At 72.6% G+C, this 56,719-nt stretch carries 50 protein-coding genes and 3 tRNA genes (1 of these 53 cut by a window edge); 29 read left to right on the top strand and 24 right to left on the bottom strand.

The window, feature by feature from the left end; translation table 11 throughout:
- From ACWCRA_RS31260 to ACWCRA_RS31245, 4 genes are all read right to left on the bottom strand, one after another.
- On the bottom strand, positions 1-157 hold the start of the coding sequence (locus ACWCRA_RS31260) for a TerD family protein (RefSeq protein ID WP_451069164.1). The gene continues 419 nt to the left of window position 1, outside the view; the window shows 157 of its 576 coding nt (coding positions 1-157); it begins with the start codon at positions 155-157; its stop codon lies off the left edge, out of view.
- 95 nt (positions 158-252) lie between these two features.
- Positions 253-828, bottom strand: coding sequence for a TerD family protein (locus ACWCRA_RS31255; protein WP_351548621.1), 576 nt, complete (start codon positions 826-828; stop codon positions 253-255).
- Positions 829-1,034: 206 nt separating this feature from the next.
- Positions 1,035-1,493: a peroxiredoxin gene (locus ACWCRA_RS31250; protein WP_351548619.1), complete on the bottom strand. Its 459-nt coding sequence runs from the start codon at positions 1,491-1,493 to the stop codon at positions 1,035-1,037.
- A gap of 323 nt (positions 1,494-1,816) precedes the next feature.
- A complete protein-coding gene (locus ACWCRA_RS31245) occupies positions 1,817-2,239 on the bottom strand; it encodes a DUF3052 domain-containing protein (RefSeq protein ID WP_351548616.1) in 423 nt (140 codons plus the stop codon).
- Between the two features lie 472 nt (positions 2,240-2,711).
- Here ACWCRA_RS31245 and aceE point away from each other — a divergent pair, with 472 nt between their 5' ends.
- Positions 2,712-5,444, top strand: coding sequence for a pyruvate dehydrogenase (acetyl-transferring), homodimeric type (gene aceE, locus ACWCRA_RS31240; protein ID WP_451069163.1), 2,733 nt, complete (start codon positions 2,712-2,714; stop codon positions 5,442-5,444).
- A 64-nt stretch (positions 5,445-5,508) separates the two neighbouring features.
- Here the strand turns inward: aceE and ACWCRA_RS31235 are convergent, their stop codons facing one another.
- Both ACWCRA_RS31235 and ACWCRA_RS31230 read right to left on the bottom strand, forming a co-directional pair.
- Complete coding sequence (locus ACWCRA_RS31235; RefSeq protein WP_451069162.1) at positions 5,509-5,874, bottom strand: peptidase inhibitor family I36 protein; 366 nt, start codon at positions 5,872-5,874, stop codon at positions 5,509-5,511.
- Between the two features lie 235 nt (positions 5,875-6,109).
- A complete protein-coding gene (locus ACWCRA_RS31230; protein WP_351548607.1) occupies positions 6,110-7,726 on the bottom strand; it encodes an MFS transporter in 1,617 nt (538 codons plus the stop codon).
- 123 nt (positions 7,727-7,849) lie between these two features.
- On the opposite strand from ACWCRA_RS31230, the gene ACWCRA_RS31225 reads away from it, so the two are divergent.
- The 5 genes from ACWCRA_RS31225 (at position 7,850) to ACWCRA_RS31205 (ending at position 12,984) form a co-directional block, all read left to right on the top strand.
- Positions 7,850-8,530 carry a TetR family transcriptional regulator gene (locus ACWCRA_RS31225; protein WP_351548604.1) on the top strand — a complete coding sequence of 227 codons (681 nt, stop codon included), beginning with the start codon at positions 7,850-7,852 and terminating at the stop codon, positions 8,528-8,530.
- Between the two features lie 121 nt (positions 8,531-8,651).
- Positions 8,652-9,863, top strand: a complete 1,212-nt coding sequence (locus ACWCRA_RS31220) for an alpha/beta hydrolase (protein ID WP_351548601.1) — start codon at positions 8,652-8,654, stop codon at positions 9,861-9,863.
- Between the two features lie 75 nt (positions 9,864-9,938).
- Entirely contained in the window at positions 9,939-10,793 is an 855-nt protein-coding gene (locus ACWCRA_RS31215; RefSeq protein WP_351548598.1) for a DUF4429 domain-containing protein, read from the top strand.
- Positions 10,794-10,972: 179 nt separating this feature from the next.
- The gene (locus ACWCRA_RS31210; RefSeq protein WP_351548595.1) at positions 10,973-12,301 is read left to right on the top strand and encodes a sensor histidine kinase; all 1,329 of its coding nucleotides are present in this window, start codon (positions 10,973-10,975) and stop codon (positions 12,299-12,301) included.
- Positions 12,298-12,984, top strand: coding sequence for a response regulator transcription factor (locus ACWCRA_RS31205; protein WP_351548592.1), 687 nt, complete (start codon positions 12,298-12,300; stop codon positions 12,982-12,984). The genes ACWCRA_RS31210 and ACWCRA_RS31205 overlap by 4 nt, the downstream gene beginning before the upstream one ends.
- Before the next feature lie 122 nt (positions 12,985-13,106).
- Here the strand turns inward: ACWCRA_RS31205 and ACWCRA_RS31200 are convergent, their stop codons facing one another.
- A complete protein-coding gene (locus ACWCRA_RS31200; RefSeq protein ID WP_451069161.1) occupies positions 13,107-14,126 on the bottom strand; it encodes an aldo/keto reductase in 1,020 nt (339 codons plus the stop codon).
- Positions 14,114-14,557 carry a MerR family transcriptional regulator gene (locus tag ACWCRA_RS31195; protein ID WP_351548586.1) on the bottom strand — a complete coding sequence of 148 codons (444 nt, stop codon included), beginning with the start codon at positions 14,555-14,557 and terminating at the stop codon, positions 14,114-14,116. Before ACWCRA_RS31195 ends, ACWCRA_RS31200 begins: the two co-directional genes overlap by 13 nt.
- 104 nt (positions 14,558-14,661) lie before the next feature.
- Here ACWCRA_RS31195 and ACWCRA_RS31190 point away from each other — a divergent pair, with 104 nt between their 5' ends.
- Both ACWCRA_RS31190 and ACWCRA_RS31185 read left to right on the top strand, forming a co-directional pair.
- Positions 14,662-15,177, top strand: coding sequence for a GNAT family N-acetyltransferase (locus ACWCRA_RS31190; RefSeq protein WP_451069160.1), 516 nt, complete (start codon positions 14,662-14,664; stop codon positions 15,175-15,177).
- A 10-nt stretch (positions 15,178-15,187) separates the two neighbouring features.
- The gene (locus ACWCRA_RS31185) at positions 15,188-16,000 is read left to right on the top strand and encodes a serine hydrolase domain-containing protein (protein WP_351548580.1); all 813 of its coding nucleotides are present in this window, start codon (positions 15,188-15,190) and stop codon (positions 15,998-16,000) included.
- 10 nt (positions 16,001-16,010) lie between these two features.
- Here ACWCRA_RS31185 and ACWCRA_RS31180 read toward each other — a convergent pair whose 3' ends face one another.
- Positions 16,011-16,676: a pirin family protein gene (locus tag ACWCRA_RS31180; protein WP_351548577.1), complete on the bottom strand. Its 666-nt coding sequence runs from the start codon at positions 16,674-16,676 to the stop codon at positions 16,011-16,013.
- Between the two features lie 142 nt (positions 16,677-16,818).
- Here ACWCRA_RS31180 and ACWCRA_RS31175 point away from each other — a divergent pair, with 142 nt between their 5' ends.
- The 5 genes from ACWCRA_RS31175 (at position 16,819) to fabF (ending at position 21,769) form a co-directional block, all read left to right on the top strand.
- Positions 16,819-18,003 carry a PucR family transcriptional regulator gene (locus ACWCRA_RS31175; RefSeq protein WP_351548574.1) on the top strand — a complete coding sequence of 395 codons (1,185 nt, stop codon included), beginning with the start codon at positions 16,819-16,821 and terminating at the stop codon, positions 18,001-18,003.
- Positions 18,004-18,086: 83 nt separating this feature from the next.
- Entirely contained in the window at positions 18,087-19,016 is a 930-nt protein-coding gene (locus ACWCRA_RS31170; protein WP_351548571.1) for an ACP S-malonyltransferase, read from the top strand.
- 15 nt (positions 19,017-19,031) lie between these two features.
- A complete protein-coding gene (locus ACWCRA_RS31165; RefSeq protein ID WP_351548568.1) occupies positions 19,032-20,033 on the top strand; it encodes a ketoacyl-ACP synthase III in 1,002 nt (333 codons plus the stop codon).
- Between the two features lie 116 nt (positions 20,034-20,149).
- Positions 20,150-20,404 carry an acyl carrier protein gene (locus tag ACWCRA_RS31160; RefSeq protein WP_351548566.1) on the top strand — a complete coding sequence of 85 codons (255 nt, stop codon included), beginning with the start codon at positions 20,150-20,152 and terminating at the stop codon, positions 20,402-20,404.
- A gap of 102 nt (positions 20,405-20,506) precedes the next feature.
- Positions 20,507-21,769, top strand: coding sequence for a beta-ketoacyl-ACP synthase II (gene fabF / locus ACWCRA_RS31155; protein WP_351548565.1), 1,263 nt, complete (start codon positions 20,507-20,509; stop codon positions 21,767-21,769).
- Positions 21,770-21,970: 201 nt separating this feature from the next.
- Here the strand turns inward: fabF and ACWCRA_RS31150 are convergent, their stop codons facing one another.
- On the bottom strand, positions 21,971-22,465 hold the full coding sequence (locus ACWCRA_RS31150) for a DUF3145 domain-containing protein (RefSeq protein WP_351548562.1): 495 nt from the start codon (positions 22,463-22,465) through the stop codon (positions 21,971-21,973).
- 268 nt (positions 22,466-22,733) lie between these two features.
- Here ACWCRA_RS31150 and ACWCRA_RS31145 point away from each other — a divergent pair, with 268 nt between their 5' ends.
- From ACWCRA_RS31145 to ACWCRA_RS31130, 4 genes are all read left to right on the top strand, one after another.
- Positions 22,734-23,660, top strand: coding sequence for an SGNH/GDSL hydrolase family protein (locus ACWCRA_RS31145; RefSeq protein WP_351548559.1), 927 nt, complete (start codon positions 22,734-22,736; stop codon positions 23,658-23,660).
- 70 nt (positions 23,661-23,730) lie between these two features.
- The gene (locus tag ACWCRA_RS31140; protein ID WP_451069159.1) at positions 23,731-25,011 is read left to right on the top strand and encodes a pyroglutamyl peptidase; all 1,281 of its coding nucleotides are present in this window, start codon (positions 23,731-23,733) and stop codon (positions 25,009-25,011) included.
- Positions 25,012-25,202: 191 nt separating this feature from the next.
- A complete protein-coding gene (locus tag ACWCRA_RS31135) occupies positions 25,203-25,556 on the top strand; it encodes a hypothetical protein (protein WP_451069178.1) in 354 nt (117 codons plus the stop codon).
- On the top strand, positions 25,553-26,275 hold the full coding sequence (locus tag ACWCRA_RS31130; RefSeq protein ID WP_451069158.1) for a carbon-nitrogen hydrolase family protein: 723 nt from the start codon (positions 25,553-25,555) through the stop codon (positions 26,273-26,275). Before ACWCRA_RS31135 ends, ACWCRA_RS31130 begins: the two co-directional genes overlap by 4 nt.
- A 45-nt stretch (positions 26,276-26,320) precedes the next feature.
- On the opposite strand, the gene ACWCRA_RS31125 is transcribed toward ACWCRA_RS31130, so the two are convergent.
- Positions 26,321-27,205, bottom strand: a complete 885-nt coding sequence (locus tag ACWCRA_RS31125) for an EI24 domain-containing protein (protein WP_451069157.1) — start codon at positions 27,203-27,205, stop codon at positions 26,321-26,323.
- A gap of 158 nt (positions 27,206-27,363) precedes the next feature.
- Between ACWCRA_RS31125 and ACWCRA_RS31120 the strand changes: the two genes are divergently transcribed.
- Complete coding sequence (locus tag ACWCRA_RS31120; RefSeq protein WP_451069156.1) at positions 27,364-29,940, top strand: M14 family zinc carboxypeptidase; 2,577 nt, start codon at positions 27,364-27,366, stop codon at positions 29,938-29,940.
- A gap of 138 nt (positions 29,941-30,078) precedes the next feature.
- Here the strand turns inward: ACWCRA_RS31120 and ACWCRA_RS31115 are convergent, their stop codons facing one another.
- Positions 30,079-31,098 (bottom strand): NADP-dependent oxidoreductase, encoded by a 1,020-nt coding sequence (locus ACWCRA_RS31115; protein WP_351548546.1) that lies wholly within the window; start codon positions 31,096-31,098, stop codon positions 30,079-30,081.
- Positions 31,099-31,187: 89 nt separating this feature from the next.
- Here ACWCRA_RS31115 and ACWCRA_RS31110 point away from each other — a divergent pair, with 89 nt between their 5' ends.
- The 7 genes from ACWCRA_RS31110 (at position 31,188) to ACWCRA_RS31080 (ending at position 38,358) form a co-directional block, all read left to right on the top strand.
- On the top strand, positions 31,188-31,622 hold the full coding sequence (locus ACWCRA_RS31110; RefSeq protein WP_351548543.1) for a MarR family winged helix-turn-helix transcriptional regulator: 435 nt from the start codon (positions 31,188-31,190) through the stop codon (positions 31,620-31,622).
- Between the two features lie 54 nt (positions 31,623-31,676).
- Positions 31,677-32,276 (top strand): hypothetical protein, encoded by a 600-nt coding sequence (locus ACWCRA_RS31105; protein ID WP_451069155.1) that lies wholly within the window; start codon positions 31,677-31,679, stop codon positions 32,274-32,276.
- Between the two features lie 607 nt (positions 32,277-32,883).
- The gene (locus ACWCRA_RS31100; protein WP_351548537.1) at positions 32,884-33,927 is read left to right on the top strand and encodes a rod shape-determining protein; all 1,044 of its coding nucleotides are present in this window, start codon (positions 32,884-32,886) and stop codon (positions 33,925-33,927) included.
- A gap of 20 nt (positions 33,928-33,947) precedes the next feature.
- Positions 33,948-35,663 carry a GAF domain-containing protein gene (locus tag ACWCRA_RS31095; protein WP_451069154.1) on the top strand — a complete coding sequence of 572 codons (1,716 nt, stop codon included), beginning with the start codon at positions 33,948-33,950 and terminating at the stop codon, positions 35,661-35,663.
- Positions 35,664-35,788: 125 nt separating this feature from the next.
- The gene (locus tag ACWCRA_RS31090) at positions 35,789-35,932 is read left to right on the top strand and encodes a hypothetical protein (RefSeq protein WP_351548532.1); all 144 of its coding nucleotides are present in this window, start codon (positions 35,789-35,791) and stop codon (positions 35,930-35,932) included.
- Between the two features lie 73 nt (positions 35,933-36,005).
- The gene (locus tag ACWCRA_RS31085) at positions 36,006-37,445 is read left to right on the top strand and encodes an acyl-CoA synthetase (protein ID WP_351548529.1); all 1,440 of its coding nucleotides are present in this window, start codon (positions 36,006-36,008) and stop codon (positions 37,443-37,445) included.
- Positions 37,446-37,569: 124 nt separating this feature from the next.
- The gene (locus tag ACWCRA_RS31080; protein ID WP_451069153.1) at positions 37,570-38,358 is read left to right on the top strand and encodes a VOC family protein; all 789 of its coding nucleotides are present in this window, start codon (positions 37,570-37,572) and stop codon (positions 38,356-38,358) included.
- 81 nt (positions 38,359-38,439) lie between these two features.
- Here ACWCRA_RS31080 and ACWCRA_RS31075 read toward each other — a convergent pair whose 3' ends face one another.
- The 11 genes from ACWCRA_RS31075 to ACWCRA_RS31025 form a co-directional block, all read right to left on the bottom strand.
- A complete protein-coding gene (locus ACWCRA_RS31075; RefSeq protein WP_451069152.1) occupies positions 38,440-40,371 on the bottom strand; it encodes a ricin-type beta-trefoil lectin domain protein in 1,932 nt (643 codons plus the stop codon).
- Positions 40,372-40,751: 380 nt separating this feature from the next.
- Positions 40,752-42,785 carry an ABC transporter permease gene (locus tag ACWCRA_RS31070; RefSeq protein ID WP_451069151.1) on the bottom strand — a complete coding sequence of 678 codons (2,034 nt, stop codon included), beginning with the start codon at positions 42,783-42,785 and terminating at the stop codon, positions 40,752-40,754.
- Between the two features lie 180 nt (positions 42,786-42,965).
- The gene (modA, locus tag ACWCRA_RS31065; protein WP_451069150.1) at positions 42,966-43,760 is read right to left on the bottom strand and encodes a molybdate ABC transporter substrate-binding protein; all 795 of its coding nucleotides are present in this window, start codon (positions 43,758-43,760) and stop codon (positions 42,966-42,968) included.
- 67 nt (positions 43,761-43,827) lie between these two features.
- Complete coding sequence (locus ACWCRA_RS31060) at positions 43,828-44,220, bottom strand: TOBE domain-containing protein (protein WP_351548516.1); 393 nt, start codon at positions 44,218-44,220, stop codon at positions 43,828-43,830.
- 303 nt (positions 44,221-44,523) lie between these two features.
- Positions 44,524-45,177, bottom strand: coding sequence for a response regulator transcription factor (locus tag ACWCRA_RS31055; protein ID WP_351548513.1), 654 nt, complete (start codon positions 45,175-45,177; stop codon positions 44,524-44,526).
- Positions 45,167-46,498, bottom strand: a complete 1,332-nt coding sequence (locus tag ACWCRA_RS31050; RefSeq protein WP_451069149.1) for a sensor histidine kinase — start codon at positions 46,496-46,498, stop codon at positions 45,167-45,169. Before ACWCRA_RS31050 ends, ACWCRA_RS31055 begins: the two co-directional genes overlap by 11 nt.
- A 177-nt stretch (positions 46,499-46,675) precedes the next feature.
- Complete coding sequence (locus tag ACWCRA_RS31045) at positions 46,676-47,476, bottom strand: ABC transporter permease (protein ID WP_451069148.1); 801 nt, start codon at positions 47,474-47,476, stop codon at positions 46,676-46,678.
- Positions 47,473-48,390, bottom strand: a complete 918-nt coding sequence (locus ACWCRA_RS31040) for an ABC transporter ATP-binding protein (RefSeq protein ID WP_451069147.1) — start codon at positions 48,388-48,390, stop codon at positions 47,473-47,475. Before ACWCRA_RS31040 ends, ACWCRA_RS31045 begins: the two co-directional genes overlap by 4 nt.
- Positions 48,391-48,593: 203 nt before the next feature.
- Positions 48,594-48,667, bottom strand: a tRNA-Ile gene (locus ACWCRA_RS31035).
- A 208-nt stretch (positions 48,668-48,875) separates the two neighbouring features.
- A tRNA-Asn gene (locus ACWCRA_RS31030) sits at positions 48,876-48,951 on the bottom strand.
- A 5-nt stretch (positions 48,952-48,956) separates the two neighbouring features.
- Positions 48,957-49,029 (bottom strand) — tRNA-Asn (locus tag ACWCRA_RS31025).
- 176 nt (positions 49,030-49,205) lie between these two features.
- Between ACWCRA_RS31025 and ACWCRA_RS31020 the strand changes: the two genes are divergently transcribed.
- The 4 genes from ACWCRA_RS31020 to ACWCRA_RS31005 all read left to right on the top strand — a co-directional run bounded on the left by ACWCRA_RS31020 (position 49,206) and on the right by ACWCRA_RS31005 (position 54,958).
- Positions 49,206-49,505 (top strand): YtxH domain-containing protein, encoded by a 300-nt coding sequence (locus tag ACWCRA_RS31020; RefSeq protein WP_351548504.1) that lies wholly within the window; start codon positions 49,206-49,208, stop codon positions 49,503-49,505.
- Between the two features lie 36 nt (positions 49,506-49,541).
- A complete protein-coding gene (locus tag ACWCRA_RS31015) occupies positions 49,542-50,987 on the top strand; it encodes an FGGY family carbohydrate kinase (protein WP_451069146.1) in 1,446 nt (481 codons plus the stop codon).
- A gap of 321 nt (positions 50,988-51,308) precedes the next feature.
- Positions 51,309-53,042, top strand: coding sequence for an ABC transporter ATP-binding protein (locus tag ACWCRA_RS31010; protein ID WP_351548498.1), 1,734 nt, complete (start codon positions 51,309-51,311; stop codon positions 53,040-53,042).
- Positions 53,039-54,958 carry an ABC transporter ATP-binding protein gene (locus ACWCRA_RS31005; protein ID WP_351548495.1) on the top strand — a complete coding sequence of 640 codons (1,920 nt, stop codon included), beginning with the start codon at positions 53,039-53,041 and terminating at the stop codon, positions 54,956-54,958. The genes ACWCRA_RS31010 and ACWCRA_RS31005 overlap by 4 nt, the downstream gene beginning before the upstream one ends.
- Before the next feature lie 179 nt (positions 54,959-55,137).
- On the opposite strand, the gene ACWCRA_RS31000 is transcribed toward ACWCRA_RS31005, so the two are convergent.
- Entirely contained in the window at positions 55,138-56,235 is a 1,098-nt protein-coding gene (locus tag ACWCRA_RS31000) for an RNA polymerase sigma factor (RefSeq protein WP_451069177.1), read from the bottom strand.
- Positions 56,236-56,719 lie beyond the last annotated feature (484 nt).

Genomic DNA, 56,719 nt, shown 5'->3' with positions numbered 1-56,719 from the left:
CCCGGCCGCCGCCGCAGAGCAGCGCGCTCGCGTCGAGGTCGAAATCGGCTCCGGTGGTGGTGCGGACATCCCAGCCGAGCCCGATCAGCACCTGAGTGAGGTTCGGTGCGGCCTTGGAGAGGGAGACATTGCCTCCCTTGGCGAGCGTGACGCCCATGATCTGGTCCTCCCCAGCGACAGAGGTGGTGCGGGTGTGCCCCGGCGCCGCGTTCGATGCGAAGGCGGCGCCGGGGGTGGTGCGGTCGGCAGGGCTCAGACGTTGACGCCGAAGTCCTGGGCGATGCCGCGCAGGCCCGAGGCGTACCCCTGGCCGATGGCGCGGAACTTCCACTCCGCGCCGTTGCGGTACAGCTCGCCGAAGACCATGGCGGTCTCGGTCGAGGCGTCCTCGCTCAGGTCGTAGCGGGCGAGTTCGTTGTTGTCGGCCTGGTTGACCACGCGGATGAACGCGTTGCGGACCTGGCCGAAGGACTGCTGACGGGCCTCGGCCTCATAGATCGAGACCGGGAAGACGATCTTGTCGACATCGGCGGGCACACCCGCGAGGTTGACCTTGATCTGCTCGTCGTCGCCCTCGCCCTCACCGGTGAGGTTGTCACCGGTGTGCTCGACGGAGCCGTCGGCGCTCGTGAGGTTGTTGAAGAAGACGAAGTTGCCGTCGTTGGTGACCTTGCCCTCGCCGTTGGTCAGCAGAGCGCTGGCGTCCAGGTCGAAGTCCGTACCGGTGGTGGTGCGGACATCCCAGCCCAGACCCACGACAACAGCGGTCAAACCGGGCGCGGCCTTGGACAGCGAGACATTGCCGCCCTTGCTGAGGCTGACTCCCACGGGTCCCTCCAGTGGTGTACGGGGGCAGCGCCCCCGTCGTGCGTTCGTGTTCGGATCAACGAATGGATCGGACCGATCCTAGTGACCGGTTCCCGCGCGAAACAGGCTTTCGCGCGAGTGGCCTCCCGGTGCCGCCGGCCGCCGGGAACCCGGCCCCGGGACCGCCCGGGGTCGGGACCCGCCCGGGGTCGGCCCCGGGCGCGGGCTCAGAGGGTTTCCAGCGCCTTGACGTACTCGTTCAGGTCGCGGGCGTCGGGGAGCGCGTTGACGACGCTCCAGCGGACCACGCCCTCCTTGTCGATGACGAAGGTGCCGCGGACCGCGCACCCCTTCTCCTCGTCGAAAACGCCGTACGCCCGCGAGGTCTCGCCGTGCGGCCAGAAATCCGAGAGCAGCGGGTACTCCAGCCCCTCCTGCTCGGCGAAGACGCGCAGGGTGTGGATGGAGTCGTTGGAGACGGCGAGGAGCTGGGTGTCGTCGTTGACGAACTTCGGCAGCTCGTCGCGGAGAGCGCACAGCTCGCCGGTGCACACGCCGGTGAAGGCGAAGGGGTAGAAGAGGAGAACCACGTTCTTCTCGCCGCGGAACCCGGAGAGGCTCACCGTGCGCCCGTGGTTGTCCTTCAGTTCGAACGCGGGGGCCTTGGTGCCGACCTCGATCGCCATGACGTGTGAATCCCTTCGCTGAGACACTGAGACCGTTCGGGTGAGGGTGTCCACCCTAGGGTCCCCTCCCGTCCCGCGCGGGACGGGGGCGGGGCGGGCGGACCCGGGGGCGGGCCGGACCGGGGGCGGGGCGGGCTCCCGGGCACGGGCCGGACCGGGTACCGGGAGGGCCGGGCGCCCGGCGGACCGGGCACGGGCTCCCGGGCGGGAGGGGGAAGCGCGGGCCGGCGGCGGGGAATGCCGAGGCCCCCTCCGGCAGCGACCGGAAGGGGCGTCGAACTCATGTCCGGACTCAGGGCCCAGGACTCACTCTCTGTGACTGCTCAGCGCTTGGGGGCCACCAGCCTGCTGCCGGCCCAGTCCTTGGCCACGCTGATGCTCTTCGTCTGAGAGAGTCCGGCCGTCTGGGCGGCCTCGCTGATGTCGCTGGGCTCGACGTAGCCGTCCCGGCCGGTCTTCGGAGTCAGCAGCCAGACCACGCCGCCGTCCTCAAGGAGACCGATGGCGTCCACCAGTGCGTCTGTCAGATCCCCGTCCTCGTCGCGGAACCAGACGACAACGGCGTCGGCGACGTCGTCATAGTCCTCGTCCACGAGGTCCTGGCCGGTCACGGACTCGATGCCTTCGCGGAGATCCTGGTCGGCGTCGTCGTCGTAGCCGATCTCCTGGACCACCTGTCCGGGCTCGAACCCCAGCCTCGCTGCTGGGTTGGTCCGCTCCTCCGCGTGGTCCGCGGTCGCGCTCACGGCTTGCCTCCTGATCATGTTCGGTAGATGCTGCGGCCTCGCGCGTACGCGTGGCGTTGGCCGTAGTCCACACGGATGGGGCGGATCGCGCAAGTACCCGGCCGTCCAGACCGCCGAAACGGTGACGTTTGCGCCCGTCTCGACGCAACTCCAGACACGTTCCGCCACGACCTGGGCAATCTGCCACACCATTCGGACTTGTTTGCCACTTTACGTCCACTCGCCGCCCCCATCGGAACCGAACACCCAAACGGAACGCTTTACCGGGTTGGGCGTAAGGTTGCGATTTGACCCGCCCCGTCGGCGGGGACCGGTCAGGATGTCAGCGGGATCACGGGTTACCCCTCGGTAGAGATGACGTTTCCCTCCCCGGGGTACACGATGGAGGCGGTGCGGCACCGCCCGACAACTCCCGCGGGAACTCCCCATCGGACCCCTCCCGCGGAACTCTCCCGAGCAGCGAAGGAATAGCGTGGCTTCCGGATCAGACCGCAACCCGATCATCATTGGCGGCCTTCCCAGCCAGGTCCCGGACTTCGATCCCGAAGAGACCCAGGAGTGGCTGGACTCACTCGACGCCGCCGTCGACGAGCGGGGCCGGGAGCGCGCCCGCTATCTGATGCTCCGGCTCATCGAGCGGGCCCGCGAGAAGCGGGTGGCCGTGCCGGAGATGCGCAGCACGGACTACGTCAACACCATCGCCACCAAGGACGAGCCGTTCTTCCCGGGCAACGAGGAGATCGAGCGGAAGGTCCTCAACGCCACCCGCTGGAACGCGGCGGTGATGGTCTCGCGGGCCCAGCGCCCGGGGATCGGGGTCGGCGGCCACATCGCCACCTTCGCCTCCTCGGCCTCCCTCTACGACGTCGGCTTCAACCACTTCTTCCGGGGCAAGGACCGGGGCGACGGCGGGGACCAGATCTTCTTCCAGGGCCATGCCTCGCCCGGGATCTACGCCCGTGCCTTCCTGCTCGACCGGCTCAGCGAGGCCCAGCTCGACGCCTTCCGCCAGGAGAAGTCCAAGGCTCCGAACGGCCTCTCCAGCTATCCGCACCCCCGGCTGATGCCGGACTTCTGGGAGTTCCCGACCGTCTCGATGGGCCTCGGCCCCCTCGGCGCGATCTACCAGGCCCGGATGAACCGCTATATGCAGGCGCGGGGCATCGCCGACACCTCCGCCTCGCACGTCTGGGCGTTCCTCGGCGACGGCGAGATGGACGAGCCCGAGTCGCTCGGCCAGCTCTCCATCGCCGCCCGCGAGGGCCTGGACAATCTGACCTTCGTCGTCAACTGCAACCTCCAGCGGCTGGACGGTCCGGTCCGCGGCAACGGCAAGATCATCCAGGAGCTGGAGTCGCAGTTCCGCGGGGCCGGCTGGAATGTGATCAAGCTGGTCTGGGACCGCTCCTGGGACCCGCTGCTGGCCCAGGACCGCGACGGCCTGCTGGTGAACAAGTTGAACACCACCCCGGACGGCCAGTTCCAGACGTACGCCACCGAGACCGGCGCGTACATCCGTGAGCACTTCTTCGGCGGCGACCAGCGGCTGCGCGCCATGGTCGGGAACATGACCGACGAGCAGATCCTGCATCTGGGGCGCGGCGGCCACGACCACCGCAAGGTGTTCGCGGCGTTCGCGGCGGCCAAGGAGCACCGGGGCCAGCCGACGGTGATCCTCGCCCAGACCGTCAAGGGCTGGACCCTGGGGCCGAACTTCGAGGGCCGCAACGCGACCCACCAGATGAAGAAGCTGACGGTCGACGACCTCAAGGGCTTCCGGGACCGGCTGCACATCCCGATCACGGACGCCCGGCTGGAGGGCGGGGCTCCGCCGTACTACCACCCGGGCCGCGACTCGGAGGAGATCCAGTACATGCACGACCGCCGGGAGGCGCTGGGCGGCTATGTGCCGACCCGGGTCGTGCGGGCCAAGCCGCTGCCGCTGCCGGAGGAGAAGACCTACGCGGCGGTGCGCAAGGGGTCGGGCCAGCAGTCGATCGCCACCACCATGGCGTTCGTCCGGCTGCTGAAGGATCTGATGCGGGACAAGGAGATCGGCAAGCGGTTCGTGCTGATCGCGCCGGACGAGTACCGCACCTTCGGCATGGACTCCTTCTTCCCGAGTGCGAAGATCTACAACCCGCTGGGCCAGCAGTACGAGTCGGTCGACCGCGAACTGCTGCTCGCCTACAAGGAGTCGCCGACCGGCCAGATGCTGCACGACGGCATCTCCGAGGCGGGGTGCACGGCCTCGCTGATCGCCGCGGGCTCGGCGTACGCCACCCATGGCGAGCCGCTGATCCCGGTCTACGTCTTCTACTCGATGTTCGGCTTCCAGCGGACCGGCGACCAGTTCTGGCAGATGGCCGACCAGCTCGCGCGCGGCTTCGTGCTCGGCGCGACGGCGGGCCGGACGACGCTGACCGGTGAGGGCCTCCAGCACGCGGACGGCCACTCGCAGCTCCTGGCCTCCACCAACCCGGGCTGTGTGGCCTACGACCCGGCGTACGGCTTCGAGATCGCGCATATCGTCAGGGACGGTCTGCGGCGGATGTACGGCGAGAACGCCGAGGACATCTTCTACTACCTGACCGTCTACAACGAGCCCATCCAGCACCCGGCCGAGCCGGAGGACGTGGATGTGGAGGGCATCCTCCAGGGCATCCACCGCTTCCGCCCGGGGACCGGCGGTGCCATCCCCGCGCAGATCATGGCCTCCGGCGTCGCGGTGCCGTGGGCGGTCGAGGCCCAGCGGATTCTCGCCGACGAGTGGGACGTACGGGCCGATGTCTGGTCGGCGACCTCCTGGAACGAGCTGCGCCGCGAGGCCGTCGAGGTGGAGCAGTTCAATCTGCTGCACCCCGAGGAGGAGCAGCGGGAGCCGTATGTCACCCGCAAGCTGACCGGCTCCGAGGGCCCGTTCGTGGCGGTCTCGGACTGGATGCGCTCGGTTCCGGACCAGATCTCGCGCTGGGTGCCGGGGCGGTACGCCTCCCTGGGCGCGGACGGCTTCGGCTTCGCCGACACGCGCGGCGCGGCCCGCCGGTACTTCCACATCGACGCGGAGTCGATCGTGCTGGGTGTGCTGACGGAGCTGGCGCGCGACGGGAAGGTGGACCGCTCGGCGCTGAAGCAGGCGGTGGACCGGTACCAGCTGCTCGATGTGAAGGCGGCGGACCCGGGCCCGGAGGGCGGGGACGCGTAGCACGCCGTACGGAACAGGGGGCGGCACCCGGCCGGGTGCCGCCCCCTGTGGCGTCCGCGCGCGGTCAGCTCTCCCAGAGCTTGAACGCCCTGACGAGATGGGGCGAGCGCGGCGCCCAGGTCCCGGAGCCCGGGTAGGTCTCGAACTCGCCGGTCTCGTCGCACTCGGCGGACTGGTAGGTGGTGACCGGCCGCCCGGCGCGGTTGGCGAGGGAGCGGGCCGGGCGCCCGGCGGGCAGCGGGACACAGCTGTCGGTCCCGGTCTCGTACAGCTCGAACGTCCCGCGCGAGCCCTGGAAGTCCTCCCGCTGCCAGAGACAGAGCGCACCGGCGGGGCACTCGCCCGGCGGGGGCGCGGCGGTTGCGGTGGCGGTGGCCGGCGGCAGCAGGGCCGCGAGGACGAGTACGGAGGCGGCGATGGGCAGGCGCACGGAGGTCGGCTCCCTTGACACTCGGCTGACGCGCAGCGGTATGAGGATCGGTTGAGCGCACTGTGGCGTGCGCCGGGAGCCGGCGGAAGGATTCCCGGGCAGGATCACCCTCCCAGGGGACAGCGCGGCCGGGCGGGCCGGGGCCGGCGGCGTCATCCACCGCTCCGTCCGGCTGCGGAACAGCCCCACCGGGCGGGCCCGGTGGGGCTGTTGGGTACGAGGCCCCGGGGAGGGCTCAGATATGGGCCGCGCCCGCGCCCGCCTGGGCGTTCTCACCGCGCCTGGTCAGCAGGGCGACGAAGACCGCGACCACGGCCACCCCGGCCGCGACCAGGCTCGCCTGGCCCATCCCCGCCAGGAAGGTGTCATGGGCGACATCGCCGATCTTCGCGGCGATCTCGGGCGGAGTGCCCTCGCCGACCGGGGGGACACCCATCTCGACGGCCTTGGACGCCTGGTCGAGCTGTTCCCCGGTGAGCGGCGGAAGCTGGGCGTCGGCCCAGTTGCCCGCGAGGTCGCGGTCGACCCGGGAGGCCATGACCGCGCCGAGGACCGCGGTGCCGAGGCTGCCGCCGATCTGCATGGCCGCCTGCTGGAGGCCGCCGGCGACCCCGGACAGCTCCATGGGCGCGTTGCCCACGATCACCTCGGTGGCACCCACCATGACCGGCGCCAGGCCGAGGCCGAGGAGGGCGAACCAGAGGGACATGGCCAGGCTGCCGGTGTCCTTGGTGAGGGTGGACATCCCGAACATGGCGAGCGCGGTGAGCACCATGCCGCCGGCCAGCGGAATCCGCGGCCCCGTCTTGGTGATCACCGCGCCGGCCAGCGGGGAGCCGACGATCATCATTCCGGTGAGCGGGAGGAGGTGGAGCCCGGCGTCCACCGGGCTGAGGCCGTGCACGTTCTGGAGGTAGAAGGTGACGAAGAACAGGCCGCCCATGAAGGCGATGGCCATCAGCACCATCAGCACCACACCGGCCGAGAGCGGCACGGAGCGGAAGAGCTTCAGCGGGATGAGCGGCTCGGCGACCCGGCTCTCCCAGAACGCGAAGAGCGCGAAACAGACAAGGGAGGCGGCGATGAAGCCCCAGGTCTTTCCGCCACCCCAGCCCCATGTCGGCTCCGGCGCCTTGATGAGCGCCCAGACGATGCAGAACATGGCGGCGGAGAGCAGCACGATGCCGGGGATGTCGAAGGACCTGGGCGCGTTCGCCGCGCGGTGGTCCTTGAGGATCACCAGGCCGAGGACGAGCGCGAGGACGCCGACCGGGACATTGATGAAGAAGACGGACTGCCAGCTGACATGCTCGACCAGCAGGCCACCGACGATCGGGCCGCCCGCGGTGGAGGCGCCGATGACCATGCCCCAGATGCCGATCGCCATGTTCAGCTTCTCGGCGGGGAAGGTGGCGCGCAGCAGACCGAGCGCGGCGGGCATCAGCAGGGCGCCGAAGAGGCCCTGTGCCACCCGGAAGACGACCACCATCGCGATGCTGCCGGAGAAGCCGATGGCGGCGGAGGCGGCGGCGAATCCGACGATGCCGATGAGGAAGGTCTGGCGATGACCGAAGCGGTCACCGAGCTTGCCCGCGGTGATCAGGCTCACCGCGAGCGCGAGGAAGTAGCCGTTGGTTATCCACTGGACATCGGCGAAGGTGGCGTTGAGGTCGTCGGCGATCGCCGGGTTGGCGATGGCGACGATGGTGCCGTCCAGCGCGACCATCATCACGCCGATGGCCACGGCGAAGAGGGTCAGCCAGGGGTGGCCGCGGAGCCCCTTGGCCGGGGCGGACGGAGAATCCCCTGGATTCATCGGCGCGGCCTTGTCGACGGTGGTCTGACTAGTCATGCCGGTCAGATTAGTGACAGCGACTGACAGTTGACAATTCGATTCAGTAGTCGGTAACTGTCACCTTGGTCATAGGTACGCTGAGCTGCGGCGACGGCCCCGATCACGGGGTCGCGACCAGCGATGAGTGAGAGTCGGGTGACGGTGGAGTCGAGGGCCGGGGCGTGCGGACTGCGCGAGCGGAAGAAGCGGCTCACCCGCGACGGTCTCGTCCGGGCCGCGCTGGAGCTGTTCATCGCGCAGGGGTACGAGCGGACGACGGTGGACGAGATCGCCGACGCCGTCGAGGTCTCGCAGCGCACCTTCTTCCGGTACTTCGCCAGCAAGGAGGAGGTCGCCTTCGCCATTCAGTCGCAGGTCGAGTCGCACTTCCAGACGGCGCTGAGCCGCCGCCCGCCCGAGGAGGGCCCCTTCGAGGCGATGCGCAACGCGGTGCTGGAGGGCTGGGACACCCTTGAGGAGGTGATCGGCGAGACGGTCCCGGTCGAGCTGCACATGCGCAGCTATCTGGTGATCGAGTCGACGCCCGCGCTGATCGCCGCCCATCTGCGCCGCTCGGTGGAGCTGGAGGAGTCGATCGCCCGGCTGGTCGCCGAGCGCGAGGGCCTGGACGTGGACCGCGACCCGCGCCCGCGGGCCACGGTGGCGGCGGTCAGCGGGATGATGCGGGTGGCCGGGCGGCTGTGGAGCCTGGGGGGCGACTGGAGCCCGCGGACGCTGCGGGATCTGACGGCGACCTATCTGGACAGCCTGCGCCCGGCCCTGGCGGAGGACTGGCGGACGCCCCGGCGCGCCGGGGGCTGAGGCCGCGCGGCCCCGGCGGACCCTCGGATGTCAGGGCCCTTCCCCAACCGTCACCCTTGAACACGTGATCTCCCTCACGGTCCCGGCGAACCCTCACGCCGTTCTCCTAGGGTGTTCCGCAGTGACTTCCTTCGATTCCTCCCCCACCCTCGCCTTCTGGCGGGCACTGCTCGCGCTGGCCGTGGTGTTCCTCATGCTGGCGACCACCGGCTGGACCACCGTCCGGCACCAGGGCGGCCCGCGCGATCTCCTCGCGGCCGATCTGAGCGGCTGGACCACGGCACGGCTCGGCGGCAGGGTGCTCCCCGGCGCCCAGGAGGCCCCGAAGCGGCTCGCGGCGTTCTTCGCCTCGCTCTCCGCCTCGCAGCGCGCCCGGCTCGCGGACCGCTTCCCGCTGGTCGTCGGGAATCTCAACGGCGCGCCGGTCGCCCTGCGCTACCGCGCCAACCGCACCGCGCTCGCCCGCTCGCTCAAGCTGGAGCGCGCCCACGCGCGGAGCGCGGGCCTCAGCCCGGACGGGCGCCACCACGCCGGGCTCCGCATACACCGCTTCGAGACGCTGATGGCCCGGGGGCGCCAGATCCTCTCCTTCGACCCGTCCGGCCGCGGCCGGGTCGCCGAGGTGCTGGGCGATCTCGACCGGGCCGAGCGGGTCTCGGTGATCGTCCCCGGGGTCGACACCCAGCTGCTCACCTTCGAACGGACCACGGGCCGGTACACCGCCCCGGCCGGCATGGCCCAGTCGCTGTACGCCGCCGAGCGGACCGCCTCCCCCCGCACCCGTACCGCCGTCATCGCCTGGGCCGACTACACGGCACCCGTCGGTGTCGGTATGGACTCCGCGACCGGACGGCTCGCGCACGGGGGCGCGCTGCGGCTGGCGGCTCTCACCGAGACCCTGCCGGGAAAGTCGAAAGTTGCCCTGTTCTGTCATAGTTACGGCTCCGTGGTGTGCGGGGTGGCCGCGCGCCGGCTGCCGGCCCGGGTGACCGATATCGCGGTGGCGGGCAGCCCCGGGATGCGCGCCGCGCATGTCTCGGAACTGGAGGCCAGGGCCCGGGTCTGGGCGATGCGCGACGGCGACGACTGGATCGAGGCCGTCCCGCACGTGGAGGTCGGCGGGCTCGGCCACGGCGAGGACCCGGTGGCGCCCGAGTTCGGGGCGCGGGTGATGTCGGCGGCGGGCGCTATCGGCCACAGCGGCTATTTCGAGCCTGGAACGGAGAGTGTGGTCAACTTCGCCGAAATAGGGGTAGGGGCGTACGACGGCGTGAGCTGTGCGAGCGAGGACGACTCCTGCCGCAGTGATATTTACGGCGAAGCGGCGGCCTGACGCGCGTAGAACTTCGTTCAGAGCGAGGGAAACTGAGGGGCGACGCGCGGGCGACTGGCGCCTACGATGAGGTGCATGGGTGATGTACTGGCGGGAATTCAAGCCATATGGGAGTTCGAGTCCGACTCCGTGCTCATCCGTTTTGAACGGGGACACCGCACGCCGAAGCTGTTTCAGGCGCTCCGCGAACGCCGCATCCCCCACGAGGCGTTGGCGTCGGTGACACTCTCCCCGGGCAAACGGGGCACAACGGTGCTGCGCGCGGCGCCCAGACCCGGAGCCGATCCGCTGATGGAGGCGGCGGCCGGGCAGCTGAAGGAAGAGTGCGACCCCTACCGGCTGGTGGTGCCGGCCGACCGGGAGACCCTGGCGGAGTACTACGCGGACGAACTGCGCGCCGCGCTGCCCCTGGACGCGGACCAGCCCGCGGACCGGTACGCGGTGGCCGCGCCGAGCGCGCCGCTGCACTTCAAGGCGTACGACGGCAGAGCCTCCTTCGACGGGAAGCAGGTCGCTTTCCGCTGGTCGTGGACGGGCGCTTCGTCGGCCAAGTGGAAGGCGGGTGACCAGAGCTTCCCGGTGAGCGAGCTGACCGGGGTGGAGTGGCGTTCGCCGGAGGCGCCGGACGGCTGTCTGCGGCTGCTTCCGCGCGCCGAGCCGGACCGTCCGGCGCAGGCCGACAAGGACCCGGCGGCGGTGGTGTTCGGGCTGCGGAACGGGCCGGTGCACGAGTCGCTGCCGTTCGCCGCCGCGGTGCTGGAGTCCGTGCAGAAGTCGGCCCGGGCGCCGGCGCTGGCCCTGCGGACGGGCCGCCGGGACCCGGCGGACATCGCGGACCGGATACGCCACCTCGGGGAGCTGCACCAGGCGGGCCTGGTGACGGACGACGAGTTCAGCTCGAAGAAGGCGGAGCTGCTCGCGGAGCTGTGAGAGCGGGGGGGCGGGGGGCCGAGTGGAGGGGGGCGGGGGTGTTCGGGGCGCGGGGCGTCCCGGCTGCCCGGGTGCAGGGGCAGGGGGCAGCGGGTCCCGGTGTCGTACCCCGGTATGACAGCCGGTCGGCTCCCCGGTATGACGCCCCCGGCGGCCGGGCTCCCTAGGCTGAACGGGCCATGACCGACGCACCCCCGTCCTCGCCCCCGACCGGGCCCCCGCGGGTCTCCCTGCCGCGCGCCGCCCGGCTCCAGCTCCGGCTGCTCGCCGCCGGGCTGACCACGCCCTCCGAGTCCACCGCCCCGCTGCTGTCCGCCTCGCCCCGGCGGTGGCTGCGGCGGCTGCCGTACGCCGTGGCCGCCGTCGCCGCCGCCATCCTGCTGCCGGTCGGCGTCCATGTGTTGACCCACGCCTATGAACTGCACGGCGGGCTCGCCACCCTGGTGAGCACCGGTTCCGCCGCACCGCTGCTGCTGGCGGTGACCCGGCCGCTGGAGGCGTGGTGGATCGCCTTCACCGCCAACGCGCTGGGCGCGCTGGCGCTGCTGGGCGCCGACGGGACGGCGGGGGACAGCTGGCCGTGGACCCCGGTGGGGATCACCGGCTATCTGATCCTGATGGTCTTCACCGGGCTGCGGGAGCCGCGCCGGACCCTGCTGGCGATCTGGCTGGCGACCGGTGCGGCCGGGGTGGTCTTCGAGCTGGTCTCGCAGCGCCTCAGCGACGGCATCCATGTGCTGCTGTTCGTGCTGAGCGGGGTGGTGCTGCTGGTGACGGGCGCGCTGCGGGAGCGGCGGGACGCGCAGCGGGGGCTGGCGGCGGAGAAGACCGTCAGCGAGACGGAGCGCGCCCGGCGCACCCTGCTGGAGGAGCGCGCCCGGATCGCGCGCGAACTGCACGATGTGGTCGCCCACCACATGTCGGTGATCACCGTGCAGGCGGACTCGGCGCCCTACCGGATCGAGGGGCTGCCGCAGGCGGCGCGGGGGGAGTTCGAGGTGATCGCGGCGGGAGCGCGGGAGTCGCTGACGGAGATGCGGCGGCTGCTGACGGTGCTGCGCAGCGACGGCGCGGAGGGGGAGCTGGCGCCCCAGCCGGGTCTGGCGCGGGTGCGGCAGATGGTGGAGGCGACGGTACGGGCGGGGGTGCCGGTGGAGCTGTCGCTCGGGGTGGACCCGGCGCGGGTGCCGCAGACGGTGGATCTGTCGGCGTACCGGATCGTGCAGGAGGCGCTGTCGAATGTGGTGCGGCACGCGCCGGGGGCGGTGACGGCGGTGTCGGTGACCTCCGACGGGACCGATCTGACGGTGCTGGTCGTCAATGGCCCGGCGGACGCGCCGGGGGCGCGGCTGGAGAGCACGGGGACCGGGCACGGGCTGGTGGGGATGGGTGAGCGCGTACGGTTGACCGGCGGCACGCTGGACACCGGTCCGCTCCCGGACGGTGGTTTCCGGGTGGCCGCGCGTCTCCCGCTGGCGGCGCCCGCGACCCCGGAGGATCTCCCATGACCATCCGTGTGATCATCGTCGACGACCAGGCCATGGTGCGGGCGGGGTTCGCCGCGCTGCTCTCCGCCCAGGCGGACATCGATGTGGTGGGGGAGGCGGCGGACGGGCGCGCGGGGGTGGCGGTGGCGCGCTCGGTCCACCCCGATGTGGTGCTGATGGATGTCCGGATGCCGGAGATGGACGGGCTGGCGGCGGCCCGCGCGCTGCTCGGTCCGCCGCCGGAGCCGAGGGTGGCGCACATCCCGAAGGTGCTGATGCTGACCACCTTCGACGTGGACGACTATGTGTACGAGGCGCTGCGGGCGGGGGCCTCCGGGTTTCTGCTCAAGGACGCCCCGCCGGCGGATCTGATCTCCGCCGTGCGGGTGGTGGCGGCGGGGGACGCGCTGCTGGCGCCGTCCGTGACGCGCCGCCTCATCGCGGACTTCGCGGCCCAGCGCCCGGCCCGCCGCCGGGGAGATCCGGGGCTGCGGCTGAAGGGGTTGACGCCGCGGGAGACGGAGGTGCTGGGGTTGATCGCGCGGGGGTTGTCGAATCAGGAGATCGCGGCGGAGTTGGTGGTGGCTGAGCAGACGGTGAAGACGCATGTGGGGAGGGTGCTGGGGAAGTTGGGGTTGCGGGACCGGGCTCAGGCGGTGATCTTCGCCTACGAATCCGCCCTGATCCGCCCGGGCCACCCCTGACCCGGGTGCCCGGCACCCCGCACCGCGCGGGCCCCGGTCGGGGACCGGCCCCCGAACCCCCGCGCCTCAAACGCCGGCGAGGCTGAAGATGCCCGGCGCGAGCACCGCACCCCCGGGCTCGGCTACTCCCGGGGAGTCGAGGTGTTCGACATGTCCGGGTAGCGCTCACCCGACACCCGGTCGGCGATCGGCTCCAGCAGGTCCAGCTCCCGCGGCGACAGCCGCAACCGTGTCGCCGCGGTGTTCTCCCGCACCCTCTCCGCCCTCCGCGTCCCCGGAATCGGCACCACCGCCGTCAGCCCGTGCACCTCCGCGCGCTGCTGCACCCACGCCAGCGCCACCTGGCCCAGCGTCACCCCGCGCTCCTCCGCGACCTCGCGCACCGGGTCCAGCAGGGCCGTGTTCGCGCGGGCGTTCTCCCCGGCGAAACGCGGCATCGAGGCGCGGAAATCCCCGGCCGAGAGCGTCCCCGCGGTCACCGCCCCCGTCAGAAACCCCCGCCCCAGCGGCGAGTACGGCACCACCGCCACCCCCAGCTCCGCCGCCGCGCCCACCGCGCTGCGCTCCACGTCCCGGCTGAAGAGCGACCACTCGGACTGGAGCGCGGCGATCGGGTGGACGGCGTGCGCCTCGCGCAGCTCCGCCCCGGTGACCTCGCTGAGGCCCAAGTGGCGCACCAGCCCCAGCCGTACCAGCTCCGCCATCGCGCCCACCGACTCGGCGAGCGGCACCGCCGGGTCCCTGCGGTGCATGTAGTAGAGGTCGATCACCTCGGTGTCCAGCCGCTTCAGACTGCGCTCCACGGCCGTGCGGACATAGGCCGGATCGTTGCTCACGCCCCGGTAGCCGGGGTCGTCACCGCGCAGCAGCCCGAACTTCGTGGCGAGGGTGATCTCGTCGCGGTGCGCCGCGACAAAGGGCGCCAGGAACTCCTCGTTGGCCCCGCGCCCGTACGCGTCCGCCGTGTCGAAGAGGGTCACCCCGGCCTCCAGGGCGACCTCCAGCGTCTCCCGGGCGGCCGGCTCGTCCGTATCCCCGTAGAACTCGCTCATGCCCATGCAGCCGAGCCCCTGCACGCCGACGAGAGGCCCGTCGGTGCCGAGCCGTCCGCGCTCGATGGGATGTTCGCTCACCGGTTCCATCCGTCCTCCTTCTCCGGCGCCGTCTGCACGGCCTCGGTGTAAACCTCGATCTTGTAGTCGAGCACGGCGAGGGTGTCCCGCAGCTCCGCGATCCGGCTCAGCACATCGCTCCTGGTCCGCACCAGCAGATCGCGCCGGGCCCCGGCCGTGTGCCAGCCCTCGCGGGTCAGCTCGGCGAAGCGCACCATGTCCGCCACCGGCATCCCGGTCAGCCGCAGCTTGGAGACGAAGGCCAGCCACTCCAGGTCGCGGTTGGTGAAGCGCCGCTGTCCGGTGTGCGACCGGTCGACATGGGGCATCAGCCCGATCCGCTCGTACCAGCGCAGGGTGTGCGCGCTGAGCCCGGTGTGGGCGGCGACCTCGCTGATCGTGTAGCGGTCCTGCCCCTCGGGACGCGGAAACGCACGGGTACTGCTCTCGGTCAGCGTCATACCGCCCACGCTAAAACCTTGGAGTGCACTCCAAGCAAGCGCAACCGCCGCACCCGGCGAAATCCGATCGCCGGTCCCGCCCCCGGTGCTCTGGCCTCCGGCCCATGGATCACGCACGCCGGGCCACCCCGGCCGACGCCGGCGAACTGATACGGCTGCGGAAGGTCATGCTCGACTCGCACACCGGGGTGGACCCGGACATCTCCTGGCAGCGGCACGGCATCGCCGATCTGCGCGCCCGGCTCGGCGACCCCGCCTCGGGGCTGGCCGCGTACGTCGTCGGCCGGCCCGGCGGCGGGCTCGCGTCGGGGGCCATCGGGATGATCGACCACCGGCTCCCGGGCCCCGGGAACCCCCTGGGGCTCCACGGCCATGTCTTCAGTGTCGCCACCGACCCCGACATGCGCCGCCGGGGGCACTCCCGCGCCTGCATGGAGGGGCTGCTGGGGTGGTTCCGCGAGCGCGGGGCGGCCAAGGTCGAGCTGCGGGCCTCAGCGGACGCCGTGGCGCTGTACGCGTCGCTCGGTTTCGTCGCCGTACCCGACCCCTCGATGCGGCTCACCCTGGAGACCGCCCCTTCCGGATCACCCTCCCGGCAGCGCCCGGCGGGCAGGCTCTAGGCTCGTACGCATGCAGAGCCTGGCGATGATCGAGAACTGGCCCGTGCCGACCGCGGCGGCCGCCGCCGTACGAGCGGACGGCACCGTCGCCGGGTCCCACGGGCCCCTCGCGCACCGTTTCCCGCTCGCCTCGGTGACCAAGCCGCTGGTGGCGTACGCGGCGCTCATCGCGTACGAGGAGGGCGCCGTCGAGCTGGACGAGCCGGCCGGGCCCGAGGGGTCCACGGTCCGTCATCTGCTCGCCCACACCTCCGGTCTCGCCTATGACGAGCACCGGGCGACCTCGGCCCCGGGCGAGCGCCGGGTGTACTCCAACGCGGGGTTCGAGGCGCTCGCGGACCATATCGCCGGGGCGACGGACATCCCCTTCGCCCGCTATCTGCACCAGGCGGTGCTGGAGCCGCTGGGGATGACGGCGACGGCGCTGGAGGGGTCGGCCGCCAAGGACGCCGTCTCCACCGTCGCGGACCTGGCGCGCTTCGCCGCCGAACTCCAGGCGCCCCGGCTGCTGGACCCCGGCACGCTGCGCACCGCGACGCACGTCGTCTTCCCCGGGCTCGACGGGCTGCTGCCCGGCTACGGCAGGCAGCGGCCGAACGACTGGGGCCTCGGCTTCGAACTCCGGGACGGCAAGTCGCCGCACTGGACGGGGGCGTCGTCCTCGCCGCGCACCTTCGGCCACTTCGGCCAGTCGGGGACGTTCCTGTGGGTCGACCCGGACGCGGGCGCGGCCTGTGTCGCGCTGACGGACCGCGCCTTCGGGCCGTGGGCGATCGAGGCCTGGCCGCCGTTCACGGACGCGGTCCTCGCCGAACTGCGCTGACCCGCCGCCCTCAGACCCCCGGCAGCTCCCAGATCAGCACCTCCGCCGGGCCCGCCCCCGCGCCCACCGGCTCCGGGGCCCGCCCGCCGGTGATCCGCGCCGTGTCCCCGGGGGCCAGCTCCACCCCGTCGAGGCGCACCGCGCCGCGCACCACGTGCAGATGGACGGCCGGCGCCGCCGGCAGCGCCACCCGCTCCCCCGGCCGGGGACCGCGGACATGGAGCCGCGCGCCCGCCCCCGGCAGCGGGTAGGGGCGCGCGGGGTCGAGGCCGCGCACCACCTCGTACGAGGGGTCACCGCCGGGCTCCAGCGGCGTCAGCCACATCTGGACGAAGACCAGCGGTCCGGGCCCGTCGTTGCGCTCCTCGTGGCGCACCCCGGAGGCCGCGCTGAGCCGCTGGAGGTCGCCGGGGCGCACCACGGTGGCGTGGCCCGCCGAGTCGCGGTGGGTCAGCTCGCCCTCGGTGACCCAGGTGACGATCTCGGTGTTGCTGTGCGGGTGTTCGGCGAAGCCCGCGCCGGGGGCGAGACGCTCCTCGTTGACGGCGACGAGGGCGCCGAAGCGGAGGTTGTCCGGGTCGTAGTGGGGCCCGAAGGAGAACGAGTGCCGGGTGTCGATGCCGGAGTCCGGCTCGCCCCCCCGATAGCGGTCCGCCGAGCGGCGTACGTCAATCACTCCCCCACCGTAGGGCACACGGGTGGCACCGGCGGAGCCCTGGCAGGTCACGGGCCGTACGCCGGTCCCCGGGCCGGGCGCCCGCCCCGGCAGGGAACCCCGGCACCCATCGGTGCCGTCCGGATAAGGCACTCTTGTCCCCGTGCCCGAACCCGCAACGAACGACGCCCACCCGCACTCCGCGACCCTGCGCCGCCTGGAGCAGTCATCCGGCCGGCTCGCCGCGAACGCCATCGCGCGCATGGACGAGACGCTGCCCTGGTACCGGGCGATGCCACCGGAGAACCGTTCGTGGATCGGTCTGGTCGCCCAGGCCGGCATCGCCGCGTTCACCGAGTGGTTCCGGCGTCCCGACACCCCGCAGGCGATCTCCACCGATGTCTTCGGCACCGCGCCGCGCGAGCTGACCCGGGCGATCACGCTGCGTCAGACCGTGGAGATGGTGCGCACCACCATCGAGGTCATGGAGACGGCGATCGAGGAGGTCGCGGCCCCCGGGGACGAGTCGGTGCTCCGGGAGGCGCTGCTGGTGTACGCCCGGGAGATCGCCTTCGCGACCGCCCAGGTCTACGCCCAGGCCGCCGAGGCGCGGGGGGCCTGGGACGCCCGGCTGGAGTCGCTGGTGGTCAACGCGGTGCTCTCCGGGGAGGCGGACGAGGGCGCGGTCTCCCGGGCCGCCGCGCTGGGCTGGAACTCACCGGACCATGTGTCGGTGATCCTCGGCACCGCTCCGGACGGTGACAGCGAGCTGACGGTGGAGGCGATCCGCCGGGCCGCCCGGCACGCCAAGCTCCAGGTGCTGACGGGGGTGCTCGGCAACCGTCTCGTCGTCATCGCGGGCGGCAGCGACAATCCGCTCCAGGTCGCGAAGGCCCTGATCGGGCCGTATGCGGCGGGCCCGGTGGTGGCGGGTCCCGTGGTGCCGGACCTGCTGGCCGCGACCCGCTCGGCGCAGGCCGCCGCGGCCGGTCTCAAGGCGTGTTCCGCCTGGCAGGACGCCCCGCGCCCGGTGCTCGCGGACGATCTGCTGCCGGAGCGCGCCATCGCGTCCGACCCCGCGGCGCGGGAGCAGCTGGTGGAGGAGATCTACAGACCGCTGGAGGAGGCCGGATCGGCGCTGCTGGAAACCCTCAGTGTCTATCTGGAACAGGCGAGCAGCCTCGAAGGCGCGGCCCGCATGTTGTTTGTTCACCCCAACACCGTGCGCTACCGGCTCCGACGTGTGACTGACGTCACCGGATGGTCACCCTCCGATGTACGCTCCGCCTTCACTCTGCGAATCGCCCTCATCCTCGGGCGCTTGGCCGACGGGGATTCCCAGTCCTAGACTTTTGTGGGACACCAACAATTCCCCTGACGGTTCTTCGTCCCTGTCCCCACGGGCGGCCTAGGCCGTAGACAAGAGAGAGTGTGAGAGTGCTCGTACTCGTCGCTCCCGGCCAAGGCGCTCAGACGCCCGGCTTCCTGACTCCCTGGCTCGACCTCCCCGGCGCGGCCGACCGCGTCGCGGCCTGGTCCGACGCCATCGATCTCGACCTCGCCCACTACGGCACCAAGGCGGACGCGGACGAGATCCGCGACACCGCGGTGGCGCAGCCGCTGCTGGTCGCGGCCGGCCTGCTGGCCGCGTCGCAGCTCGGCGACGTCTCCCCGGGCGCGGTGGCGGGGCACAGCGTCGGCGAGATCACGGCCGCCGTGTTCGCCGGAGTGCTGAGCGAGGCCGCGGCGCTGGGCTTCGTCCGCGCCCGCGGACAGGCGATGGCGGAGGCGGCGGCCGTGAGCGAGACGGGCATGGCCGCGGTCCTGGGGGGCGACCACGACACGGTCGTGGCGCATCTCGAAGGGCTGGGCCTGACCGCCGCGAATGTGAACGGCGCGGGTCAGATCGTGGCCGCGGGCACGGCGGAGCAGCTCGCCGCGCTGGCGGCGGACAAGCCGGAGAAGGCCAGGGTCATCGCGCTGAAGGTGGCCGGGGCGTTCCACACCCGCCACATGGCGCCGGCGGTCACCGCGCTGGAGGCGCGGGCGGCCGAGCTGACGCCGGGCGACCCGGCGGTGCCCTATGTCTCCAACCGGGACGGCGCGGTCGTCACCTCGGGTGACGAGATCGTGGCGCGGCTGGTGGGCCAGGTGGCCAACCCGGTGCGCTGGGACCTCTGCATGGAGACCTTCACGGCGCGGGGCGTCACCGCGATGCTGGAGGTCTGCCCCGGTGGCACGCTCACCGGGATCGCCAAGCGGGCGCTGCCCGGGGTGAGGACGCTGGCACTGAAGACCCCGGACAATCTGGACGCCGCCCGTGAGCTCATCGCCGAGCACGCAAGCGCCGACGCGGTCTGACAAGGAGAGCCGAAGATGGCGAAGATCAAGCCCAGCAAGGGCGCTCCGCACGCGCGGATCATGGGTGTGGGCGGCTACCGGCCCACCCGGGTCGTGCCGAACGAGGTGATCCTCGAAACGATCGACTCCTCCGACGAGTGGATTCGCTCCCGGTCGGGCATCGCCACCCGTCACTGGGCCTCCGACGAGGAGACCGTGAGCGCGATGTCCGTGGAGGCCGCGGGCAAGGCCATCGCCGACGCGGGGGTGACCCCGCAGCAGATCGGTGCCGTGGTGGTCTCCACGGTGTCGCACTTCAAGCAGACCCCGGCGGTCGCCACGGAGATCGCCGACAGGATCGGCGCGAACAAGCCGGCGGCGTTCGACATCTCGGCGGGGTGCGCGGGCTTCGGCTACGCGCTGACCCTCGCCAAGGGCATGGTCACCGATGGCTCGGCCGAGTATGTGCTGGTCATCGGTGTGGAGCGGCTGAGCGATCTGACCGATCCGGAGGACCGGGCGACGGCCTTCCTCTTCGGTGACGGCGCCGGCGCGGTGGTCGTGGGCCCCGCGAAGGAGCCGATGATCGGACCGACGGTGTGGGGTTCGGAGGGCGACAAGTCCGAGACCATCACCCAGACCGTGCCCTGGACGGAGTACCGCGACGGCTCGCCGGCGAAGTTCCCGGCGATCACGCAGGAGGGCCAGGCGGTCTTCCGCTGGGCCGTGTTCGAGATGGCGAAGGTCGCCCAGCAGGCGCTGGACGCGGCCGGGATCAGCGCGGACGACCTGGATGTCTTCATTCCGCACCAGGCCAATATGCGGATCATCGACTCGATGGTGAAGACGCTGAAACTGCCGGACCATGTCACGGTCGCGCGTGATGTGGAGACCACCGGCAACACATCGGCCGCCTCGATTCCGCTCGCGATGGAGCGGCTTCTGGCGACCGGTCAGGCCAAGAGCGGCGACACGGCGCTCGTCATCGGCTTCGGGGCGGGTCTCGTCTACGCGGCAACGGTCGTTACTCTCCCCTAGTCGACCGGATCATCCGGGCCGGTTTCCCCGACCGGATCTCCGGGCCGGTTTCCCCCGGAGCGGCTGCCGGATCATCCGGACGCCACACCTCTGTTACAGAATCGAAGGAGCGCCACATGGCCGCCACGCAGGAAGAGATCGTTTCCGGTCTCGCGGAGATCGTCAACGAGATCGCCGGCATCCCGGTCGAGGACGTCCAGCTGGACAAGTCCTTCACCGATGACCTGGATGTCGACTCGCTGTCCATGGTCGAGGTCGTCGTCGCCGCCGAAGAGCGCTTCGACGTCAAGATCCCCGACGACGACGTCAAGAACCTGAAGACCGTCGGCGACGCCGCGGAGTACATCGCGAAGCACCAGGCCGCGAAGTAACGGTCCCGGGTTTCCGGCCTGAACCCTCAGGCGCGCTTGTCGCCACCCGCACGGTGGCGTCGTGCACATTCAGCACCCCCTACACGTGGAGAATGAATTCCTGTGGACTCGACCAATCGCATTGTGGTCGTCACCGGTATCGGCGCAACCACACCGTTGGGTGGCGACAGCGCGTCAACCTGGGAGGGCATGCTCGCCGGGCGCTCCGGAGCGAAGCTCCTGGACGATGAGCGCTTCGCCGACCTCCCGGTGCGGATCGCCGCCCGCGCGGCGGTCGAGCCGGGCGATGTGCTGCCCCGTCCGCTGGCCCGCAAGCTGGACCGCTCCGCGCAGTTCGCGGTGATCGCGGCCCGTGAGGCGTGGGCGGACGCGGGCTTCACCGGTCCGGCCGGCACCGACGAGCGGATCGCCCCCGAGCGGCTCGGCTCGGTGATCGCGTCGGGCATCGGTGGTGTGACGACGCTGCTGGACCAGTACGACGTACTGAAGGAGAAGGGCGCGCGGCGGGTCTCCCCGCACACCGTGCCCATGCTCATGCCGAACAGCCCCTCCGCCAATGTGGGCCTGGAGGTGAACGCCCGGGCGGGCGTGCACGCCATGGTGTCCGCGTGCGCCTCGGGTGCCGAGGCGATCGGCTACGCGGTGGAGATGATCCGTACCGGGCGCGCCGATGTGGTGATCGCCGGTGGTACGGAGGCCGCGATCCACCCGCTGCCGGTGGCGGCCTTCGCCAACATGATGGCGATGTCGAAGGACAATGACGCGCCCGAGAAGGCCTCGCGCCCCTATGACAAGGGACGGAACGGCTTTGTGCTCGGCGAGGGCGCCGGTGTGGTCGTCCTGGAGTCGGCCGAGTACGCGGCCAGGCGCGGCGCGCGGGTCTACTGCGAGGTGCTGGGCCAGGGCCTCTCGGCGGACAGCCACCACATCGCGCAGCCGGAGCCCGAGGGCCGGGGCATCGCCGCGGCGATGCGGAACCTGCTGGAGAACACCGACCTCAAGCCCGACCAGATCGCCCATCTGAACGCGCACGCCACCTCGACGCCGCTGGGCGATGTCGCCGAGGTGAAGGCGCTGCGCCAGGTGCTCGGTGACGATCTGGACCATGTGGCGGTCTCGGCGACGAAGTCGATGACCGGTCATCTGCTGGGTGGCGCGGGCGGTATCGAGACCGTGGCGACGGTGCTGGCGCTGTACCACCGCACCGCGCCTCCGACGATCAATGTGGACGAGCTGGACGAGGAAGTCGACGCGGACATCGTCCGCGACGAGCCCAGGGCGCTGCCCGAGGGCACGATCGCGGCGATCAACAACTCGTTCGGCTTCGGCGGCCACAATGTGGTGCTGGCGTTCCGCACGGTCTGACGGCCTGCGGCCCGCCGGGCGGCGGACACCGGCCGGGTGACGGGATGACGCCGGCCGGGTGAGGACAGGGCCCGTACTCCTTCGGGGGTGCGGGCCTTCGCCGTGCCCGGGGTCTCGGCCGCGCCCGGGACCTTCGCCGCGCCCGGGGTCCCCGCCCTGCCCGGGCTCCGGCCGTGGCCGCCGGTCTCTCTCCCGGGCGGCTCAGACGACCTGGTGGAGCCAGCGGACCGGGGCGCCCTCACCGGCGTACCGGAAGGGCTCCAGCTCGTCGTCCCAGGGCTTGCCGAGGAGCTTCGCGATCTCGGCCGCGAGGTCGGTCTCGCCCTGGGCGGAGCGGAGCAGGGCGGCCCGCAGCCGGTCCTCGGGGATCAGGATGTCGCCGTGCATTCCGGTGACGGCGTGGAAGATGCCCAGCTCGGGCGTGGCGCTGTAGCGCTCGCCCTCCGCCGTGGCGCAGGGCTCGGCGGTGACCTCGAAGCGGAGCAGATGCCAGCCGCGCAGCGCGGAGGCGAGCTTCGAGGCCGTGCCCGCCTGGGCCTGCCAGGAGAACTCGGCTCTCCAGGTGCCCGGCGACGCGGGCTGGCGAATCCAGTCGAGCTGGACCCGCACACCGAGCACGCCGCCCACCGCCCATTCGACATGCGGGCAGAGCGCGCGCGGTGCGGAGTGAACGTACAGAACGCCGCGTGTCGTCACCGGGACCTCCAGTGTGGGACGAGGATCGCCTTCCCAGCGGCCTCAGTAAACAGCATCAGGAGTTAATCTCCACAAAAGGGACAGCATGTGACGTGATGTAATTTACCGGAACCGCTGGAGCGTCTGGGCACGATACTCCGGGGCGACGGGGAAAAAGCTACCGTGCGTACGCGGCCGCGGGGTGACGTAATCTCGGTCCTGGAGCCGTACGCACCAAGCTTTCACCCGGCAGGACCTCGGGGGCATCTGATTCGGAGGGGAATCGGGGATGCACGACAGGCGCGAGAGCCTTGGCACCACACGGGGACGGAGGGCCCGGGCGACCACCGCGGCCCTGACCGCCGCCGCACTTCTGACCACCGGTGTGCTCACCGGATGTGACGTCTCGTCCGACAGCTCCCGGAGCGGCGGCTCGCCCGCCAAGAAGCGGCCCGCGCAGGTGTGGGACCGCAGCCCCCGCTCGATCGCGGCCGTCGGCGACTCCATCACCCGCGCCTTCGACGCCTGTGTCGTGCTCTCCGACTGCCCCGAGGCGTCCTGGGTCACCGGCACCGACGCCGCCGTCCGCAGCCTGGCCTCCCGGCTGATCGGTGAGCCCGGCGCCATCGCCCGGCGCGCCTGGAACTTCGCCCGCACGGGTGCCGAGGTCGCCGACATCGCCGCCCAGATGAGCCGGGCCGGGGCACGGAAGCCCGATCTGGTCACGGTGATGGTCGGCGCCAATGACGCCTGCGCCGACTCGACGGCGCTGATGACCCCGGTGGCCGACTTCCGGGCCTCCTTCACCGAGGCCCTGCGGGAGCTGCGCCGCAAGGCCCCCAAGTCGCATGTGTACGTCTCCAGCGTGCCGGATCTGAAGCGGCTCTGGTCCACCGGCCGGGACGACGCGCTCGGCCGGGCGATCTGGCAACTGGGCATCTGCTCCTCGATGCTGGGCGACGCGGAGGATGTGAGCGCCAAGGCGGACCGGCGGCGGGCCGAGGTGCAGGGCAGGGTGATGGCGTACAACACGGTGCTCAAGGAGGTCTGCGCCAAGGATCTGCGCTGCCGGTACGACGGCGGGGCGGTCTTCGACTACCGCTTCAGCGATGATCTGCTGAGCCGCTGGGACTGGTTCCACCCCAGCAAGGACGGACAGGGCGTGCTGGCCGAGATCGCCTACCGGAACATCACGGCGGCCGAGCCCCCGGTGTGACCCCGGCGGGTCTGGTCAGGGACACGATCATGAGGTGATACTTCCGCACACCCGACGGAAGGTTCCCCTCATGCCCCCGATATCCGTGTCCGCCCATGCGGCCGTGATCGCCGCCCTGCTGGTGCCGCTCGCCCTCACCGCCCCCGTACCGGCGTCGGCCGCGCCCCCGGCTCCCCCGTCGCCGGCCGCGGAGACGGCCACGGCGGCGGCCGGGGCGGAGGAGGCGCGCCTCGACCGGGCCGTGCCCCGGGAGATCCTGCGGCGCGCCGGCTTCGACACCGTGGCGCCCCGGTTCGCCGGCGCGCTGGACGGCGCCCGCTCGTACCGGGACGCCGAGCGGGCCGTCGCCCGCCACGGTGCGGCGCTCTGGGAGCGGGCGGTGGACCGGGCGCAGGGGCGGGGGCCCGCCCGGGGCGATCTGAGCCGGGACGACGACCGGCCGCTGTACTGGGCGCGGCTCGCGATGACCCGGGAGCTGCGGCAGTGGGAGCCCGGCTTCACGGTGGCACCGGAGCGGCGCGCCCGGCTGCTGGACCGGCTGGAGCGCTCCTCGCGCGGCCAGGACTCGATGGGGTTCCCGGGTGCGCGGGGCCGGGGCGATGACCGGGTCAAGCGGGTGGTGATGACCGGTTTCGACCCCTTCACCCTGGACCGGGACATCCGGATCAGCAACCCCTCGGGCGCCACCGCCCTGGCCCTGGACGGCACCTGGATCAGGACCGCCGACGGTCCCGCGAGGATCGAGACGGCGGTCTTCCCGGTCCGCTGGCAGGACTTCGCCGACGGGTCGGTGGAGCGGACGCTGCGGGCGCGGCTGCCGGAGGCGGATCTGTTCACCACGGTGAGCCAGGGGCGGCCCGGCCGGTTCGACATCGAGCGGACCAACGGCGCCTGGCGGGGCGGGTTCCCCGACAACGAGAACATCTCGGACACCGGGACCGTGCCGGTGAGCGACCCCGCCACCCAGCCGCAGTGGACGTCGTCGACGCTGCCGCACGCGGCGATCACCGCGGCGGACACGGGCCGTTTCGCGGTCCACGACAACACGGCGGTGACGGAGATCCCGGCGGGTGGCACCACTCCCGTGAACCGTCCCGACGGGCCCACGGAGGGCTCCACGGCCCGCTCGGGCGGTGGCGGCAACTATCTGTCGAACGAGATCGCCTACCGGGCGACGCTGCTGAGGGACCGGCTGGGGCTGACGATCCCCGGGGGCCATGTGCACACCCCTGTACTGGAGTTCGGCGCGGGCAACACCACGGAGATCACCGATCCGGCCTTCCTGGCCAACCGGCGGGACATCGTCGCGCAGGTGCGGGAGATCATCCGGGTGTCGGCCGGGCAGGGGTAGCGGGCCCGGGGACCGCCCCGGGAACGGGCGGCGGGCGGCGGGCGGGGCCGGACCGTCCGTCCCCGGGTCCCGCCCCGGGTGGTCCGATCATGGTTCCCCGGGTGGTCACGGGGGGTAGCGTTCTGGTGCCAGGGAAGAACGGAGACCGGTACGCCCCCGCACAGGGCGAGCTGCGGTACGAACGGAGTCCGGTGATGGCCGGCGGAACGCATGAGGCACGGCTGCTGCCGTGGTCCACCCCCGAGGGCAAGCCGTGCTACCTCGACGGCGACGGAACCGGCTACATCTCACGGGTCGCGGACACCATCGAGAGCGTACAGCTCGGCCTGGCGGGCGAGCTGATCACCCACGCCGACGAGCTGCTCGCGGAGGACGGCACATCCCCCGATCAGCTGCGGCTGATGCTCACCCAGATGACGGAGGCGCTCCGCAATGTCCACCGCATCGCGCGCAGCCGGGGTGCCCGGCTGCCCGCCCCCGTCCCCACCCCGGACGACCCCGCCCCCGACGACCCCGACGGCGGCCCGGCGATGATGGGGGCATGAGAGTCGCAGCCGCGCAGTTCGCCCCCGTACCGGGCGATGTCGAGTCCAATGTCCACACCATGCGGAGTCTGGTCGGGACCGCGTCCGAGCAGGGCGGGCGGCTGGTCGTCTTCTCCGAACTGGCGGTGACGGGGTACGGATTCGGGCTGGTCGCCCACGACCCCGCGCTCCGGCTCACCGAGGACGACCCGCGGCTGGAGCCGCTCCGGGCGGTCTGCCGGGAGACCGCCACGGCGGCCGTGGTCAACGCGGCGGTGCTCACCCCGGGCGGTGCCCCCGCCATCACCTCGCTGGTCATCGGGCCGGACGGCGCGCTGCTGACCCGCTACGACAAGCAGCGTCTGCACGATCCGGAGCCCGAGGTCTTCACGGCGGGCGACCGGGACGGCCGGTTCACCCTCGACGGCGTACGGTTCGCGCTGGCCGTCTGCTACGACAACCGCTTTCCCGAACTGGCCGAGCGGGCCCGGGCGGACGGCTGCGCCGTCTATCTGGCGAGTTCGGTGCTGGAGGAGGGGAACGACTCGTTCGAGACGGTCTATCCGGTCCGGGCCCGGGAGAACGGGCTCTGCGTCGTGCTCGCCAACCAGGTGGGGCCGAGCGACATCGGCCCCTGCCCGGGCGGGAGCGCGATCTGGGGCCCGGACGGAGGGCTGCTGGCCGGCGCGGGCCGGGCGGCGCCCTCGCTCGCGGTGGCGGACCTGCCGATCAGCGCCTGAGACCGGCCGGCCGGCCCGCGCCCGGGGCGCGGGCCGCTCCCGGGGTCAGCTCTTGAGGTAGGGGTCGCGGGCGTCGCCGGGACCGGAGGGCTCGCTCCCCGGAGCCGCCGGCCACACCACCGGCGCCGGGGCACCGGCCCGGGACGCGGAGGCGGCCGCGGGTCCGGCGGACGGCCCGGGCTCCGGCCCGTCCGGCGCGCCCGCCAGCTCCCGCACCATCAGCGTCGCTCCCGCCACCGCGCCGGGCATCAGGAACACCGCCACGAACGGCACCAGGAACACCAGCGCCAGCGGCAGCCCGAAGCCCAGCGTCATCATCCTGCGGCCCCGCAGCAGCCGCAGCCGCTCCTTCAGCTCCACCCCGCGCCGCTGGAGGGCGACCGCCGTCAGCTCCTCCGCGAGGAAGTAGCCCGTGACACAGAACCCGAGCACCGGGACGACGGTCTGGCCGACGACCGGGATGAAACCCGCGGCGAAGAGCAGGACGCCGTAGAAGGTCACCCGGACCACGATCCGCAGCGAGTCCCGCCCGGAGATCCACAGGTCCCGCAGGAGCGAGAGACCCGACTCGGGCACCGCGCCGCCCTCGGAGCGGTCGACCTCCTCGGAGAGCGACTCGTAGAAGGGCTGGCCGACCAGGAGGGTGACCGCCGTGAAGGTGATCACCGCCAGAAAGAGCCCGAGGGCGAAGACCAGACCGGTCAGAAAGCCACGGAAGAGCCCGAGCCACGGCGAGGACCAGTCGTCGGCGAACGGTGTCGCCCAGCCCACCAGATCGTCCGCGCCGTAGCCGAGCCCGACGAGCGCCCCCGCGTACAGCACGAGCGTCAACAGCCCGGGCAGCAGCCCGAATCCGAACCAGCGGCCATGGACGCCGACCCAGCGCTGGCCCTTCACCAAGTAGCCGAACCCCGCCCCGAAATCACTCATGGAGCCACCCTATCGGGCCCGGTGGCCCGAACCCGTTGGCCGGTTTCGTAGGAAAGACCCCTTGCTTGTTGGCGACATGACCAGGTAAACCCCTCCGTATTGATCGTTGCGGCATACATGTCACTCGATCGACCCCCGATCCCCGGAGGTACTCACGCATGGGCATATCCAGACCCGTCCTGGTCACCACCGCCGCGTTCGCGGTCGCCGTGCTCCTCGCACCGGTGTCCGCGACCGCCTCCCCCGGTGCCACGGCCCTTCCCGCGAAACCGGTGCCGTCCGGCGGCTCCGACCCCGTACGCGAGCGGGGCGGCAGCGACTCGGCGCTCGCCCGGGCCCGGCCGTACCTGGGCCCGCCGTCCGCCACCGCCGAGGCGCTGCGGCACCAGTCGCCGTCGTTCCACCGGGACCTCGGCTATCCCCGGCACACGGCGCTGAGGACCCCGGCCGTCAACCCGGCCGACAAGTCGATCAAGCTGGGGCTGATTCCGTACCACTCCATCGCGCCCCGTCTCAACGCCCTCCAGAAGCGCAGCGACCGGGTCAGTGTGGAGATCGCCGGCAAGTCGGCCACCGGGCGCGATCTCTATCTCGTCACCGTCACCGAGCCGGAGAGCCGCCACGAGGCGCGCGACCAGGAGCGGATGCGCGAGCGGATCGAGAACGAGCCGGTGTCCGCCGCCCGCGACCGGCGCATCAAGTCGGAGTACAAGACCCCGGTCTTCATCAACAACAACATCCACGGCAACGAGTGGGAGGGCACGGACGCCGCCCTGAAGCTCATCGAGGAGCTGGCGACGGCCAAGGACGCCGGGACGGCGGGCCTGCTGGCGAAGAACCGGATCTATCTCAATGTGACGGCCAACCCCGACGGCCGGGTCGCGGGCACCCGCGCCAACGCCAACGGCTTCGACCTCAACCGTGACTTCATCACCGCCTCCCAGCCCGAGTCCCGGGCGATCCGGCAGCTGGCGATCGACAAGCAGCCCGCGGTGATGCTCGATCTGCACGGCTATGTCAACGGCACGCTGATCGAGCCGACCACCCCGCCGCACGGCGAGAACTACGAGTACGACCTCTTCCTGAAGAACTCCTACGCCAACGCCCTCGGCATGGAGAAGGCCGTCAACGACCTCGGCTACACCGCCGAGAAGGACGGGGTGCGCCCCGCCGAGATCCCCTTCCGGGACCAGGCGGAGGGCTGGGACGACTGGCCGCCGATCTTCACCCCGCAGTACATGCCGTTCCAGGGCGCGGTGGCCTCGCACACCATCGAGTTCCCGATGCGGGTCAACAACAGCTCCTACGACAGCCTGCCGGTGGAGGAGCTGCGCCGGCGGTCCGCGATCAACACCGGGATCGCGGGTGCGGCGATGCGCGCCACGCTCGACTACACCCGGGCGAACCGCGCCTCGGTGATCGCCGACCAGATCGAGACCTTCCGGCGCGGCGCCACCGGCGCGGCGCAGGTGCCGGTCTCCGAGGAGACCGTGCCGGGTGTGCCGGGGATCGGTCCCGAGGACGTCTACACGACCACCTTCCCCCGGGCCTATGTCATCCCGGCCGGCGAACGGCAGCGCAGCGCCACCGCCGCGGCCCGGCTGGTGGACCACCTGGTCGCCAATGACGTCCGGGTCGAGCGGGCGGTGCTGCCGTTCCGGCTCGCCGGGAGGACCCACCCCGCCGGCTCGTACGTCGTGGACATGCGGCAGCCGAAGCGCGGTATCGCCAATGTGATCCTGGCCGAGGGCCGGGACATCAGCCCCGATGTGTCGGCGATGTACGACATCTCGGGCTGGAGCCTCGGGCTGCTGTGGGGCGCGACCGTGGACAAGGCCGTCAGCGGTGAGCTGAGGGTGCTGAGCCGTCCGGTTGACGCCGCGTCGGCGACCGGCTCGGTGGCCCGGCACGGGGATCTGAAGCTGCGGCTGGACGACCCCCGGGAGCTGGCGGCGGTGAACGCGCTGCTCGCGCAGGGCGTGCAGGTCCGGCGTACGTCCGACGGCGCCGCGATCGTGCCCGCGTCGGCGCGCTCGAAGGCGAGGGTGCTCGCCGACCGGCACGGCGTGGCCTTCACGGCGACGCACGAGCGCGGTGTCGCTCCGCTGAAGCGGACCCGGGTGGCCGCCGCGGTGACCTCGGGCGAGCAGTTCGCGCTGCGGGAGATGGGCTTCGACGTGGTGCCGGTGTCGACCTCGGTGCTGAACGCGGGCTTCGACTGGTCGGGCACCGATGTGCTGATGGTGTCGGCCGGGCTCAGTCACGCGGCTCTGACGCCCGCCGCGCGGGACGCCTTCCGGGCGAGCGGGGCCGGTGTGGTCGGCCTCGGCGCGGACGGCGCCGCCTTCACCAGCGCGGCCGGGCTGATCCAGGCCACGGCGGTCGAGGGCAACGGTGACGCCAATGGCGTGGTGCGGGTGTCCAACGCGGGCGGCCCGATCACCGGCGGCGCTCCCGGGCACACCTTCGTCTACTCGCCGGTGTGGTTCACCGGGCTCGGTACGGGAGTGCGGGTGGACCAGTCGTACGGCACCGGGAACCCGCTGGTGTCGGGCCACTGGCGGGCGACCGCCGAGGGCACGGGCGGCCCGGCGGACGCGGCGGGCAGGCCGTCGGTGGTCAGCGGCACATCGGCGTCGGGCACGCCGGTGGCGCTGTTCGGCACGGAGCCGCTGTTCCGCAACCACCCGAAGGGCGCGTTCGCGCAGATCGGGAGGGCGCTGCTGAACCGCTAGGGAGTGCCGTCCGGATCGGGCCCGCGCGCCGGGCACGATCCGGAAGGGACGACCCAGCCGGTTCGGCCCGGTCCGCCTGGTGCGGTACGGGACCGAGGGCCGCGTCCCCGCGGGGGTGCGGCCCTCGGCCGTGCGTCGTCACGCGTCGAGAGAGACGATCATCTTGCCGGTGTTCTCGCCGCGCAGCAGCCCGACGAACGCGTCGTAGCCGTGCTCGATGCCCTCGACCACGGTCTCGTCGTACTTCAGCTCCCCGCTCGCGATCCAGCCCGCGACGTCGCGGACGAACTGCGGCTGGAGGCCGAAGTGGTCGGAGACCAGCAGGCCCTGGAGGCGGAGCCGCTTGCCGATGACCATCGGCAGATTCCGGGGGCCGGGCTCCGGCTCGGTGTTGTTGTACTGGGCGATCATTCCGCAGAGGGCGGCGCGGCCGTGGAGCCTGAGCGAGCCGATCGCGGCTTCGAGGTGGTCGCCGCCGACGTTGTCGAAGTAGACATCGATGCCGTCGGGGGCGGCCTGCTGGAGCTGTTCGGCGACGGAGCCGTTCTTGTAGTTGAAGGCCGCGTCGAAGCCGTACTCCTCGGTGAGGAGCTTCACCTTCTCGTCGGAGCCCGCCGAGCCGATGACCCGGGAGGCGCCCTTGATCCGCGCCATCTGGCCGACCTGGCTGCCGACCGCGCCGGCCGCGCCGGAGACGAAGACCGCGTCCCCCTCCGTGAAGGAGGCGGAGACGAAGAGCCCGGCGTAGGCGGTGAGACCGGTCATGCCGAGCACGCCGAGGTAGGCGGAGAGCGGGGCGAGCGCGGCGTCGACCTTGGTGGCCTGCTCGGCGGGGACCTCGGCGTACTCGCGCCAGCCGAGGTTGTGCACCACGTGGTCGCCGGGCGCGAGGCCCTCGGCGGCGGAGGCGACGACCTCTCCGACCGCTCCGCCCTCCATGGGCCGGTCGAGCTGGAACGGGGGCAGATACGACTTCACGTCGTTCATCCGCCCCCGCATGTAGGGGTCGACCGAGAAGTGCAGGTTGCGCACGAGGACGCGGCCTGCGGCCGGTTCCGGGACCGGTACCTCGCGCAGGGCGAAGTCCTCCTCCTTCGGCCAGCCGTGCGGGCGGGCGACGAGGTGCCATTCACGGGCGGACGCGGGAAGTGCGGACATGCTCGGATGCCTCCTAGAACGTTTCATTACCTGAAACAATCATGTGCCTGGATATTTTATGTTGTCAAGTTTTAACGTAGGCTGTCGCCATGACCACCAGCTCACGCCCCGACCCTCTGACCCTCGAAGTCGTCGATCTCATCGGCACGGTCGTGGCCCGCTACTTCGCGGAGTACGAGGAGGCGGCGGCGCAGCACTCGCTGACCGGCGCGCAGGCGAAGGTGCTCGGGCTGCTCAGCATGGGGCCGACGCCGATGCGGCAGATAGCCCAGAAGATGAAGTGCGAGCCGTCCAATGTCACCGGCATCGTGGACCGGCTGGAGCTGCGCGGCCTGGTCGAGCGCCGGCCGGACCCGCACGACCGCAGGGTGAAGCTGGCGGCGGCCACCGAGGAGGGCGCGAACACGGTGGGCCGGCTCCGCGAGTCGCTGGACTTCGCGCGCGAGCCGCTGGGACGGCTGTCGGAGGAGGAGCGGAGGGCGCTGCGGGATCTCCTGCGGCGGATGCTGGGCGAGGACGTGTAGGGCGCCCGTGAGGGCTGCGGCGGGGGTGCCCGCGGCGCGGGGGCGCCGGGCAGGATGGCGGGTATGACCGCTGCCGCGCCCTTCGGGCCTCTCGACTTCCAGCTCGTCCTGCTGCGCCGGATGGCCGACTTCCAGCCGGAGCTGGTGGAGGGGGCCCGGCGGGAGCTGGGGGCGTCCGTCGCCGGGATGCGGGAGGCGAACCGGCGCTGGCAGGCGATGGTGCGCTCGCCCAGGGGGCGGGCGGCGCTCGCGCGCTACCGGTCGGTGCTGGGCGCACCGGAGAGCGCGGCGCGCCGGCGGATCGGGGATGTGGAGTGCGAGGCGCTGGTGTGGGGGGTGCCGCTCTGGCCGGATCTCCGGTTCGAGGTGCTGGCGGGGGTGAAGGGGGGTGCGGTGTGGAACGAGTGGTTGGTGCGGGCGCCGGGGGTGGCGGGGCCGGAGCTGCGCACGGAGGAGGACCTCGTGCCGTGGGGCTGCACCGTGGAGGAGGCGGGGCGCGCCTTCCCCCCGGCGACCCTGCTGGAGGGGTCGGCGCCGACGCGCCACCGGCTGGCCCTGACCCTCCCGTCCGGGACCCGGCGGGTAGCGGATTTCACCTGGGGCCTCCTCCAACACCTGGAGGCCCCGACCACACCCGGCGCTCCCGGCGCTTGAGCCCCCAGGGCCACAGCAAACCCGCACACCCAGCCCGTCCGGCGCTTGAGGACGGACCCTGAAGCACAGGCCCCCGCACACACCCAGCCCGCCCAGCACTTGCCCCCCGGGGCCACAGCAAACCCGCACACCAAGCCCGCCAAGCGCTTGAGAACCACCCCCGCACACACCCAGCCCGTCCGGCGCTTGAGGACGGACCCTGAAGCACAGGACCCCGCACACTCCCGGCCCACCCGGCACTTGCCCCCTGGGGCCACAGCAAACCCGCACACCCAGCCCGCCAAGCGCTTGAGAACCACCCCCGCACACACCCAGCCCGTCCGGCGCTTGAGGACGGACCCTGAAGCACAGGACCCCGCACACTCCCGGCCCACCCGGCACTTGAAAACACCCCCCCGGGGCCACGGGAAACCCGCACACCCAGCCCGTCCGGCGCTTGAGGACGGACCCCGCGCCACGGGAAACCCGCACTCCCAGCCGGCCCGGCCATCGAGCACGCCCCCTGGAAGCCCAGAACCCCGCGGGCACCCGGGTGGGTGACCCGGCGCGCGGGGCATTGCGGGGCGGTGGACGATGCCAGCAGGCCCCGCACCCGGGAGGACACCCCGTGACCGTCAGTCTCGAACAGCTCCGCCGCTGTCATGTCGCCGTCGACCTCGGCGCCGCCCGCACCCGAGTCTTCGTCAAGGGCGCGGGCCTCGTCGTCGACGAGCCCAGCGTCGCCGCCGTCAACACCCGCACCGGCGCCCTCATCGCCGTCGGCGCCCTCGCCGAGAAGATGACCGGCCGCACCCCCGACTACATCCGCGTCGCCCGCCCCGTCTCCGGCGGCACCGTCGTCGACATCGAGATGGCCCAGCGCATGCTCCGCCACCTCCTCGGCGAGAAGCTCCGCCGCCAGCTCCGCCGCAAACCCCGGCTGCGCGCCGCCGCCTGCACCCCTCATCTCAGCGACCCCCTGGCCCAGCGGGCCGCCGTGGAGACCCTGGTCGGCCTCGGCGCCCGCCGGGTCGAGCTGGTCGACACGCTGATCGCCGCCGCCGTCGGCTGCGGCCTCCCCGTGGAGCAGCCCACCGCCACCATGATCATGGTGTGCGGCGCGGCCACCACCCAGATCGCGGTGCTCTCGCTCGGCGCCATCGTCACCGCCGAGCGCATCCCCGTCGGCGGCAACGCCATCGACCACGCGGTCATCCAGCATCTGCGCACCCAGCACGAGCTGATGCTCCCCAGCCAGTCGGTGCGCCCCCTCCAGCTCGCCCTCCAGAGCAACGGCCTCCACTCCCACGGCCCCGAGTCGACCGAGATCCACGGCCGTGATGTCGCCACCGGCCTCGCGCGCTCGGTGCTGGTGGACACGGCGGCCGTGCGCAACGCCATCCACACCCCGCTCACCTCCGTCATCGACGGCATCGGCAAGGTGCTGCGGGACTGCCCGCCCGACCTCGTCGCGGACCTCGCCGACCGGGGGATCATGATGGTCGGGGGGAGCGCGCTGCTCCCGGGGTTCGACCAGATGCTGCGGGACGCCACCGGGATGCCGGTGCAGATCGCCGAGCGGCCCGACATCTGTGCCGTCCTGGGGCTCGGTGCGATGCTGGAGGGCAAGATCCAGCCACTGGTTCTCAATCCGCTGGCCGGGGTCGACTGAGCGCGGAGACGGGCGGCGGCGTGAGCGAACCGGGCGGGCCCGCGGAACCGGAGCCCCGGCTGCCGGTGCTCCTGGAGGCGTTCCTCGGCGTCGGCACCGATCTGGAACTGCCCGGCACGCTTCAGCAGATCGTGGACACGGCCACCGAGCTGGCCGGGGCCCGGCGCGGCGCACTCGGGGTCGTCGACCCGGAGCACGGGGTGCTGACCGAGCTGTTCACCTCCGGTCTCGGCGAGGCCGAGCGGGACCGGATCGGCCGGGAGGCGCTCGGCCGGGCGCCGGGCAGCGCGGCCGGGCTCATCGGACTGCTCTCCCCGACCCCCGAGCCGGGCGCCGGGGCCGGGGGCGGGGTGCGCTCCCTGCTCGGGGTGGAGATCCGGGTGGACACCGAGGTGTTCGGCACGCTCTATCTCGTCGGCAAGCGCTCGGGCTCGTTCACCGACGAGGATCTCGCCGTGCTGCGGGTCCTGGGCTCCCGGGCGGGGATCGCGATCGGCAACGCCCGGCTGTACGAGAGGGCCCGCCAGCGGGAGCGGTGGATCGCGGGCGCCGCCGCCGTCACCACGGCACTGCTCACCGGGGAGAGCGCGGAGGACGCGCTGATGACCGTGGCCGAGCAGGCCCGCATCCTCGCCCGGGCGACGGCCGGGGTGGTGCTCCAGCCCACCGATGAGGGCGGGATGGAGATCGTCGCCGCGTCCACGGCGCGCGACTCGACCGACTCGACCGACTCGGCCGGCGCGGACAGGGCGGACGTACCGGGCGTACCGGGCGTACCGGAGGAGGGGAGCGAGGAGCAGGAGGAACAGGAGAAGCAGGAGGAGGACATCGTGGGCACCACCATCGCCCCGGGCTCCCCGGTGCTGGTGCAGCTCCTCGGCGGCGAGCCGGTCTTCATCGACGACTCGGCCACCGACCCCCGGATGACGACTCCGGTCCGGACCCGCTTCGGCCCCTCGATGATGCTGCCGCTCCAGAGCGGCGGCCGGCTGATCGGGACCCTCGCGCTGCCCCGGGGGCGGCACGGACGTCCGTACACCGCCGAGGAACGGCTGCTGGCCACGCAGTTCGCCTCCCAGGCGGCGCTGGCGCTGGTCCTCGCCGACGCCCAGCACAACCGTGAGCAGCTCGCGGTGTACGAGGACCGCGACCGGATCGCGCGGGATCTGCACGACCTGGTCGTACAGCGGCTGTTCGCCACCGAGATGATGCTGGAGTCGACCCGGCGGCGGGCGGCGGGCGACGACTCCGACGAGCTGCTGGGCCGGGCGGTGGACGAGCTGGACTCGACCATCCAGGAGGTGCGGACTGCGATCTTCGCTCTCCAGCAGCCGCCGGCCGAGATCCCGACGAGCTTCCGGGGCCGGGTGCTGCGGGAGACGGCCGGGGCCTCCGCGCTGCTCGGCTTCCGGCCGTCGGTACGGTTCCGGGGCGCGGTGGACGCCCTGGTGCGGGAGCCGGTGGACGGGCAGTTGCTGGCCGCGCTCCGGGCGGCCCTGGCGGCGGCGCACCGGCGGGCGGACGTCACCTCGGTGGAGGTGGACATCGACGCGGCGGCCCGCCTCCCGGACGGCCGCACGGGCATCCGGCTGGTGGTGACCGACAACGGCCGCCCCGAGCCCGGCGACACGGACGACACGGCCGGCACCGACGGCACCGACGACACGGCCAGCACCGACGGCGCCGGGCGCCCCGGACGGACCGGCACCACGGTCACCTGGGAGGCCCCTCGCTGACACCGCGCGGGCACCGGAGGGGCTGTGGCGGATGGACGCCAACCCGCCCTGCGGGGCTCGTCCGCTGGCTAGTCTTCAGCCATGCGAATGACACTGGGAGCGACCCGGACGCACCACCCCACGGCATGAGACCCGGGCCCCCCGCGCACCGGCGGGCCCCTCGGGCGGCCACCCTGCTCGGATGGCTGGTGACGGGCTCCGTCCTGCTGGCCGCGCTGCTGGCGCTCGCCCTCTGCGGGACGCTGGTGTGGTGGCTGGAAGTGGGCTGAGCCGGTCCCCGGCCGGCCTCGGCGAGGCCCTGCCCTCCCCCCTCCCTCTGGAGACGGATATGGAGAACGACGAGTGAGTGACCTCTTCCCCGCCCTGAGCGGCGCCCCGGACCGGCCGGCCCTGCGCTTCGGGGAGCGCGCCCTGACCTATGGGGAGCTGACGGGCGCCGCCGGTTCGCTGGCGGTGCGGATCGGGGGCGCGTCCCGGGTAGCGCTCTGGGCCACCCCCACCCTGGAGACGGCGGTGGGGGTGGTCGCCGCGCTGCTCGCCGGGGTCCCCGTGGTGCCGCTCAACCCGAAGACGGGCGAGCGCGAGCTGGGGCACATCGTCGCGGACAGCGCGCCGGTGGCGGTGCTCGCCGGGCCCGGGGAGCAGCTGCCGGGGTCGCTGGCCGGTCTGGAGCGGATCGACATCCCGGTGAGCGGAAGCGCGGGGCCGCTGCCCGAGGACCCCGGGCCGCTCTCCCCGGCGCTGATCGTCTACACCTCGGGCACCACGGGACCCCCCAAGGGCGCGGTCCTCCCCCGCCGCGCCGTCGCCACCTCGCTGGACGCGCTGGCGGAGGCCTGGGCCTGGACCGGTGACGACGTGCTGGTCCACGCGCTGCCGCTGTTCCATGTCCACGGCCTGGTCCTGGGCGTGCTGGGCCCCCTGCGCCGGGGCGGCTCCGTGCGGCACCTGGGCCGCTTCTCGGTGGCGGGCGCCGCCCGGGAGCTGACGGCCGGCGGCACCATGCTCTTCGGTGTGCCCACGATGTACCACCGGCTGGCCGAGGCCCTCGGCGGCGACCCGGAGCTGCGCAAGGCCCTGGCGGGCGCCCGGCTGCTGGTGTCGGGTTCGGCCGCGCTCCCGCTCCACGACCACCAGCGCATCGAGGCGGCGACGGGCCGCCGGGTGATCGAGCGCTACGGCATGACGGAGACGCTGATGAACACCAGCGTGCGGCTGGACGGGGAGCCCCGGCGGGGTTCGGTCGGGACGCCGCTGCGCGGTGTCGAGCTGCGGCTCACCGAGGAGGACGGCTCCGTTGTCACGGCGTACGACGGTGTGACCATCGGCGAGATCCAGGTGCGCGGCGAGCATCTCTTCACCGGGTATCTGAACCGCCCGGACGCCACGGCCGCCGCTTTCGACGGGGACTGGTTCCGCACCGGCGACATGGCCGTCCGGGACCCGGACGGCTCGGTCCGCATCGTCGGCCGCCGGGCCACCGACCTCATCAAGAGCGGTGGCTACAAGATCGGCGCGGGTGAGATCGAGAACGCCCTGCTGGAGCACCCGGGTGTCCGCGAGGCCGCGGTGACCGGCGAGCCGGACGCGGATCTGGGTGAGCGGGTGGTGGCGTGGATCGTCCCGGCCGACGCGGGCGCCCCGCCCTCCGCCGAGGAGCTGGCCGGGCATGTGGCCGCTCAACTGGCCCCGCACAAGCGCCCCCGCACGGTCCGGTTCCTGCCCGCCCTGCCGCGCAATGACATGGGCAAGATCATGAAGCGGGCGCTGGAGGCTCCCTGAGACCGGGCCGTTCGAGCACTGTTCGAATTGAGGGGCTCTCGGCGCGCGGGCTCCTCCGGGGGCGCCTAGCGTGAAGGGAGGCAGCCGCTCCGGGCTGCCCCTTCGCCGCGGAAGGAGCCGCACCATGGCCGTACGACCGGAGGGCACACCCTGCTGGGCGGACGCGATGTTCCCCGACCTGGAGGCAGCGAAGAGGTTCTACGGCGAGCTGCTGGGGTGGACGTTCGGCGAGAGTTCCGCGGAGTTCGGCCACTACACCCAGGCGACCCTGGACGGCAGGGCGGTGGCCGCCGTCTTCCCCCGGGACCCGGGCACCGACACCCCGGCCGCCTGGAACCTCTACTTCGCCACCCCGGACGCGGAGGCCACGGCATCGGCGATCCGGGAGAACGGCGGCGAGCTGGTCAAGGAGCCCATGACGGTCGCGGACTTCGGGAGGATGGTGGTCGCGAGGGACCCCAGCGGGGTGTACTTCAGCGCCTGGCAGGCCGGCGCCCACGAGGGCTTCGAGACGACGGGCGAACCGGGCTCCTACGCCTGGGCCGAGGTCTGCACCCGCGAGGAGCGGAAGGCGGACTCCTTCTTTCCCGTGGTCTTCCCGTTCCAGGTGGAGCGGATGGAGAGCGAGCGGGTCGACTACCGGTTGTGGCGGGTCGGCGGCGAGCCGGTGGGTGGCCGGCTGAAGATGTCGGACAACTTCCCGCCGGAGGCGCCCCCGTTCATCAATGTGTACTTCTCGGTGGCGGACACCGACGCGGCGGTCGCCACCGTCCGCAGCCTCGGCGGCCAGTTGCTGTACGGGCCGAAGGACAGCCCCTTCGGGCGGTTCGCCCCGGTCATGGACCCGCAGGGAGCGGTGTTCACCGTGATCGACACCGGGACGCGCGCGGGCGAGATGCCCGCCTTCTCCTGACACACCCGCTCCCCACGCCGGTACTCCGGCCCGCCCGGAAGGACACCTCCGGACGGGCCGGGATTCCCGGGAGCGGAGTCGTCACCGCGGCCCGGCGGACTCCTCGGTGTCCGGGAGCCCGGCGGGGCGGGCCGCGCCGGACTCCCCGCCGCTGTCCCACACCCGGTCGGAGCGGGCCGAGCGGGGCGCGCCGCCGGCGCTGCCCCGGGCCGGGGCCTGAAGCTCCGGCAGCAGCGGGGCCCCCGGGCCGGACCGGGCGCGCCGCTCGGCCGGGGCCGACGCCTCCACCTCGCGGGTGTCCGCCGTGCCGGTGGCGGCGCGGGGCGTCAGCCGGGGCGTCATGACCGAGGCGTGTGTCAGCCAGCGCTGGGCCCGGGAGCCGTCACGGGGCCGGGCCACCACATCGGCCCCGGCCTCGGACGAGCCGGGGGCCACGGCCAGCCGGCCGTCCCAGTGCGGGATCAACTGGCCCCGCACGGTGAGGTCGTACCGCACGGCCCCGCCCGACCGCTCCCTGTCGCCCCTGCCGTCCCCGCCGCCCCTGTCGCCCTTGCCGTCCCCGCCGTCCCGGCTGTCCTTGCCGTCCCTGTCATCCCTGTCGTCCCGGCCGTCCTTGCAGGGTGTGAGGGTGAGTACGCCGTCCTGGGAACGGGAGTTGAGACAGAGTCCGGGCGCGGCGGCGGAGCGCAGCAGGCCGTCCTGCTCGTGAATCCACTTCTGGGTGAGGGAGTGGGAGCAGTCGGCGGTGGTGGCCGCGGCGTCCCGGCGGGCCCGCTGCTCGCGCAGATCGAGGCAGAGGCCCGACCCGGCGTGGTGGAAGTGGATGGTGACCGGGCCCGGCGGGTGGGCGGCCGCGGTCGCCGACGGCAGCGGGCCCGGGGTGACGGTCACCCGGTCGCTGGGCACGGGGGAGGCCGACGCGGTGCCGGCGGGCGCCGCCACCCCGTCCGTGTCGCCGCCCTGGAGTCCGCTGACGACAGTGGCGGCGACCAGCAGCCCCGTGGCCGCTCCGACCCCGGTGACCAGGGCCGAGCGCCCCTGCCGGGAGAGCCCGCGGCCCCGGGGCCGGCGGGGTGCCGGGGGCCCGGCGGCAGATCGCTCCGGCCGCTCCGGTGGCGCCGCGCCGGCCGGCCGGCGCCCGGTTCCGCGTACCGCCGCCGCCCGCGCCTGGTAGCGGGCGTTTCTGCGGGTGGGGCGTGAGTCCAGATAGGGCTGCGCGGCCGGTCCGAGCACCGCCTGGGCGAGGAGCAGGGGGAGCCGTCCGTCGCGGTGGTCGAGCTGTTCGGCGGCGAACCGGCAGTGCGGGCAGCCGACGGGGTGCGAGCGCATATCGGGGGGCAGTTCACCGCCCCGGCGCAGGCTCACATCGAGCAGCCGATTGTAGTGGCGGCATTCGCACTCGGGTGCGATTTCCAGATGGGCGCGGAGAATCCCGGCCCTGAGCATTTCGTGCGCCTGGCCGAGCTGGACGGCCGCGCCGCGCGGATGCATCGCGAGTAAACCCGAGGGTAGGGATATGTCCTCCGCCTCGGCCTCGGTATGCCACAGGAGGCATTGCGCGGGGCCCGGCAATGCCAGAAAGGCCCGGGAGACCAGCAGGCGATTCTCCGGCAGGGTGAACATGCCGACGGGAACGGTGCGGCCGGTCTCGGGATTCTGGAGTTCGGGCAGCGCGGTAACCCGTTCATCGGCCGCCCAGCCCTTGGCGATATGCCGGGCGGTCAGCAGAAGAAGCGGACGGAGTGCGGCGGTCGTGCGAACTCGCCGGAGATTCTCCAGCACTCTGCTGAAGGCGGCGGTGGTGAGGAGAGCGGCGGCCTTCGCCGACGGTGTGCCGATCGCGGCATAGTCGTGGACCGGCTGCCAGTGTCTCGCCAGCAGCGCCGCCACCGGCCGGGCGTCGCCTCGATCGGCCCCGGCGCGCACCGCGGCGGCCAGGCCCTCGTCGGACGAGGCGGAGTCGAGACCGGTGCGGGCAGGGGGAACGGAACCCTGAGGGCGGGGATTTCGCATAGGACGTCTTTCCATCCTGGGCATTGCGGTGGGGGGTTGGGGCAGTGCCGTGCGGCCCGGAGCCGGCGGACCGGGGATTCGGGTCAATGGAGGCGTCGAGGCCATCGAGGTCGTCGGGGTCGGGAAAAGTCCAATGAGGTCCGGTGAAGTCCGGTGAAGTCCGGTGAAGTCCGTCGGCATGGGTCGGGGGCGGCTGGGTCACTGCGCACGTACCGCGACCGGACCGCCGAATGGGAGAGCGGATACCGGCTCTGCACCGCCACCCATGCGAACGGCCGCACAAAACCGGCCGTGTTCGGACGTGAGAGGGCTCACTTTCGCACAACCGCCGGTGCGGAACAAGAGTTCAAGAAGCCGCCGAAAGAGCTGAGTTGACCGGCTCAGAGCGGAGTGAGAACAACCTCTGTGGCCTTGACACTCGTCCACACGGCGGTGCCGTCGACGAGACCGAGTTCGGTGGCGGCCCGGGGGGTGATCTCGGCGACCAGATCGGGGGCCCGCGCCGAAGTGATCAGTACGCGCAGTCTGCTGCCACTGGCGGTGATCTCCCCCACCGTGCCCGGCCAGACATTGCGCGGACTGCCCCCGGGCCGCTCCCGGTGCACGGATACCGCCTCGGGAGCGATGACGGCGAGCGCCTCGACCCCGGGGGCGAGGGGTTCCGCGACGGTCAGCCGCCCGCCGCCGGGCAGCGCGAGCCCGGACTCGGTGGTGGTGCCGGCCCAGGCGTTGCGGCCGAGCATCCTCGCCACCCACGGGGAGCGCGGCCGGCGGGCGACCTCGGCGGGAGAGGCGTCCTGGAGGGTCCGGCCCTCGTCCAGGACCAGAACCCGATCGGCGAGGGAGAGCGCCTCCACCGGGTCGTGGGTGACGATCAGACAGACCCCGCCGAAGCCTTCGAGATGGGTGCGCAGGGTGTGGCGCACCCGGGCGCGGGTCGTCTGGTCGAGCGCCGCCAGCGGCTCGTCGAGCAGCAGCAGCCGGGGGCGGGCGGCCAGGGCGCGGGCGAGGGCCACCCGCTGGGCCTGCCCCCCGGAGAGCTGCGCGGGCCGGCGCGCGGCGAGATGCCCGACCCCGAGGCGGTCCAGCCACTCCTGGGCACCGCGCCGGGCCTCGGCGCGCGGCACGCCCTGGGCGCGCGGCCCGTACGCCGTGTTGCCGAGGGCGCTCAGCCGCGGGAAGAGCGCTCCGTCCTGCGGGACCCAGGCGACGCCCCGCCGGTGCGGTGGCAGCCCGGTGACATCGTCGCCGCCGAGGCGGAGCACGGCGTGGGCGCGGGGCGTGAGGCCGAGGAGGGCCCGCAGCAGGGTGGTCTTGCCCGCGCCGTTGGGCCCGACGACGGCGATCGTGGTACCGGGCCCGGCATCGAGGGTGAGCCGGTTGAACCCGGTCAGCTCGGCGTGCAGCGGCCAGAGTCCACCGGGCGACGGCGGTACGAGGACGGGGACGAGGGTGCCCTCGGGGGCGGGCCCGGGAGCGGCAGCGGGAGCGGGGGTGCCCGCGGCAGCGGGAGCGGGGGTGCCCGCGGCAGCGGGAGCGATCGGGGGTTCCGGCGCGGGCTCCTCGGGAACCTCCGCCCGGTGACCGGGCCCCTCCGCCCCGGCCCCGGCTCCCTGGGTCCACCGCCCGCGCAGACCGATGAGTACCGCCATCGCGATGCCCAGGAGCAGCAGGGAGAGGGAGGTCGCCGCCTCGGGCCGCTCCTGGAGGAGGAGATAGACCTGGAGCGGCAGGGTCTGGGTCTCCCCGGGCAGATTCCCGGCGAAGGTGATGGTCGCGCCGAACTCGCCGAGCGCTCGGGCCCAGGTGAGCGCGGCGCCGGCGATCAGCCCGGGGGCGACCATCGGCAGGGTGACGGTGAAGAACACCCGTACCGGAGAGGCACCGAGGGAGGCCGCGGTCTCCTCGTAGCCGGGGCGCAGTCCGCCGAGCGCGCCTTCCAGGCTGATGACCAGGAACGGCATCGCGACGAAGGTGGCGGCGACCACGGCGCCGGAGGTGTGGAAGGGAAGGGTGATGCCGAAGGTGCTCTCCAGCCAGGGGCCGGCGACGCCCCGGCGCCCGAAGGCGAGCAGGAGGGCCACGCCCCCGACGGTGGGCGGCAGCACCATCGGCAGCAGCACCAGGGAGCGTACGAGCGCCTTGCCGCGGAAGGGGACCCGGGCGAGCACCCAGGCGAGCGGCACCCCGAGGAGCAGGGAGAGGCCGAGCGCCCAGAACGAGACGAGGAGGGAGAGCCGCAGCGCCTGAAGGACGGCCGGGCTGCTCAGATGCGTACCGAGGTCGGCCCACTCGGTGCGGAGGAGAATCCCGGCGAGCGGCAGCAGCAGGAACGCGATGGCGAGGAGCGCGGGGACGGCGAGCGCCAGGGGGACGCGGGTGCCGGCGGGGCCCTGGGGGCGGAGGCGCTTCAACGGGGTTCCTGGTGTGCGTGGGGTACGCGGTGCGGTTGCCGTGCTCGGGTGCGGTCGGTGTGCTCGGGTGCGGTCGGTGTGCTCGGGTGCGGTCGGTGTGCTCGGGGCATTCGGTGTGCGTGCGGTCCATGGTGCCCGGTGCACGGGCCGTTCGCTCCCGCGCACCGGCGGCGGCCGGGGTCAGGGCTTCTGGAAGCCCGCGTCCCGGAGAATCCGCTGTGCCTCGGGCCCGCTCAGCCAGGTCACGAACGCGGCGGCGGCCTCGGAGTGCTTCGAGGTCTTGAGGGTCGCGGCCGGGTACTGGGCGATGGCGTTCTGTCCGTCCGGGATCTCGACCGCGTCCACCTTGTCCTCGGCGGTGGCCGCGTCGGTCTTGTAGACGAGCCCGGCGTCTGCCTCTCCCATCTCGACCTTGCTGAGCACGGCCCGCACATTGGGCTCCTGGGAGACCGGCTTCACGGTGATCTTCTGGGCGCCGAGAATCTGCTCGCTGTAGCGGCCCACCGGCACCTCGGGCGCGGCCAGGACCACCTTCAGCTCGCTGTCGGCCAGGTCCTTCAGCTCGTCGATCCCTTCCGGGTTGCCCTCGGTGGTGGCGATCACCAGCCGGTTCTTCGCGATGACGGTCGGGGTGCCGGTGTCGTCCCCCAGCCGGTCCATCGTCTTCGTGTCGGCGGTGACCAGGGCGTCCGCGGGGGCGCCCTGTCCGACCTGGGCCGCCAGTTCCTGCGAGCCGGCGAAGGAGAAGGTCACCTCGGTGCCGGGGTGCTTCTTCTCGTAGGCGGCGCCCGCGGTCCTGAAGACATCGGTGAGGGAGGAGGCCGCCAGCACCACCAGCTCGGCCTTCGGCGGGGCGCCGCCGGTGCCGGAGGCCCGGGGGCTGTCGCCCGCCGCGCCGTCCTCGTCGGTGCCGCAGGCGGCGAGCGGCACGAGCAGCGCCGCGGTGAGAGCGGCGGCGAGGGCACGGCGGTTCATGGAGGTCTCTCCTTGTCGGGGTGGTGAAGCGGTGGACCGGCGGGCCGGGAGCGGGGTCGCCGTGCGGTCAGGTCCGGTCGATGTGCACATTGGTCGACTTCACCCGGGCGGTGGCCCGCATTCCGACCTCAAGACCCAGTTCCTCGACGGCTTCCCTGGTCAGCAGCGATACGAGCCGGTGCGGACCGGCCTGGATCTCGACCTGGGCGGCGACATCGCCGAGCTTCACGGCGGTGACGATGCCGGGGAAGGCGTTGCGCGCGGAGGTGTACGGGGTCTCCTCCTCACCGCCGGTCTGGGCGACCTCGATGGAGAAGGCGGCGAGATCCCGGCCGTCGATCAGCCGGCGCCCGCTCTCGTCACGGTGGGTCGCGACCCGGCCCGCGTCCGCCCAGCGGCGCGCGGTGTCGGGGCTCACGCCGAGGAGACGGGCGGCCTGACCAATGGTGTAGGACTGCATATGCGACACGTTAGGCGTCCCGGGGTCGCATATACAAGGTGATATGCAGGGATGACCTGGCCTCTGCGCATACCGGAGCCGACAGTCCCGGCCTGCCCGGGGCCCCTCGTGGGTACGGCGGCGCGACCGGCTACGGGCTCCGGGCACGGGCAGGGGCATTCTGTACGGGCAGGGGCACGGGCACTCCGCACAGGCACAGGCGCTCTGTACGGGCAGGGGCACGGGCACTCCGCACAGGCACAGGCGCTCTGTACGGGCAGGGGCACGGGCACTCCGCACGGGCACGGGCTCCGCGCACGGGCCTCAGCCGAGGATCTTCCGCTCGTACGCCACCGCGACCGCCGCCGCCCGGTCCTTGACGCCCAGCTTGCCGTAGACATGGGTGAGATGGGTCTTCACCGTCGCCTCGCTGATGAACAGCTCCCGCGCGATCTCCCGGTTCGGTGTGCCCCGCGCGACCAGGACGAGCACCTCCCGCTCCCGGGCGGAGAGCGCCGCGCGGGCCGGGCCGGCGGGGGTGCGCACGGCGGTGACCAGGCGGGAGGCGACCGCCGGGGAGAGGACCGTACGCCCCTGGGCGGCGGCGCGCACCCCGGCGACGAGGTCCTCGCGCGGGGCGTCCTTGAGCAGATAGCCCGTGGCGCCGGCCTCGATCGCGGGGAGTGTGTCGGAGTCGGTGTCGTAGGTGGTGAGGACCAGGACACGCGGGCGCGGCCCGCGCCGGGCCAGCTCCCTGATCGCGTCGACACCGTTCCCACCCGGCATGCGCAGATCCATCAGAACGACATCCGGGTCGAGTTCGGCGGCGCGCGCGACGGCCTCGGTGCCGTCCGCCGCCTCGCCGAGGACCGTGAAGCCGTCGACGGACTCGAACAGGCCACGCAGCCCGTCGCGGACGACGGGGTGGTCGTCCGCGATCACGAGGGTGATGGCCCCGTCCGTCCGTTCAGTGGTCATGGCGGACCAACGGTACCCGGGCCGAGACGGCGGTTCCGCCGCCCGGCTCGGACTCCACCGTGACCTCGCCCGCGACGCGTTCGGCGCGGGCCCGCATCCCGGCCAGGCCGAAGCCGCCGCTCCGGGTGCGCGCGGGCGGGTCGAGCGGGTCGAAGCCGCGGCCGTCGTCGCGCACGTCCAGGGTGACCTCGCCGTCCATGAAGGAGAGGGTGACACCGGCGCGGCTCGCGCCCGAGTGCCGTGCGGCGTTGGCGAGGGCCTCCCCCGCGATCCGCAGGAGCGTCCCCGCGATCTCGTCGTGCAGCGGCTCGGCGGTGCCGGTGACGGTGAACCCGGCGGCCACTCCCGTACGGCGGGACCAGGCGGCGACCGTGTGCCTCAGCGCCTCCGGCAGCGTCGCGTCGTCCAGGTCCGACGGGGCGAGGTCGTGGACGGAGCGGCGGGCCTCGCCGAGGCTGTACCGGGCCAGCTCGGTGGCCCGGTCGAGGTGTTCACGGGCCCGCTCCGGGTCGGATGCGCCGGCGACCACCCGGAGCTGGGCGATGATCCCCGTCAGCCCCTGTGCGAGGGTGTCGTGGATCTCGGCGGCGACGCGCCGGCGCTCGTCGGCGATGCCCGCCTCCCGCGCCTGGAGCACGAGTTGGGTGTGGAGGGCGGCGTTCTCGTCCAGGGCCTCCTGGAGAGCCGTGTTGGTGCGCTCCAGTTCGGCGATGGTGGCGGCCTGGGCGCTGCTGCGCTCGGTCTCCTTCTCCTCCAGATGGCCCATGACGGAGACCAGCACCAGATTGAAGACGAACAGCGCGCCGAACGCGGCCCAGCCGACCGCCCCCTTGGGCGGCAGCCCACCGGACTGCGCCCCGGCCAGGGTGATGGCCGTGGCGGCCAGGCCCGGCCAGAGCAGGGGGCGCGGCAGCAGCCGGTCGGCGCCGAGGTACCCGACGGACGCGTAGAACGCGAAGAAGGGGTTGAGCCAGGTCAGGGCGGAGGCGATGGCCCACCGCACGCCGTAGTGGACGGCGTCGGCCCGGCACGGCGCCGTGCGCCCGGGCGGCACCCGGCCGCCCCCGCCGCGCCGGATGTCCAGCGCGAGGGCCGCCGCGACCAGGGCTCCGGTCGCGTACCAGTCGGCGCGGCCCATGCCGACGACCTCGCCCGTCGCCAGCGCGAGCAGCAGACTGAAGCAGAGCAGGGAGCGGGGAGCGTACCGCTGGAGCGCCCGCTGCCGTTCCTCGACCGCCGCCCCGGCCGCCGCGTGCCCGGGGCCCCCGCGCGCGACCGTATCCGCCACCTGCCCGGACACCCCGCCCCTGACCGCATCCACCTCCGCCCCCTCCTCCGCCCCTGCGTCCCCATCCGCCACGCGCCCGAACGCCCTGTCCGTACCGCTTCTTCCGCCGCCCACCGCGCCGCCCATCCCCTCAGTCTGCGGGGCCGGGACCGCGCGCGGTCAACGGCTTCCCCGAGCCCGTGTCCGCCGCGCGCCCACTCCCCGGGGCCCTCACTCCCAGCGGAACCAGCGCCCCGCCGCACCGATCAGCACCACCGCCCAGAGCGCGAGGACACCGAGGTGCGACCAGGCGGGCCAGTCGCCCGCCGCGGCATCGCCGAGAGCCCGCGCCGCGGCGCCGAACGGCGTGCCCTCGACGACGGCCGCCAGCGCGTCCGGCATCGCCTGCACGGGCATCCACACGCCCGCGCAGAACATCGAGGGGAAGAAGATCACCGAGCCGATCACATGCGCGGCCTTCGTCGTGCCGGAGAGCGCGGAGACGAGAGCGCCCAGGCAGAGCGCGACGGCGACGGACAGCACCAGCGCGAGCAGATACCCGGCGACCTGTCCCGGCAGCCGTACGCCGAAGGCGGCGCGGCCCACGGCGAGCGCGAGCACCGCCGAGGCCAGAGCGGCGGCCCCGTGGATTCCCATCTGCGCGCCGAGCACGGCGGCGGGCCGCACCGGAGTCGTCGACATGCGCCGCAGGATGCCGCGCTCGCGGTATCCGGTGATGACCGGCGGCATGGTCTGGAGACCCGCCACGATCATGCCGAGCAGCACCGTGACGGGCCCATAGGTGTCGATGACCCGCAGGCCGCCGAGAGCCTCGTCGGGCTCGCGGAAGGAGGGGATGGAGCCGAGGATCACCAGCAGGCCGGTGGGGAAGGCCAGAATCCAGAAGAGACTGCCGGGCTCGCGGCGGAAGAGCCGGAACTCGGCGGTGAGCACGGCGCGTTCGGCGGAGCGCGCGGCGGGCACGGGAGCGGTGGCGCTGGTGCGGGTGCGGGCGCTGGTGCGGGTGCTCATGAGAGGGCGGCTCCTGAGGTGAGGTCGAGAAAGGCGTCGTCCAGCGTGGCGTCGGAGACCCGGAGCCGGCGGGCGGTGATGTGCCGGCGGGCGAGCAGGGTGATGACGGCGTCGACGGTCTCGTCGGTGCCGCCGAGCGTCACCCGGCCGTCCTCGCACACCACCGAGGCGAGCCCGGGCAGGGAGCCGAGGTCGGCGTCGCCGAGCGGTTCGGAGGGGGTGAACGCGATCACGGTCGCCCCGGCGGACCGGCGGATCAGCCCGTCCGGGGTGTCGAGCGCGGCGACGCGCCCCTGGTGGATCACGGCGATCCGGTCGCAGAGCCGCTGCGCCTCCTCCATGAAGTGGGTGACGAGGAGAACGGTGACCCCGCCGGCCCGTACGTCCTCGATGAGCTGCCAGGTGTCGCGGCGGGAGCGCGGGTCGAGCCCCGTGGTCAGCTCGTCCAGCACGACCACCCGCGGGTTGCCGACGAGGGCGAGCGCGATGAAGAGCCGCTGCTTCTGACCTCCGCTGAGCTGGGCGAACCGGGTGCCCAGCTGGTCGGTGAGCCCCAGCCGCTCGGCCAGGGGCCGCCAGTCGGCGGGGGCCGGATAGCACGCCGCGTACAGCTCCAGCGCCTCCCGCGCGGTCAGCTTCGGCTGGAGCTCGCTCTCCTGGAGCTGGGCGCCGAGTATCCGGGTGAGCGCCCGGTGATCCCGTACGGGATCGAGCCCGGCGACCCGGACCCGGCCGCGGTCGGGCACCCGGAGCCCTTCGACGCATTCGACGGTGGTGGTCTTCCCCGCGCCGTTCGGGCCGAGGATTCCGAAGATCTCGCCCTCCTCGACGGCGAACGAGACCCCGTCCACGACGGTCCGCCCGGCATACGACTTGCGCAGCCCGGCGACTTCGATGAGTGGTGTACTGGTCATGGGCCGAGCCTGCCGGGGCGGCGGCCCCCGGGGCATCGCCCATCGCGCTCGAAGGCGCATCAACCGATCGGTTGACCCACCCCCTCGACCCGTCGGCCGGGGCGGGCACGGCCCGGGAAACGACGGAGCGCCCCTGACCGGTGCCTGACCAGTAGGAGCGCTCGACCGCTGGTGGGAACGATTCATCGAACAAACGTTCACCGTGGGGCGGGTGGGACTCGAACCCACGGCCGACGGATTATGAGTCCGCTGCTCTAACCGGCTGAGCTACCGCCCCTAACGGCGCGTCGCGCACAAATGTGCGCGCCGTCTGCCGCAGCATAGCCGCTCATACGATCTCCTGCTTCGGATGGTCGGCATCGCTCGTGGGGGAAGACGGCGCTGCCCGCCGCCAGGTTGCCCGGCGGTCCGGAACAGCTCGGGAACGGGTTCGGAACAGGTCCGGAACATACGAAAAAGGACCCTCAAGGGGTCCTCTTCCGTGGTGGCTCCCCCGGCTGGACTCGAACCAGCAACCCTCCGGTTAACAGCCGAATGCTCTGCCAATTGAGCTACAGGGGACCGCGCTCCCCCGACTGGACTCGAACCAGTAACCTGCCGGTTAACAGCCGGCTGCTCTGCCAATTGAGCTACAGGGGATTGCGTCGCGTGCACCGAACGTACCTACCGGGGGGCTCCCGGAGGGCGTGCGCTCGCTGCGACACATACATTAGCGCAAGCAGGGGGGTGCTCCGCCAATCGGTATGGTCCTGGGTGATCACGGGTCGCGCCGGGTAGACGGGCAGGCACGTACGCAACCGAAGGGTGGCAGCGCCATGCGGTACAAGCTCACATTCGTGGTCGGACTCGCCATCGGCTATGTGATCGGGACACGGGCCGGTCGCGAGCGTTACGAACAGATGAGAAAGAGCGCCCGGCAGTTCTCCCAGAACCCCGCCGTGCGCAACGCGGCCGAGTCCGCGGTGCAGAGCGGGCGCGAGGTCGCGGGCAAGGCCCTGCACACCGTGAGTACCAAGGTCGGCGACCGCATCCCCGAGTCGGTCACGGAGCGGGTGAGGTCCCTGCGGGAGCGCGGTTCCGGCGTCGAGGACGACTGGGGAACCAGCAACACCTGACATCCGGCACTCCCCGGGTGGGGCAGAATCTGTTCCATGGGGATAGTCGCCGGCTTGGACAGTTCATCTGCGTTCACCCAGATCGTCGTCTGTGACGCGGACACGGGTGCCGTGCTGCGGCAGGGCTATGCCCCGCACCCCGTGGACCCGAAGGCCGGGGAGATCGACCCGCAGGCCTGGCTGCTCTCGCTCGGCGAGGCGGCGGCCGGCGGGCTCCTGGAGGGTGTGGAGGCCATCGGGGTCTCCGCGCAGCAGCACGGCCTGGTCCTCCTGGACCAGCAGGGATCGCTGGTCCGCCCCGCGCTGACCGGCAACGACAAGCGCGCGCAGGTCGCCGCCGCCGATCTGATCGACGCGCTCGGCGGGCGCCGGGCCTGGGCCGAGGCCGTCGGCTCGGTGCCGCAGGCCGCGCACCCGGTGGCCAAGCTGCGCTGGCTGGCGCGCACCGAGCCCCAGTCGGCGCAGCGGGTGGCGGGAGTGCTCCAGCCGCACGACTGGCTCGTGTGGCAGCTGCTCGGCCGCCCCGCCCGCCGGACCACCGACCGCGGCGGCGCCTCCGGCACCGGCTACTGGTCGGCGGCCACCGGCTCGTACCGCCCCGATCTGGTCGAACTGGCCCTCGGTCACCAGTGCGCGCTGCCCGATGTGCTCGGGCCCGCCGAGTCGGCCGGCACCACCCCCGAGGGGCTGCTCATCTCCGCCGGCACCGGCGAGACGATGGCCGCGGCCTTCGGGCTCGGCGTCGCCTCCGGGGACGCGGTGGTCTCACTCGGAGCCTCCGGTTCCGTGATGGCCGTCCACCACGAGGCGCTGGCCGACCCCAACGGCATGATCACCTCGTACGCCGACGCCACCGGGATGCATCTGCCGGTGGTGCACACCCTCAACGCGGTGCGGGCGCTGCGCGGCGCCGCCGAGATGCTCGGCCTCGACGACCTCGACGCCCTCTCCGAGCTGGCGATGAAGTCCACCCCCGGCGCTTCGGGGCTGGTTCTGCTGCCGTATCTGGAGGGCGAGCGCACCCCCAGGCTGCCGCACACCGCCGGCACGCTCAGCGGGCTGCGGCGCGAGTCGATGAAGCCCGAGCACCTGGCGCGGGCCGCCTTCGAGGGAATGCTCTGCTCGCTCGCCGACGCGATGGACGTGCTGCGCGGACGGGGTGTGGAGGTGCGCCGGGTCTTCCTGCTGGGCGCGAGCGCGGGGCTGCCCGCCGTGCAGGCCGCGGCTCCGGGAATCTTCGGCGCGCAGGTGGTCGTGCCCGAGCCCGCCGACTACGCGGCGCTCGGCGCGGCCCGGCAGGCCGCCTGGGCGCTCGGCGCCGCGCGGGGGACGCTGTCGCCGGCCGCCCCGCCGGTCTGGCAGGACGCCGTCGTGCGCGTGCTGGAGCCCGGTGACGAGACGGCCGTGGGCCAGGCGGTGCGGCAGCAGTACAGCGCGACGCGGGAGCAACTGCACCCCGGGGCCTTCGGTCCGGCACACTGAGACGGGGTGCGCCGATGCTCCGAGACGGGACGCACCGAGACGGCGTGGCCCGGGCCGCGCGGGTGGCCCGGGGCGGCGCGCATGTCCCGGGCGGCGCGGGCCGCGGGCAGGGCGGGTCCCGGAAGCACGGGCCGCGCGGGCCGATGGGCCGGGGCGGGCGCGGTGATCGCCCCGGCGCGCGAGCCCCGGCGCGGCGGGTGTGACTTGACCCGCCCTTGAAACAAACCGTTGGGGTTCACGGGCTCCGGTGCAGCAAGATGGTGAGGCCCCCGGCCACACCTCTGCCCTGCCCTGCCCTGCCGCCGACCCCGAGAGACGCGCGTGCTGATACAGCTGCTGCGGACACATCTGCGTCCGTACAAGAAACCGATCGCCCTCCTGGTCTTTCTGCAACTCCTCCAGACCAGCGCCACCCTCTATCTGCCCACCCTGAACGCCGACATCATCGACGACGGTGTGGTGAAGGGCGATACAGGCGTCATCCTCAGCCTCGGTTCGGTCATGATCGCCGTGAGTCTGGTGCAGGTGATCTGCAATATCGGCGCCGTCTACTACGGGGCCCGCACCGCCTCCGCGCTCGGGCGCGATGTCCGCGCCGCCGTCTTCGACCGGGTGCAGAGCTTCTCCGCGCGCGAGGTCGGACACTTCGGCGCCCCGTCGCTGATCACCCGTACGACCAACGACGTCCAGCAGATCCAGATGCTGGTTCTGCTGGCGTTCACCCTGATGGTCTCCGCCCCGATCATGTGTGTGGGCGGCATCGTCATGGCGCTCGGCCAGGATGTGACCCTCTCCGCCGTGCTGCTGGCCGTCGTCCCGGTGCTCGGGATCTCGGTGACGGTCATGGTGATCAAGATGAGGCCGCTCTTCCGGACCATGCAGGAACGGCTCGACACCGTCAACCGGGTGCTGCGGGAGCAGATCACCGGCAACCGCGTCATCCGCGCCTTTGTCCGCGACGGCTACGAGCAGGACCGTTTCGGTGAGGCCAACACCGAGCTGACGGATGTCTCGCTCGGCACCGGGCGGCTGATGGCGCTGATGTTCCCGACCGTGCTGACGGTGGTGAACGTCTCCTCCGTCGCCGTCGTCTGGTTCGGCGCGATGCGGGTCGACAGCGGGGCGATCCAGATCGGCGCGCTCACCGCGTTCCTCGCCTATCTGATGCAGATCGTGATGGCGGTGATGATGGCCACCTTCATGTTCATGATGGTGCCGCGCGCGGAGGTCTGCGCCGAGCGGATCGAGGAGGTGCTGGGCACCGATTCGAGCGTGGTGCCGCCCACCGCCCCCGTGCGCGAGCTGGCCCGGCACGGCCATCTGGAACTGCGGGACGTGCAGTTCTGCTACCCGGGCGCCGAGGAGCCGGTGCTGCGCGAGGTGGCACTCGCCGCGCGCCCCGGGGAGACCACCGCGATCATCGGATCGACCGGAAGCGGCAAGTCCACCCTGCTCGGTCTGGTGCCCCGGCTCTTCGACGCCACGGGCGGGGAGGTGCTGGTCGACGGGGTGAATGTGCGCGATCTCGACCCGGCGCTGATGGCGCGGACCGTGGGGCTCGTGCCCCAGAAGCCGTATCTCTTCTCCGGCACGGTGGCCACCAACCTCCGCTACGGCCGGCCCGGCGCGAGCGACGAGGAGCTGTGGCAGGCCCTTGAGGTGGCGCAGGCGGCCGGTTTCGTGCGCGAACTCGACGGCCGGCTCGACGCGCCGATCGCCCAGGGCGGCACCAATGTCTCCGGCGGGCAGCGGCAGCGGCTGGCGATCGCCCGGACCCTGGTCCAGCGTCCGGAGATCTATCTCTTCGATGACTCGTTCTCGGCGCTGGACTACGCCACGGACGCGGCGCTGCGGGCCGCGCTGGCGCTGGAGACCGCGGAGGCGACCGTGGTGATCGTCGCCCAGCGGGTCTCGACGATCCGGGACGCGGACCGGATCGTGGTCCTGGACGAGGGGCGGGTCGTGGGAACGGGCAGTCACCGGGAACTGATGGCGGCCAATGAGACCTATCGCGAGATCGTGCTCTCGCAGCTGACGGAGGCTGAGGCCGCATGAGCGGGCCACGCATGATGATGGGCGGCTCGGCCGAGCGCTCCATGGACTTCAAGGGCTCGGTCAAGCGGCTGCTCAAGGCGCTGGCTCCCGACCGGGTGCTGCTGTGGGGGATGCTCGCGGCGGCGCTGCTGAGCGTCGGGTTCTCGGTGGTGGGCCCGATGGTGCTCGGCTGGGCGACCGATCTGGTCTTCGCCGGGGTCGTCGGCCGGGACCTGCCCGAGGGCGGCACCAAGGCCGAGACGATCGAGGGCCTGCGGGAGAAGGGCGACGACGGTCTCGCCGACATGCTCTCCGGGGTGGACTTCACCCCCGGTGAGGGGATCGACTTCGGCGCCGTGGGCCAGGTGCTGCTGGTGGCGCTCGCGCTGTTCCTGGTCTCCGGGGCGCTGGCGCTGGTCGCGAGCCGGCTGTCGATCAAGGTGATCAACCGGTCCATGTACCGGATGCGGGAGGACGTCCAGGCCAAGCTGTCGCGGCTGCCGCTGTCGTACTTCGACCGCGCCAAGCGCGGCGAGGTGCTGAGCCGGGTCACCAATGACATCGACAACATCGGACAGACCCTCCAGCAGACGATGGGCCAGCTGATCAACTCGCTGCTGACCATCGCGGGCGTGCTGGTGATGATGTTCTGGATCTCTCCGCTGCTGGCCCTGGTCGCGCTGGTCACGGTGCCGCTGTCGATCTGGATCGCGGCCCGGGTGGGCAAGCGCTCCCAGCCGCACTTCATCCAGCAGTGGCGCTCGACCGGGAAGCTCAACGCCCATATCGAGGAGATGTACACCGGTCACGCGCTGGTGAAGGTCTTCGGGCGGCAGAAGGAGTCGGCCGAGGGGTTCGCCGAGCAGAACGAGGCGCTGTACGAGGCCGGGTTCAAGGCGCAGTTCAACAGCGGGGTGATGCAGCCGCTGATGTTCTTCGTCTCCAACCTCAACTATGTGCTGGTGGCCGTGGTCGGCGGACTGCGGGTCGCGACCGGGACGCTCTCGATCGGCGATGTGCAGGCGTTCATCCAGTACTCCCGGCAGTTCTCGATGCCGCTGACGCAGGTGGCGTCGATGGCGAATCTGGTGCAGTCGGGCGTGGCCTCCGCCGAGCGGGTCTTCGAGTTGCTGGACGCGGAGGAGCAGGAGCCGGACAGCCCGTCCGTCGAACTGCCGGAGCGCCCGGCCGGGCAGGTCTCGCTGGAGCGGGTCTCCTTCCGGTACGAGCCGGAGAAGCCGCTGATCGAGGGGCTCTCGCTGAGTGTGGAGCCGGGCCAGACGGTCGCGATCGTCGGCCCCACGGGCGCGGGCAAGACCACGCTGGTGAATCTGCTGATGCGGTTCTACGAGGTCACGGGCGGCCGGATCTCCCTCGACGGGGTGGATGTCGCGAAGATGTCGCGGGACGATCTGCGGTCGTCCATCGGGATGGTGCTCCAGGACACCTGGCTCTTCGGCGGCTCCATAGCGGACAACATCGCGTACGGGGCTCCTCGCGAGGTGAGCCGTGCGGAGATCGAGGAAGCGGCGCGGGCGGCGCACGCGGACCGTTTCATCCGTACCCTCCCCGAGGGCTACGACACGGTCATCGACGACGACGGCGCCGGGGTCAGCGCGGGCGAGAAGCAGTTGATCACCATCGCGCGGGCGTTCCTCTCCGACCCGGTGATCCTGGTGCTGGACGAGGCGACCAGCTCGGTCGACACCCGTACGGAGGTGCTGATCCAGAAGGCGATGGCGCGGCTCTCCCACGGGCGCACCAGCTTTGTGATCGCGCACCGGCTCTCCACCATCCGGGACGCCGATGTGATCCTGGTGATGGAGAACGGCGCGATCGTCGAGCAGGGCAGCCACGATGAACTGCTGACGGCGCGGGGCGCGTACGCCCGGCTGTACTCGGCGCAGTTCGCGCAGGCGGTCGCGGAGGTGGACTGAGCGCGGACGGCCGCGTCAGGACTCGGTGCCCGCCGGGTCGGTCGCGGCCGGTCGCGGCCGGTCGCGGCTGTGCCCGCCGGGACAGTCGCGGCTTGTGCGCGGAGGGGCGGTCGCGGAGGGGCGGGGCGCGGGCGGTCACGGGCACAGGGGTGGGCCGGGTCCGCGCCGCTGCCGGGGCGTCAGTCCAGATAGCCGCGGAGCTGGTCGGCGAAGGCGTGGTCGCGCAGTTTGTTGAGGGTCTTGGACTCGATCTGGCGGATGCGTTCCCGTGTCACGCCGAAGATCCGGCCGATCTCCTCCAGGGTGCGCGGCCTGCCGTCGACCAGTCCGTACCGCAGCTGGACCACCTTGCGCTCGCGCTCGCCGAGCGTGGAGAGCACGGCCTCCAGATGTTCGCGGAGCAGCAGGAAGGCGGCGGACTCCACGGGTGAGGCGGCGTCGCCGTCCTCGATGAGGTCGCCGAGGGCGACATCGTCCTCCTCCCCCACGGGCGCGTGCAGCGAGACGGGTTCCTGGGCGAGCCGGAGCACCTCGCTGACCCGCTCGGGCGCCAGGTCGAGCTGGGCGGCGACCTCCTGGGGCGTCGGTTCGCAGCCGCGCTCCTGGAGCATCCGGCGCTGGACCCGGACGACCCGGTTGATCAGCTCCACCACATGGACGGGGACGCGGATGGTCCGGGCCTGGTCGGCGAGGGCCCGGGACATGGCCTGGCGAATCCACCAGGTGGCGTAGGTGGAGAACTTGTAGCCGCGGGCGTAGTCGAATTTCTCGACCGCGCGGATGAGGCCGAGGTTCCCCTCCTGGACGAGGTCGAGCATGGTCAGCCCGCGCCCGACATAGCGCTTGGCGACGGAGACGACGAGCCGGAGATTGGCCTCGATCAGCCGGCGCTTGGCCATCCGGCCCATGACGACGAGCCGGTCGAGATCCACGGCGAGCCGGGAGTTGTTGATGTCGGGGGTGTTGCTGAGCTTCTCCTCGGCGAAGAGGCCGGCCTCGACCCGGCGGGCGAGTTCCACCTCCTCGGCGGCGGTGAGCAGGGAGATCCGGCCGATCTCCCGCAGATACTGGCGGAAGAGGTCGGACGACGGGCCGCCGCTCTCACCGCGGGCCGCGCGCCGGGGCTCCGGCGCGTCGGGTACCTCCACGGCGTCCTCGGCCGCGCGGCCGGCGGGCCGGGGCAGGGAATCGGGGTGGTGCGCGGGCAGGCTCTGCGCGGGGACGGCCGCGAGGGTCTCCGTCCCCGCGCGGCGGTGGGCCGGCGGTGTGTCGGTCAGGCTCTCGGCCGGGCTGTCGGCCAGGGTCCGGGTCTGCACGGGGGGCGACCTCCAGGGTGATCGCTGCCGGTTCACGGGCGTGCGGCAGCGGGACGGAGGCGGGCGGGCCGCTGTCCGTCCCGTACACGATGAGCGAATCGATCCAACGGGGGTGCGTGGGCCCACTGCGATGGGCCGGCCGCGCTCCGAGGACTCAGGCACCGCCCCCAGTGTGGGGTACGACACACAGCCGCCACGAGGGGCGTGCGGGGACTTTCTGAGGCCCTTGCGTGACCGGGTGGTTACCGAGCCGGGATCAGGTGGTGTTCCCGGGACCCCCGCGCGGGCTCCCCCGGCCGGGGCCGCGTGGGCGTCTCCCGGGGCGAGGGGCGATCGGGGCGGCGGTTCCGCCTCGACGGCGCCGGTGGCGATGTCGAAGACCCAGCCGTGCAGTGTGACCGTTCCCCGCGCCAGCGCACGGGCCACCGGGGGATGGGTGGCCAGA

This window comes from Streptomyces sp. NPDC001889 (assembly GCF_053594535.1).
This window is presented reverse-complemented; position numbering and strand designations above follow the sequence as displayed.

Excerpts from the sequence above, each read along its gene's own strand:
- ACWCRA_RS31185 (WP_351548580.1), top strand. The coding sequence starts at position 15,188 with ATGCAGAGCCTGGCGATGATCGAGAACTGGCCCGTGCCGACCGCGGCG.
- ACWCRA_RS31210 (WP_351548595.1), top strand. The coding sequence starts at position 10,973 with ATGACCGACGCACCCCCGTCCTCGCCCCCGACCGGGCCCCCGCGGGTC.
- ACWCRA_RS31115 (WP_351548546.1), bottom strand. The coding sequence starts at position 31,098 with ATGTCCGCACTTCCCGCGTCCGCCCGTGAATGGCACCTCGTCGCCCGC.
- ACWCRA_RS31060 (WP_351548516.1), bottom strand. The coding sequence starts at position 44,220 with ATGCAGTCCTACACCATTGGTCAGGCCGCCCGTCTCCTCGGCGTGAGC.
- ACWCRA_RS31045 (WP_451069148.1), bottom strand. The coding sequence starts at position 47,476 with ATGAGCACCCGCACCAGCGCCCGCACCCGCACCAGCGCCACCGCTCCC.
- ACWCRA_RS31215 (WP_351548598.1), top strand. The coding sequence starts at position 9,939 with ATGGGTGATGTACTGGCGGGAATTCAAGCCATATGGGAGTTCGAGTCC.
- ACWCRA_RS31200 (WP_451069161.1), bottom strand. The coding sequence starts at position 14,126 with ATGGAACCGGTGAGCGAACATCCCATCGAGCGCGGACGGCTCGGCACC.
- ACWCRA_RS31130 (WP_451069158.1), top strand. The coding sequence starts at position 25,553 with ATGAGAGTCGCAGCCGCGCAGTTCGCCCCCGTACCGGGCGATGTCGAG.
- ACWCRA_RS31125 (WP_451069157.1), bottom strand. The coding sequence starts at position 27,205 with ATGAGTGATTTCGGGGCGGGGTTCGGCTACTTGGTGAAGGGCCAGCGC.
- ACWCRA_RS31040 (WP_451069147.1), bottom strand. The coding sequence starts at position 48,390 with ATGACCAGTACACCACTCATCGAAGTCGCCGGGCTGCGCAAGTCGTAT.
- ACWCRA_RS31250 (WP_351548619.1), bottom strand. The coding sequence starts at position 1,493 with ATGGCGATCGAGGTCGGCACCAAGGCCCCCGCGTTCGAACTGAAGGAC.
- ACWCRA_RS31105 (WP_451069155.1), top strand. The coding sequence starts at position 31,677 with ATGGCGGGTATGACCGCTGCCGCGCCCTTCGGGCCTCTCGACTTCCAG.
- modA (WP_451069150.1), bottom strand. The coding sequence starts at position 43,760 with ATGAACCGCCGTGCCCTCGCCGCCGCTCTCACCGCGGCGCTGCTCGTG.
- ACWCRA_RS31075 (WP_451069152.1), bottom strand. The coding sequence starts at position 40,371 with ATGCGAAATCCCCGCCCTCAGGGTTCCGTTCCCCCTGCCCGCACCGGT.
- ACWCRA_RS31195 (WP_351548586.1), bottom strand. The coding sequence starts at position 14,557 with ATGACGCTGACCGAGAGCAGTACCCGTGCGTTTCCGCGTCCCGAGGGG.
- ACWCRA_RS31005 (WP_351548495.1), top strand. The coding sequence starts at position 53,039 with ATGAGCGGGCCACGCATGATGATGGGCGGCTCGGCCGAGCGCTCCATG.
- ACWCRA_RS31145 (WP_351548559.1), top strand. The coding sequence starts at position 22,734 with ATGCACGACAGGCGCGAGAGCCTTGGCACCACACGGGGACGGAGGGCC.
- ACWCRA_RS31225 (WP_351548604.1), top strand. The coding sequence starts at position 7,850 with ATGAGTGAGAGTCGGGTGACGGTGGAGTCGAGGGCCGGGGCGTGCGGA.
- ACWCRA_RS31160 (WP_351548566.1), top strand. The coding sequence starts at position 20,150 with ATGGCCGCCACGCAGGAAGAGATCGTTTCCGGTCTCGCGGAGATCGTC.
- ACWCRA_RS31020 (WP_351548504.1), top strand. The coding sequence starts at position 49,206 with ATGCGGTACAAGCTCACATTCGTGGTCGGACTCGCCATCGGCTATGTG.
- ACWCRA_RS31110 (WP_351548543.1), top strand. The coding sequence starts at position 31,188 with ATGACCACCAGCTCACGCCCCGACCCTCTGACCCTCGAAGTCGTCGAT.
- ACWCRA_RS31055 (WP_351548513.1), bottom strand. The coding sequence starts at position 45,177 with ATGACCACTGAACGGACGGACGGGGCCATCACCCTCGTGATCGCGGAC.
- ACWCRA_RS31230 (WP_351548607.1), bottom strand. The coding sequence starts at position 7,726 with ATGACTAGTCAGACCACCGTCGACAAGGCCGCGCCGATGAATCCAGGG.
- ACWCRA_RS31205 (WP_351548592.1), top strand. The coding sequence starts at position 12,298 with ATGACCATCCGTGTGATCATCGTCGACGACCAGGCCATGGTGCGGGCG.
- ACWCRA_RS31190 (WP_451069160.1), top strand. The coding sequence starts at position 14,662 with ATGGATCACGCACGCCGGGCCACCCCGGCCGACGCCGGCGAACTGATA.
- ACWCRA_RS31140 (WP_451069159.1), top strand. The coding sequence starts at position 23,731 with ATGCCCCCGATATCCGTGTCCGCCCATGCGGCCGTGATCGCCGCCCTG.
- ACWCRA_RS31165 (WP_351548568.1), top strand. The coding sequence starts at position 19,032 with ATGGCGAAGATCAAGCCCAGCAAGGGCGCTCCGCACGCGCGGATCATG.
- ACWCRA_RS31120 (WP_451069156.1), top strand. The coding sequence starts at position 27,364 with ATGGGCATATCCAGACCCGTCCTGGTCACCACCGCCGCGTTCGCGGTC.
- ACWCRA_RS31015 (WP_451069146.1), top strand. The coding sequence starts at position 49,542 with ATGGGGATAGTCGCCGGCTTGGACAGTTCATCTGCGTTCACCCAGATC.
- ACWCRA_RS31080 (WP_451069153.1), top strand. The coding sequence starts at position 37,570 with ATGGCCGTACGACCGGAGGGCACACCCTGCTGGGCGGACGCGATGTTC.
- ACWCRA_RS31090 (WP_351548532.1), top strand. The coding sequence starts at position 35,789 with ATGAGACCCGGGCCCCCCGCGCACCGGCGGGCCCCTCGGGCGGCCACC.